Genomic DNA, 56,796 nt, shown 5'->3' with positions numbered 1-56,796 from the left:
TCTTATCCTGTATGCCGGGCGACGCGAGCCACCGCTGAAGCGCCGCATCGTCCGGCACTTCAGACGCGCTATACGCGGTCTTGTACTCCGTCCGACTCGTCAGATTGCCACCAGCATCGTAGCGGTTGCTGGTCACAAAGCCGGCCGCGTCGATGCTGGCCGTTAGCCGGTTGCCAGCGTCGTAGACTATTCGCGTCGTGCGGTCAGCGGTATGGGGAAGCAACACGAGGGCAGTCGCGACCATGGACACCGACGGATTGCTGCTGATATTGATGGGAGCAGCGTAGGACGTGGCTGAAACCACATTCCCATTGCTGTCATAGGTCTGTTCGGTAACCAGGTTCAATGCGTCGATGACGTATCGGACGCGCCCATCCGCATCGTAGACATAGCGCGTGGTCTGGTCACGCAGCGGTTGCACTGGCAACCGGCTGACGATGGCTGCTTCCGAGGCCGTGCCTAGATTCGGCAGCGTCTCGCTGAACGCCGTCCGCGCAACCAGTCTGCCGGCAGCGTCATAAACGTACTTGACCACCGCGCCCGTGGGCCCCACCGACCAGGTCTGACGCCCCTCTGCGTCGTACAAGTAGCGCGTCACGCCGTTTGCCGCATCTGTCACCGAAATCACATTGCCACTGGCGTCATAGGCATAACGCGTGGTCAGCCTCAACCCGTCTGGATCGACGGTCGTGCTCGTCAGACGTCCCGCCTTGTCATATACATTCTGCGTGACGCGCGGGTTAGTGCTGCCCGAGCCCTCGGTCAAGCTCACCACATTTCCCACGCCGTCGTAACTGAATGTCGTACGCAGATTCAGCCCGGCGGGATCGGTAGTTACCGAAATCTGATGTCCGCTAAGGTCGTATTGAATTTCCGTGAGGACACCGGAAGGATCGACGGTTTTCACAAGATGACCGCGGCCGTCGTAGGCGTAGATTGTGGTCAGGTTCAGGCCATCTGGATCGACCGTACGTGTCAGGACGCGGCCGGCAGCGTCATAGGAGTAGGCGGTATGCGTGCCGCGCGCGTCGACCGTATCGATCAACTGATCCCCGTGATCGTAAGTTTGCCTGATCACGGCACCGGTGGCGTCGGTCGTACTGATCAGGTTGCCGTCCCGGTCATACGCGTAACGCGTCGTGTTGCCCCTTCCGTCTTTCAGGGTAAGCATTTGTCCAGACTCGTTATATGACGAACTGGTTGTGATGCCCTCGGCGGTGGTGACCATGACCTCGCGGTTGAATGGAGAATAAGCGTAGCTCGTCTTATTGCCGTTTGCATCGGTGTGCGTGAGCACGTTGGCGAATGCGTCGTACGTCATCACGGAGCGTGCGCCTGTGCCGTCCGTGAGCACCACGACATTGCCATTGCGATCGTAGTCCTGGCGTCGCAGCACGCCATTTGCATCGACCGATTCGGTGAGACGTCCAAAGGCGTCGTATACCGCTCGCGTAATCAGATTCAGACCGCCCGCGTCGATCGTCCGGCGAATCGCATGGCCGAGTTTGTCGTACTCGGTTGTGTTGCGGACCTGGGTGGTCCCGGAAATATCCTGCGTGGTCGATACCTCTTCGCCGAATGCGTTGTACACAAACTGGGTTTTCATCCCCGAAGCATCGGTTGTTTGCGTGAGCGCACCTGTCGCACTGTAACTGAACGAGGTACGCGATGCCCGACCATCGTTGCCAAGTGCAGCAAACTGCGCCTTCAGGCTGTCGGTGAGCAGGCCGCCGCTCAGGGTAGCCAACAACGCCGGAGCAACCCGCGTGGCATAAACGACTGTCTGCGCCACGTCGCCAAAGGCGTCGTACTGCGATTCGACCATCTCACCTAGTGGATTGATCACCTGCGTGAGCCGCCCAGCATTGTCGTAGTAATAAAGCGTGCGGTTGCCATTGGCGTCGGTCATCGACGCGCGATGGCCGGCAGCATCGTACGTGTACTGCACGCTCCACGCTTTCCAGACTGCGTCGATCTGCGTCTGGATCGGACTCTTGCCGAGCGCCGCCAAGGCCTGGCTGCCCTCCCCCGATAGCTGGCCCGTCAGGCGCCCCTGTGCGTCATAACGATAAGAGGTCGTGCCATTGCCGATAGTCTTCGTTGTGACACGCCCCTGATCGTCATAGGAAAATTGGGTAGTCGCATTGCCGCTGGTAGACCAGGTCGTACGTTCAAGCAGGCGCCCCATGGCGTCGTAGACGTAGCTGGTCCGCTCCAGCTGCCCCGGCGAGTTTGCCCAGCTGAGTGCTGTCTGCGCGGAATCAAGCGTGAAGCTCAGCCCCGTCAGCGTGGGGCTACCACTCACTTGAGCGGTTCGGCCGGCTTCATCCGCAGTGGCGATCGGACGCGCGCCGAAGGTGGCGTCCTTGATCGACACCTGCGCGCTCAGGGAACTACGGAATTCGATGGTGTGGTTTGTCACTGGCACCACGTTTGACGCGATCAGACTATACGTGGCGTAGGCCGTCGAGCCAATCAGGATCGAGCCTGCCTTGACGCCGTCAATCCACACTTCAAGCATCGTCCCGACACCGCCGGCCGACCCCGCCTTCGCCTGAAACGTAATGGGCACCTGCTGTGGCGCGCGCAACAGCGCTGCATCGATCTTCCGCCCACGCTCGCGCAACGACACATTGCCGTACGCGTCGTATTGGTAGGTAGTCAGATACCCTTCTCCGTCGATTTCCGCGCGCAGCATTCCCCGAGCGTCGTAGAGATAGCTCTGACGAACGTCCTGCGAACTCGACACCGGCGTTGCCTGTGCGATTGTGCCCCAATCGGGCAGCGCCCCACTGGTGGGCGTGGCGTAGCGAATCGTCTCCACTCGCTGTCCGGCCGCGTCATAGCGGTATTCGGTCAGATAACCCTGCGGGTCAAGCTCTCCGCGCAGCAGTCCATCGTGATCGTAGAAGTAGCGCGTTGTGCGATCGTTGACGTCATCCTTCACGAGACTATTGGTCCCGGAAGCGGCATTGATATCGATGCGATTTGCGTAAACAGTCTTCGATACAACCCGACCCGTGCCGTCATATGTGTAGCGGGTGACCGTTCCGTCTGCGCCGACGGTCTCACTGATCAGGTTATTGTTCAAGTATCCGACGGAAGACTTGCGATCGCCCGCTGTGGCGCGCGGCCGTAAACCAGCGTTGTCGAGTGTAAGCGCTGCGTTACCTATCTTTTCAACGGGACGTCCGTTGGCATCGAGCAGTTGGGCAAGCTGCTCCGCGCCCAGCCTCGTTGCATAAGTTATCGTATATTTCTGGAGATTGTACGGAGCGGTATAGACGTACTCCGAGAGTGTTCCATCCGGGCCGATCTCAGCCACGCATTTGCCGATGCCGTTGTACAGGTAGTGTGTCTTCTGCCCGTTGGCATCCGTCACCATCCGCAATCGGCCACTAGAATCGTAATAGCTCTGGGTACGGGACAGGATCTGGCCCGCTGCAACATCCGCTACGGCGATCAGTTCCCCTGCGCCGTTGTACGTAGACGTCCGGGTAAGCCCGTTATTGAAAGTAACGGAAACCGTATGGCGGGTGTCGTCGTACTGGTAAAGTGTCTGCGTGCTGTCGAACCGGATTGCGCTCAATAGGCGCCCGAGACCGTCGTAAGTGAATTGCTCGACGCTCTCCTTTCCGGGCTCCCCGACATATCGCTGCAGCAGTCGACCGAACGCGTCATACACATAACGTATCTGGGTGAGATCCCCAGTGCCAGCCAGCGCATTCCCAGTGCCATCGGCGAGGAGCTTGCCGTAGCGGGTCACGGAAGCAACGTTGCCACGGAAGTCATACGCCGTATCGATCCGTACAGCCTGACTCGGGTCGGCCAGTCCGGCTCGCCAAGTGTTCATCGTCGCTTCGCTCAGGCTGGCATCGTCCTCGAGCCGGCTAACGTCATACATGACTCCGCTGTACTCGATCTCCGATATCTGCTGTCCCGCCGCGTTATAACGAAATTCCGTTACACGCCCCTCGCCGCTGACAACAAAGCGCAGGTGCCCCGCCGCATCGTAGGCTCGCCTTGTCGTAATTGTTTCCCAGACCCCTGACCACCCCGACTCGATGGTCTCCGTCAACAATTCATTATTGGAGCCGTAGGTACATACGACGTTGCTGCTCTTCTCTTGCCGAAAGACCAGGTTGCCGGCCGCATCGTAGGAAAAGTACACAGTGTGACCGTCGCCAGTCTGAATTACGGAAATGTTGCCGTTCGCATCGTAACCGAACGATTGCGACTCGTACGGGTTACTCGACTTGATAGATTGCAACTGGCCCGTCTGCGAATAGGTCAGTACCTGTTGATATCCCAACGGATCGGTCACTGTCGTCTGACCGCTGCTGTAGGTGAGTTTCGTCACTCGTAGCGCGCCCGCATCACCGGTCTGGGAGATAGTCGACACACGATAGTCCGCCCCAACAAGCTGATACGTGAAGGCCACCTTCGACCCGTCCGACTGCGAAACCGACGCTATCCGGGTGCTGGTACCATCGTAGGTGTACGTTGTCGTGAATACGCGGCCGTCCGAGATACTGTTGTCCTCCGGACTCAGGTCGACAATGACCTGTGATAGGCGTCCTTGGGCGTCATACGCGTAGAGCACCGTGGTGGCGCTCACTATCTGGTTGCCTGTGTCGCGATAAACCGTGCGCAATGCGCTCAGCTGATCCGTACCGTTGTAGTCCAGATAAGTGACATCGCCGCTTGCGGTCAGGACGTTGGAAAGCAGTCCTTTTGCGTTATACCTGTAGCTGACCGTGTTGCCATCGCGGTCACGGCTCGCCGTCAGTCGCCCACCGTGGCCAGCGTCATACACCTCTGTCAACTGATTGCCGCCGTCGTGCCAGCTCCACGTACTCGCTGAAGAGTCAAACGATAAGGTGGCACGCGCCCCGGTTGTGCTCACTTGAGAGAATCCAAGCCCCGTAGATGCACTGGCTCCGACGCCCGCCATTGCCACGTATAGCTTGCGTTGCGCATCGTACAAATACGTGATCGCCGACCCATCCCAGTCCGTACGTGTCACCGTACTGCCGGCCGCATTCAACGTCCCTGTCAACCCATCCACCGTGCGCATTCCACCTGGGCGCCAGTTGTCGCCCACTATCTTTCCCTGGCTGTTATACGCGCGATAAATCTCGCTGTTGACGCCCTGCCCGAGCAGCAACTCGTCGCGATCCTGGATCATCAGGTTACCGGTCGCCGCGTTGACATAGATCTGCTCGCCCGTCTGTCCGAACGCGGCGTTACCAATCCGCCCGCGTTCACCCAGCCCAAGCGCCGACGACGACTGCAGGCCCAAACCGTTTCCAGTGACGATCGCTACCATCTTGATTCCTCGTGGTTCTGTCCGTTATGTGCGTTGCGCGCCCAGCATTTCACGCGCGTCCCGAACAAGTTATCCACGTCTGTTTCGGATTCGTTTAGCGATGTTGACCATTCTTTACACTTATCCGACAACTCCTACATTTCTATCGGATTCCTACACATATAGAGTCGTCAATGTGAATAACCGATGTTCTTGTCGAATGGCCAGGTGTACTGTTATGCTAAAAAAAGCACAGCATCTGTGCACCTCCTCGGCCGCATCATTCCCGCACTCCCGATCGAGATCGACTCAGAGAACCTGCCGCTTCATGAATTCCCATCACGAACGCACCGAAGCGACTTCCTCCGCTCACCTTGACCGGCTGATGGACTTTCTGCGCGCGGACCCGCACAACGTATCGCTGCTGGGCGCCGCCGCGACTGCTGCCTACGACGCACAGTGTTTCGACGTTTGCGACGAACTGCTGAAGCGCCACAATGCGGCGACGGGATCGTTGCCACCCGCGTTGCTCAATCTCGAAGGCCTGTCGGCTATGTCGCAAAGCAACTTCGAGGTGGCACTAGCCGCGTTCGAGCAATTGCTTTCGCGTGAGAACGACCCCGCCGTGCGATACAACGCGGCGTACGCTGCGGCAATGCTAGGTCGGTTCGAGCACGCGATCGGCCTGCTCGACAGCCGCGTCATTGCGGCTATACCGCAAGCAACCGCATTAAAGATCCGCGCGCTGCATCACCTCGGTCATCTGCAGGAAGTCATCGCGCTCGCCGAGGCACATCTGAACAATCCGGAAACCGGTGCTGAAATCACCGGCCTGCTCGCGACCGCCCTGCTCGATGCAGGCGACATCGAAGGCGCTCGCCGCTACGCCGCCATGGCCCGCGAGAATGCCGACAGCTTGACCGTTCGCGGCATGCTGACGCTCGACGAAGCGAACAACGCAGACGCCATGGCGCTGTTCAGCGAGGCGCTCCAAACACGTCCCGACAACGTGCGCGCGCTCCTTGGCCTCGGTCTTGCGCTGCTCGCGCAGGAACGGTTCGCGGAGGCTGCCGCGCAGATGGACGCCGCCGCCGCCGCTTTCAAGACGCACGCTGGCTCGTGGATCGCCGCAGGCTGGGCACATTTTCTGAACGGCGACCGGATCCGTGCGCGTACCCGCTTCGAAGAAGCGGGCCGTGTCGATCGAGGCTTCGCGGAAGCGCCGGGCAGTCTCGCCGTAGTCGATTTCGCCGAGGGCAAGCTGGCTGACGCCAGGCGACATTCCGTCGCTGCGCTGCGACTGGACCGCGCGTGTCTATCGGCTGCGTTAGCCCAAAGCCTGCTCAGCAACGCGGATGGCGAAACAGACGTTGCTGCCGCCATTCGGGACGCGGCTCTAAACCGCCCACTCGATGCAAGTGGCAAAACCATCGCGCAGGCCCTCGCTCGCCGCGCCGCGAAGATGTCCTGAACCTACGGCGTCAACCTGCCGCGGGCCGCTGCAGCGAACCATTCGCTACACCCCGATTGCATGATCCAGATCTAACATCAAACAATCATGACAATTTACTTAATCCGCATACCTTACAATTAACAATCCTATCGTTTTTCAAAAAAAGCGAGAGACCGTCATAAATCATAGGCCGATATTGGGCGAAAAATGTCAGCAGACCAAGCTCTACAGATGATGTCTCAACTGTTCTGGAACAGTCTGCTGATAGCCGGTCCCATTCTGGCCGCTACGCTGGTCGTCGGGTTGCTCGTCAGTGTTTTTCAGGTGGTCACCCAGCTGCAGGAAATGAGTCTGAGCTACGTGCCCAAACTGGCGGTCGCCGTCATCGTCACCGTCGTGCTCGCCCCGTGGATGCTGGCTCGTCTTACCGGCTTCGCCACGTCTCTGTTCAACAATATTCCGAACCTCGGCTGATCAGATGCAAGTCGAAGTCGGGGTTGGCTGGGCGATGTCCGTCATGCTGCTGTCGCTACGTATTGGCCCAGTGTTTGTGCTGGCGCCGCCGTTTTCTCAAACCCAAACCCCGTTGCGGGTTCGGGTCTGTCTTGTCATGGCACTTTCGGCGTGCCTCGCACAACCCATCCCCGCGAGTGTCTATCAGGACGATGGCGCCCTGATGCTTTCCACTGCCTCCGAACTCCTGCTCGGGCTGATGGTTGCGTTCGCTTTTCAGGCCGCGTTCGCCGCGTTGTCATTTGCCGGCCGTGTGCTCGACGTGCAGGCGGGTTACGGCCTGGCGATGGTGATCGATCCCGGCTCGCGTAGCCAGGCACCCATGTTCGGCACGATCCTGGTTCTGGTCGCCGGCTTGATCTTCTTTGCCGCCAACGGTCAAGACGATCTGCTGCGCTTCCTCGCTACGTTAGTCCACGTAGTGCCCGTCGGGCAAGCGCATCTGCTCGACCGCCCGCAGGCATTTATCGGCTACTTCGGCATGGTCATGGGAATGGGCCTGACTGCCGTCGCAGCAACGATCATCACACTCTTCCTGCTCGATCTGGCAATCGCTTTCATGTCTCGCGCCCTACCGCAAATGAATGCCCTGATGCTCGGGCTGCAGGTCAAGACGATTGTAACCCTCGGGGTCATGGCACTCTCCGTAGGCCTCATCGCACCGGCCACGCTGCGGCTCATGAGCGCAGCGCTGGAATTCATCCCATCCCAACTCTAGCCCATGGCCGATACGGAACAGAACAAATCGGAACAGGCGAGCGGCTACAAACTCGCCCAGGCCCGCAAGAAAGGCATGGTGCCGCGCAGCCAGGAATTGGGGATGGCCGTGAGCCTGCTCGGTTGTGCCGGCTATCTAGCGATCTGGGGCGACGAACTGGCGTCGCGCTTTGCTTCGCTCAATGCGCAGGCCCTCGGCGAGGCGGGAATGCTTGCGGTTGGCGGCCACGCACTGCTGATGCGCATGGGTGCGTTGATGTCCCAGGTTGCCCGTCTGGTTGCGCCGTTGATCGGCATCATCACCGCAAGCGCGCTGGCGTCGGCAGTGCTGCAAACGGGCTTCCTGTTCGCTCCGGATGCCTTAAAGGCCGATTTCACCAAGCTCAACCCGGTCCAAGGGTTCAAACGCGTGTTTTCCATGCAGACGCTGGTCGAATCCGCCAAGGCATGCTTCAAGATGCTGGTGTACAGCGTGATCGTTTATTTCACGATCGCCAAGGTCGCGGTCACCGCTGCGCACGCTCCGCTTCTGCCCGACGCCCTCGCCCGTGAATTGTCGGCAAGCGGATTGCATCTGGTTTTCCTGCTTCTGGCAGCGGCCGTGCTGTTTGCTGTTATCGACCAGGCCATCGTGCGGCGTGCGTTCGCCAAGAAAATGCGCATGAGCCGTCATGAGCAAAAGCAGGAGGTCAAGCAGCGCGAAGGCGATCCACGCATCAAGCAGCGCCGCAGGCAGTTGCAGCGGGAATTGCTGCAGCGCTCGCGCAGCATGCGGGCCGTACGCGGCGCCGACGTGGTGGTCACCAACCCCACGCACTACGCAGTGGGTCTGAAATACGACCCGGCGCACATGTCCGCGCCAACGGTAATCGCCAAAGGCGCAGGCGACTTCGCGTTGCGTCTGCGGAAACTGGCATTTATCTACGGTGTGCCAGTCATCGAAGTGCCACCGTTTGCGCGCGAACTGTATTTCAAGGCGCCGCTCGAGCGGGAAGTGCCGGGCAACCTGTATAGCCGAACGGCTGCTGTCTATTTGCAGATTCGTCGCGCGCCGTCGCAAGCGAGGCCTGCATGACGCTTCAGTCACGCCTGCGCAATCACTCGGATCTGGCGCTGGTCTTCACGGTGGTCGTCATCCTGTTGCTCCTGTTCACGCCGATTCCGGCCGCGGCACTGGATCTTTTTATCATCATCAACTTTGCGTTTGCGTTCACGATCCTGCTGTTGACGTTCTATGTGTCGCGTCCGGTCGAGTTCTCAACGTTCCCGTCCCTGCTGCTGATCGCGACGCTGTTCCGGCTGTCGCTAAATATCGCCGCCACCCGCCTGATTCTGTCCGGCGCGGACGCCGGTCAGGTCATTGGCGCAATCGGTGAATTCGTCGTTCAGGGGAATTTCGTCATCGGGCTAATCGTCTTCTTCATTCTGATCGTGGTGCAATACGTGGTCGTGACCACGGGGGCTCAACGGGTCTCGGAAGTGGCGGCCCGCTTCGTGCTCGATGCAATGCCGGGTCAGCAGATGAGTATCGATGCCGACCTCAACATGGGTCTCATCGACCAGGAGGAAGCGAAGCGCAGGCGCAAGGCGCTTGAGAAAGAGGCCGGCTTTTATGGTTCGATGGACGGCGCAAGCAAGTTCGTCAAGGGCGATGCGATTGCCGGCATCATCATCATGCTGATCGACATTCTCGGCGGCTGGGCGGTCGGGGTTGCGCAAATGGGCATGCCGCTCGGGCAAGCATTGCAGACGTTCACCCTGCTGACCATCGGTGACGGTATCGTGACCCAGGTACCGGCACTGATCATTTCCGTTGCGACCGGGATCATCGTCACGCGCTCGTCGGCAGACGGCGAGCTGAGTCATGAGGTGCTTCGGCAACTGATCCAGTTCCCGAAGATCCAGCTGCTGGTGATGGTTGCGCTCGCCGCCCTGCTCGCGCTACCCGGCATGCCCAAATGGCCCGCGCTGATCCTGGCGGCGCTGGCTCTTGGTTCATGGCTGCTGGCACGGCGCAAGCTGGCGGCAGCAACCGGCACCGACGCAGGCGAAGCGCCCTACGTGGCGGCACAAGGTGCGGTTGAACTTCAGCAAGCATTGCCGGCGGTTGAGGTCTCCTTCGGGCCGGCGCTTACCCGGGCATGGATACCGCTGCAAAGCGTTCTGGCCGAACGCATCGCAACGTTTCGCAAGCAATACGCCGCGGAAATGGGCCTTAACGTTCCGCCGGTCGTCTTCCGCGACGGGTCGCTGCTTGGGGCGAACGACTACCGCATTCTGCTGTTCGGCGACCGTTTTGGGCACGCAACGCTCTATCCCGAGAAGACCCTCGCCATTCACTCATCGGATCACGGCGGCAAGCTTGCCGGTATCGCCACCAGAGATCCGGCGTTCGGACTGCCTGCGGTCTGGATCGATTCCGCGCAATTGACTCAGGCAAAGACGCTCGGCTACACCGCCGTCGATCCGTTGACCGTTCTCATCACGCATGTGACAGAGGTCATCAAGGCCAACGCGCCGGCATTGCTGTCGCGCACAGAGGTCGTGGCGATGTTGGAGGGCGTGCGAAGCCGTGCACCAGGACTCGTCGAGGAACTGGTGCCCAACGTGCTCGCCCTGAGCGACGTTCAACACGTGTTGCAGAACCTGCTCAACGAGCAGGTCTCGATCCGCAATCTCGATCTCATCGTCGAGGTGCTCGCCGATACCGGACGCCACGAGAAAGACCCCGCCAGTTTGAGCGACCGGGTGCGTCAACGTCTCGGCCACGGCATTTGCCAGCAACTCCAGGGGGATCACGAGGCGCTCGCCGTGCTGACCCTCGATCCCTCGCTCGAAGCGGCCATCGTGCAGAACCTGCAAGGCGCGGATGGCGCCGGCACGTTCGTGCTCGATCCACGGCTCGCGGAGCGTTTCCTCGCGCGACTTGGCGGACAAGTCGACGCAATGATGCGACAGAACGTGATGCCCGTGCTGCTGTGCCGCCCGGAAATCCGACGTCATCTCAAGACATTTACGCGCCGGGTCGCGCCGCGCCTCGCCGTGTTGTCGATGAACGAGGTGCCGCACTCCGTCAACCTCAGATCGTTCGCCATGGTAAGCGTCGAAGCGGCGCCCAGCCAGACGACGTCACACGGCATTGCCGCGCAGGCCGCCTAAACAAGGAAAGCAGACTAAACATGGACAACCTGATGACCCTCGCGACCGATCTGATCTCGCTCGAGACAAGGCGCGTCGAGACAGCCGGACAAAATATCGCGAACGTTGCCACGCCTGGCTACAAACGGCAAATCGCGTTCGACGATGTGCTTGCAGCAGGATCTGCAACAGGCGGCTCCGCTGTCGCGAATGCGCTGCCCCCCACTGGCATCGCTACCGATTTCGCTGCCGGTAAGCTGATCCATACCGGCAACCCGCTCGACCTCTCTATCAATGGTCAGGGATTCTTCGAGGTCGCTACCTCGAGCGGTCTCGCTTACACCCGCCTCGGCTCATTCCAGCGCGACGCCGACGGCCGCCTTGTGACCGGCAAGGGCGCGGCGTTACAGGCGATGGGGGGCGGCGACGTGGTGGTGCGTTCGAACAACTGGCATGTCGAACGCGACGGCACACTCGTCGATGACGGCAACCCATCCGTGGTGATTCGCGTCGCGACTTTCCCGGATCCGTCCCGGCTCACACGTGGAGACGATGGCTTGTTCCACGCGAACGGAGCACAAGCCGTTGACGTCGACCCGCCGCAACTGGTGCAAGGCTTTGTCGAATCGTCGAACGTCTCGGTCGGCAACGACATGATGCAGATGATGGAAGCGATGCGGCGCATCGAATCGGGGCAGAAGCTCGTGCATGCGTATGACGACATGATCGGAACGGTTCTACAGAGGTTGGGAGATATCCAGGCATGAACAACGTTTTCTATATCGGCGCGACGGGTCTAAACGCGCAGCAGAGCGCGGTTGACATCACCGCCAACAACATTGCAAACATGAATACGCCCGCATTCAAGCGCGGAGTCGTGTCGTTTTCGGAATTGCTGACCTCGGCGGCGGCGCCGCTGAATCGCGCTACCGCGAGTGGCGTCGTCAATTCGCCTGCTGGTGTCGCAGCCGACTCGTCACTGCACGTGTTCACTGCCGGCGAGTTGCGCACGACCGGGAACCCGCTGGACCTGGCGATTCACGGCGACGGCTTTATCGAGCTGGCGTCCGATTCCGGGCAAACCACCCTTTGGCGCGGCGGCGTCCTTCATGTCGGCGCCGACGGCTACCTTGCTGCACCGAACGGCGCACCGTTGAAGGCAATGATTTCGGTGCCCCACGACGCAGCCGGCATCACGATCTCGCCAACCGGACAGGTGCAGGCGACGATCCCGAATCAGGCCGAACCGCTCAATATCGGCGAGCTGGAACTGGTGATGCCCGCAGACACGCGGGCGCTGCAATCAGCCGGGGATGGGGTCTACAAGATTCAGGACGAAAGTCTTGTCGTCTCGCGCGCCAAGCCTGGCGAAGACAACGCCGGTACCTTAGCGCAAGGCTTTAGCGAAGCATCCAATGTGTCCCTGTCCGACGAACTCATCAGTCTGATGTTGTACCAGCGCGCTTATGCGTCGAATGCACGGTTGGTTCAGGTCGGAGATGAGTTGATGGCACTGGCGAACGGATTGAAGCGTTAGAGATCTGCTGAACACATGCAACCTGAACTCCAGCCGGGCACACGGCGCCTGACCGGTCTCGTACGCTCAACGCAACGCTGCGCCGCATCTTCCGTCGTTGCCCTCGGTGCACTCTGCTGCGCCGTTACGCACGCCCATGCAGTCGATCTCTTCAAGAGCGACACCTATCAGTCGCTCACGGCGGACCGACGTGCCTCGAAACCCGGCGATATCGTCACAGTCCTGGTGTACGAGAACTCGACGGCGAGCAACACTGCCGACACCTCGACCAAAACCAACGTCGGTCTGCAAGGCAACGTCTCCACCATGTTTGCCGGCAACAACGCCGCGCAAGTCGGTCTCGGCGATAACTATGGTGGCCGCGGGCAAATCCAGCGCACCGGCCGCCTGCTCGCCCAGATCAGTGCGCGCGTGACCGAAAGCGAGCCGAACGGCGATCTGATCGTCGCCGGTAGCCAGGCAATCGACGTCAACGGGGAGAAAACGCAAATCCATCTGCAAGGCCGGGTGCGCCCCGTCGATATCACCGCCAACAACACCGTTCAATCGAACCGACTTGCGGACGCGAAGATCGACTATGTCGGCGAGGGCTTTATCACCGACCGTTCCAAACCCGGACTGATTCCCCGTCTCTTCGCATGGCTAGGATTATGGTAAAGCGGCTCATCACCCGGTCCCTTTGTTGCACGTTGCTGTTTGGCTGGCTCGGTATCGGCCAGGCGGCCACCGGCGAAGTGCGCCTGAAAGACCTCGGAACGTTTCTCGGCTGGCGCGACAACATGCTGGTCGGCTACGGCATCGTCTCCGGCCTCGCAGGCTCGGGCGACACGCCGCGCAACCAGGCTACCCGCCAGGCGATAACGAACATGATGTCCCAGTTCGACCTCAACCTGACACAGGATCAGCTGCAGAGCCGCAATGTCGCGATGGTGATGATTACCGCCTCGTTGCCGCCCTCGGCAAACGTCGGCCAGAAGATCGATGTGAACGTCACCTCCATGGGCGACGCGCGTAGTCTTGGCGGCGGCACGCTGATCATGACGCCACTGCGTGGCCCCGACCGCAAGGTCTACGCGCTGGCGCAGGGACCCGTAACCGTTGGCGGCTATCGCTATGACGCGAACGGCAACCTGCGCCAGAAAAATCATCCGACAGTGGGCATCGTGCCGGATGGCGGCGTGGTTGAAGTCGCTGTGCGCGCCGATCTCGTCACCGAGGATGGCTACCTGAATTTCGTCCTCAAACACGCGGACGCGACAACGGCAGAACGCATCGCTCAGCGGATCAACCAGACGATGGGAGGCGGGAGCGCACGTTCCGTCGATGCCGATACCGTCCAGATACGTGCTCCGGGGGAGTCGCGCAGCCTCAATCAATACGTCGCAAGTATCGAAACGCTGAGCGTCGTGCCCGACCAGGATTCACGCGTCGTCATCAACGAGCGTACCGGCACCGTGGTCGCCGGTGGCGACACCCGCATTTCGCCGATCACGATCTCGCACGGTGACATTCGTGTCACCGTTGCGACCCAGTATTCGGTGTCACAGCCGGACCTGATCGGTGTTACGGGTCCCGGTGTACGCAGTCTCGTGGTCGGCAATAGCGAAATGTCGGTCGATGAAACGGGTCAGACGGTCGCCGCGTCCTATCCCCACGGCTCGGTCGGCGAACTGGTTCAGGCACTATCGAAAAGCCGGGTCAGTACACGCGACGTCATTGCGATCCTTGAAGCCATCAAGGCGGCCGGGGCACTACACGCCGACATCATCGTTCAATAAATCATCAGGAAAACAAGCTCATGACCGCAAACCTTGTGGCTGCCATCGCCGGCAAGGCACTCGACGGGCTGTTCGTTCGTCAAGCCGTTACCGCCAACAATGTAGCCAACGCCGCTTCGGAGAATTTCACGCCGCTTCGGGTGTCGTTTGAAGATGCGCTGAGAGAAGCCGCAGCACAACGGAGCGGCGACACGCCAGACGCGGTGCTGGCTCGCGTGGCCGATGTCCGGCCGGGTGTCGATGCACCACTGCCCATCGGTTCCAATACGGTCAAGCTGGATCAGGAGATTGCAACCGCCTCCGAAACCTCGGCACGCTATGCCATGCTCATCGGCATGCTCGACCGCTCGCTGCAGTTCGAGCAACTCGCAGTCAAGGGAGGCTAAACGCATGAGCAGCAGCATCTTCGCCATCGCCCGTTCAGGTCTCGATGTCGAGCGCCAACGCATGGAAGTGATCGCGCAGAATCTCGCCAATGCCAGTACCACGCGTACCGCATCCGGAACGCCCTACCAACCTGTGCGACTTATTTCCGGCCCGCAAATGGCGCCGACTTTCGCCGCGCAGCTGCAAGCGACGGACCACCCCGGTAGCGCCGCCTCGACCGCTCCATTCGCGCTAAACGGAGTTCAGGCCTACGGTATCGAACAAGTCGATTCACCTGCGCGCCTGGTGTACGACCCCGCTCATCCCCATGCCGACACCAAAGGCTTCGTTGCCTATCCGGGCGTCGATCACGCGGGAGAAATGGCCTTGATGGTCCAGACGCTGAGGGTCTACGAGTCCGACGTAGTGATGTTCAATTCAGCCCGCTCGATGTACATGCGGGCGCTCGACCTGGGAAGCCACTCATGACCGTTGCCGAAATCACCGCGACGCAATCGGCGTTCCTTGCGCCGACCTGGCAATCAAGCGTTGCCCAGCAATCGCATGAAAGCTTCGGCGACATGCTCATATCCGGCGCGCAGCAGGTTGACCGCTCGGTTACTGCGGCCGATAACGCTGTCGTGGACTTTTCGCTCGGCAAGGATATGCCGCCGCATCAGGTCATGATGGCATTGGAGGAAGCTCGAATGTCGCTGCAGTTTGCATTACAGGTTCGCTCACGGCTGGTAGAGGGCTATCAGGAACTCATGCGGATGCAACTCTAGAATGGAATCCGGAATGTCGAGCTTGACTTCGTACTTCACTGAAGGCCCCCGTCGCCGGCAGTTCACGCTCGCCGGGGTGCTGGCGCTGCTGCTGGTCGCCATTTTGCTGGCCGCGTACCTCGTACTGCGGCCGCACTATCAGGTACTGTTCAGTGACCTCCGGCCGCAGGATGCGTCGACCCTCATCGCGGCGCTTGAAAAGCAGAAGGTCCCCTACCGGATCGACGAGAAGTCGTCCGCGATTCTGGTTCCTGAAGGCGACACACGTGCAATGCGCCTCAAACTCATGAGCGGTGACCTACGGTTGCAAGGTGCAGTCGGGTTCGAACTGTTCAACAACTCGGATCTGGGCCTGACCGACTTCGCCCAGAAAGTGAACTATCAGCGCGCGTTACAGGGCGAGTTGGCGCGCACGATCATGACACTCGACGACATCGATCTCGCGCGCGTCCATTTGACCTTACCCGAATCGTCGATCTTCCATCGCGATGCGGCCCGCCCCAAGGCATCGGTCGCGCTCTTCATGCGCGAGGGTCACGTGCCTGCGCCCGATACCGTGCGCGGGATTCAACGACTCGTGGCGGCCACCGTGCCTGAGTTATCGCCGACCGACGTCATCGTGGTCGACCAGAAAGGCGACCTCGCGAATGCCAGAGGCAACGATCTCGACGATCCCAAATTCACCTTGAAAGCGGCGCTCGAACGCCATTACGAACAGAAGATCCTGGCCCAGCTCGCCCCGCTCATCGGCTCCAGCCACGCGTCGGTCAGCGTCGACGCAACACTCAACTTCGATCAGGCACGAACCACAAGGGAGTCGGACCTCACCCAACCCGTCCCGGACCCCGAAAACCGGCTGCCCGCTGTGGCGGCTTCGCTGCCAGGCTCCTCTGGCCGGCAGGCGATCCCTGCCGGGTTGCCGCCGTTGCCGTCGCCAACCGCTGCGGACGGAACCCGAACCGATCGCAAACTCGAACAGACCGTCTCGGAGCCAGGCTCGCTCCGGCGGCTGTCGGTGGGTATTGTGCTCGACCACCCCTTGCCGCGGGAAGACCTGACGCGCGTCCACGCGGTAGTCGCCGCCTCGATCGGCCTCGATCTAACGCGAGGCGATGTGCTGTCGATTTTTGTGGGAAGTCCAGTTGCAGCGCAAGGTGTCGCGGAAGCATCCCTTGGAGAAACCCCACAAGCCGGCGGCGCAAGCAGCGCAGAAGCCGTTACGTCATCGCAAGCGGGCGAGCCAGGTGCAGCCGGCGGCCGCCATCTGGACGCGCTGACTCCCGATGCGCTGGCGGGCGCACGCGCCAAAGCGAACATTGGGATGTGGCCGCCAGGCCAACCCGCCACGATGGTATTCGCCATTTTGCTGGTCGGCTTCGTGGCTGCTTTGCTTTTCCGGCTTTCGCGTCGAAAGTCCGCTGCTCGCGTGGGCGCGTTGAGCCAGCAACAGCGCGAGGAGTATGTCGTGCGTTTGCGCCAGTTGCTTGCGCAGCAAGGAGGTGAACAATGAGCGCCGTCGGGCAACAAGCCAACGTATGGCACCTACGCCGCGCGGTCGCCGACCTGAGCCGTTGCTCGATCGAGGACATCGAGGCGATCTGGGCCGCTCTTTCTGCCAGCGAGCGTGAGAAACTGCGACCGCTGCTCGCCAAAACACCGTATCTGAGCGAAACCCGTCTGGATTCGCTCCAGGTCGCTGGCAAAGTCAGCAACGAGGCCGTCGCAAGCGATTACGCGGTGTCAGAGGTGGCAGCGGGGTTGGCACGCGTGGGCGCTGCTCTGCCGAACGAACTCATGAGCCGGCTTCTGTGCTGCTTCGACGCCCAAACCCGCGAAGCGGTAGTCAAGGCAATGCCCGCCGACCGGCAGGCGTTTCTCACATCTGCTGCGACGCGCGCCTATGGTATGACCGAAGGCGCGCGAGCCGCGTTGCGGAAATCCGCATTTACAGCGATCGAGCAAACGGAGCCGTCCGAACCGCTGGCTGCCCCGATGTCCGCGCCGTTTGGCCACAAGATCCGGCGTTGGTTGGGGCGGCAGGCATGAGCCGACTATTGAGAGCTGGCGACATCACTGTCAGCGTCGTCCGCAAGGCCCTCGAAGAACGAACCCCGGCCGAAGTCGACCCCGACTGTATGGACTCGCACCTCGGCGGTCATCGCGAAACGTCTGCCAGCGGCTCGGAACGAGAAGGCCTCGAACGCCGGGTTGCCGAACTCGAACAAGCCGCAATCGAACAGATGCGCGAGTTCGAAGCTCTGGAGCAGGCCGCCTATCAACGTGGCATGGACGACGGTATCAGGTGCGGAGCGGCCAACGTCAAACGTGACCATGATGAGCAGCTCAATGTGCTGCGCGCCGGCGTCACGGAAGCATTGGACGTGTTCCGTCAGCGATTGACTGCCGTCGAAACACTGGCGCTCGATCTGACTCACGTCGCACTTGAAAAGATTTTCGGTAATACGAGCATGCACGCTGAACTCGTCATTCAGACAGCACGACATCACCTCGGACAGCTATCGGGCAACTCTGCGATTGGCGTGCGGGTATCCGCGGCCGATTTTGCCGACGCCGAACGCTTGCAGGTGACTTTCGGCCTCGTCCCAGAGGCGCAGCATCCTGCGCTTTCGGTTCGCGCCGATCCTCACCTGTCCTCGGGCACATGCCTGATCGACCTGACACTGGGGCGACTGGACGTCAGCTTGCCGCAACAGAAAGCAAAGGTGGTCGATGCATTAGAGAAACTGCGAGCGGACAGCTGACATGCGACAGGATCATCCCTACGTTACAACCATGCGCGGCGTCGATCCCACCCTGAGGCTCGGAACCGTCACACGCGTGATGCCGACGTTCGTTGAAGCGGATGGTCCCGGCATCCCGCTCGGCTCGCTATGCACCCTCGGTATTCCAGGTTCTCAGCAGGGATTCGCCGAGGTCGTCAAGGTCGAACGGGGGCGCGTAACGCTAGTGCCGTATACGCCAGTATCGTCTCTTTGCGTTGGCGACACAGTGACCGCGACGCAGGTCGGCGCCACGATGCCAATCGGACCAGCCTATCTTGGACGCGTCATCGATTCGCTCGGGCGGCCGCTCGATGAAGCGCCGCCGATTCTTGCCCATGAAGCATCCTGGCCACTCGCGGGGGTCAGCACACCGCCCCTTGGCCGTCTTTCACCTTCAGTCCCACTCAACACGGGGATTCGGGTCATCGACAGCCTGCTCACGTTGGGTGTCGGTCAGCGTGTTGGCATTTTTGCTGGCAGTGGAGTCGGCAAGACGACGCTGCTCAGCAGCCTCGCAAGCCATGTCGAAACGGATGTCTGCGTCCTGTGTCTGGTCGGCGAACGCGGTCGCGAAGCCGAGGACTTCTGGCATCGCTCGCTGTCTGCAGATGCGCGCGCCCGCTCGATCATGGTCGTGGCCACGTCCGACCAGCCCGCCGTGATGCGCGCCCGCAGCGTACTGGTCGCGCTGTCGCTTGCAGAGTATTTCCGCTCCCGCGGCTCGCATGTGCTTCTCCTCATCGACTCGGTGACCCGCTACGCGCTCGCTCTGCGTGAAATAGGACTCGCGGCGGGCGAGCCGCCGACTGTACGCGCCTACACGCCCAGCGTGTTCGCCGCGCTACCCAAAATCGTTGAACGATGCGGTGCGCTTAAAGGCGGCGGTGCTATTACCGCGTTGATGACGGTGCTCACCGAGACGGATGAGGTTGACGATCCCATGGCGGAAACGATGCGCGCGCTGCTCGATGGACACATCGTACTTAGCCGCGAGCTGGCCGAACAAGGTCATTTTCCCGCCGTTCAGGTACAGCGTAGCGTCAGTCGGGTGCTGCGGGACGTCACGCTGCCCGAAGAGCGGCGGCTTGCCGCGGACGTAGTTGCGCAACTGGCGCTCTACGATAGCTCGCGCACGCTGATCGAAACCGGCCTTTATATCGCCGGCAGCAACCCCGCGCTCGACCGCGCGTTGCGACTGCGCCCCACATTGATCGACTTTCTGCGCCAGGACACGAAAGAAGCGTTCGCGCGTAAGCCGGCTCTCGAGAAACTGGCCAGATTGCTCAAGGAAACGCGATGAGCAAGCGGAGGCAGCTCAATACAGCAAAGATAGTCGTCGAAGTTCGCCGTCTCCAGCTCGAACAGGCGCGCGCGGAAGTTCAACGCCGCACGCAGGTGCTTGAGCACGCGCAGGCCCGCGAGCAGCAAGCATTCACCCATCTCAATGCCGCGCTAGACGGATGGCGCGAGACCCTGTGTACCGCAGACGGCCTTTCGCCAGTGCTGGCGTGGAACGGGGCGGGCGCCGTCGCGTCGGCACGTACCGTGCATCTGCGGACGCAGCAGGACACCGAGGATGCAACGGCGCACATCTTTGAGAAGCGCACCGCGATGCTGAGTTGCGAGCGCCGGGCTGGCGAGGCAAAAGATCGCCTCAAGCAGGCGCGGCGCCGCTTCGCGCGTGACCTTGAGGAGCGCCAAGCTAGCAGCATCGAAGATAGATATCTGTCGGATGGAGATCGCTCGTGAATATCAGCACCTCTCGCACATGCGTGGAAACGCCTGCAAAAGCAAACTCGTCGTCCCCGGCGAAGAACCACGACTGCAACCCGTTCCAGCAGGTGCTACGCGTGATGGAGAAGACCATGTGGACCGGTGCGGAAGCGGGAAGTAGCACGGGACACACGTCGCTGCGCGCCGCGTCACCTCTTCGTAACCTTGTCGGAGGTCACGCACACACCCCGACCTCGTCCGCGGACAGCGCGCCTGCATGTGGCGACACGACGCCCCCATGCACGACGCTCGCTGTTCACGAGCGTCAACCTTTCCTTGATAAGGTATCCAAGGTTTCCGAACGGTCGGACCTCGCAGGCAGACCGGCGCAGCAAGAGCCGGCCCCGGCGGGATCTGAATGGCTCGCACTGTACGCGCGAGTTGCATGCGCACAGGCAACCCCATCCGACGTGACGCGTCAGACCAAGACAGTAGACGCTGCTCCCGCGCCGGAGTGCACTCGTATCGGCCCTTCGCCACCCACCTCTGTTACCGATAGCGCGGCCCCCTACCGGCTAAACGTGAGCGTCGAAGCGGGCTGCATTGCGATTGCCGCTCGCATCGATCATGCGAGCGCCGTTGATGTCGATACCCTGAAGCAAAAGGCCTTCGCGGAAGCACGTCGGCACGGCGCACGCGAGGTTCGGCTTGTGATCAATGGCATCGAACAAACCCCGATTTATTTCCCAGGAACGCCCTATGGCCATTAGCCCAGTCAGTTCGACCAGCGATGTCAACAACCGCATCGACTCGATGGGTCTCGATATGCAGTCGCTGTTGCAGATCATTCTGACCCAGCTTACCTATCAGGATCCGCTAAAGCCGGTTGACAACTTCGAATTCGTCTCGCAACTCGCCCAGTTCACCTCGCTCGAGCAAACGCGTCAGATGACCGACAAGATCGACAATCTGCTATCGGTCCAGTCGGCAACCCAAACTTTGGGGCTGCTCGGCCGCAATGTCGACGTGCAGACCGACACCGCGCTGCTGAGCGGAGTCGTCAAAAGCGTGTCGTTCAAGGATTTGCAACCGCAACTGACCGTCGAGACCGACAGCGGTCAGTTCCTCACAAACGCAACCATTTCGCAGATCGTTTCGGTCCGCTGAAGGAGAGTGCATATGCTGGAAAGCATTTATATCGGCATGAGTGGGTTGACCGCCTACTCGAAAGGGCTGCAAACCATCAGCAACAACGTCGCCAACCTGAACACGGCGGGGTTCAAGACCTCGACGCCGCGTTTCGCCGACCTGTACTACGGACAGCAGTTCCAGCAAGGAGCATCCGGATCCGGCAACGCGGGCCAGTTCGGCAGCGGCGTCGAGTACGCCTATTCGTCTCTGAACTTTGCGCAAGGCGATCTGCGCGCGAGCAACGGTCAACTTGACCTTGCCATTCAAGGCAACGGCTTTCTATCGTTGCTGGATGGATCAACGACCCGATATGCCCGCACCGGACAGTTCGCGATCGGCAACGATGGCTTTATCGAAGACAAATCGACCGGACTCAAACTGGCGGCCTTGACCTCCTCGGGCAGCCTCGGCCCCATTTCGATGACGGGCAAGCAGATCAGCCCCCCGCAGGCGACCCAGACCGTTGAGTTCAGCGACAACCTCTCGCCTGCTTCTACGAATTTCTCTATACCGAACGTGAACGTCTATGACGCAAACGGCGGCAAACACACGCTGACAGTCGCGTTCACACCGGATTCGGACATCATGCCCGGCCGCTGGAAGGTCACGGTCACCGACGAAAACAATTTGCCGGTTCAGGAAAGCACGCTGCAGTTCAACGGCGGAATTCCAGAACCTGGACGGGACAAGATCGATGTCACGCTGAAGCCAGTCGATGCCCCAGCGCTAACTTTCACGCTCGATTTTTCTTCGGGTGTGACAGCTTTTTCGGCGGGCAGTTCGTCAACGATGCGTGTCTCGAAGAGCGATGGCTACGCGACCGGTACCCTCTCGTCGATGAACATCGATGCAGACGGTCAACTCGTCCTGGCGTATTCGAACGGTCAGAGTGACACCGTCGGCACAGTTGCGCTCGCAAGTTTCAAGAATCCTCAACAACTCGTCCAGATAGGCAACGGCTTTTTTGACGCATCGCACACCGCGCCGCCGGACTACGGCGCGAGCAGCAGTGGAGCAATCGGACAATTGATGGCAGGCGCGACTGAAGCCTCCAACGTCGATCTGTCGAGCGAGTTTGGTCAACTCATCCTGATACAGCGTGGATTTCAGGCATCGTCGCAAGTGGTCACCGCCGCCAACGAAATGATCATGCAGCTATTCCAGATGCGAGGCCAAGGGTGAGCGTGGTACCGATTCGCTGGCGTCCGCTCGGCCCGCGCGATCTCGACGCGGGCCGAGCCCGCCTCATGGAGGCAATTGGGCCATGGCAGGAACAATGGTTTGCACATCCGTTCGTGCGCGTCGAATCTGTCTCGCTGATCAAGCCGGCGGACGGATTTGTTGTGCCTGCCACAGCATCGACCTGGAAATGTGGCACCGACGTGTGGTTGTGCGCGTCCGCCCGTTCAGCCTCAGACATCGTCAACGGCGCGCTTGATCTGCCGAAGTCGTTTACCCCCGTGGGAGAGCCCGCAATTGGCGTGTTGGCCGATTTCCAGGCGAAGCTCATCGATTCGCTGTTCGCAGTCATTCGCGACGCACTAATGCTTCCTGTGACGGAGGATTTCGCGCCCGTTTCTGTGCGGGACGCGGTCATACCGCTTTGCGTTCCCCGCGGTGCCGCGCACTTTCGCGTCGTGACGAATGACGGTGAAGACCTGCTGTCGATCATTTGTGGCGCTGAAACCCTGTGGCGCTGGCTGCCGGTCGCGGTCAATGCCAGGCCGGCGACGCCGCAACAATTGGAGAGTCGCGCCGTAGCGATAGAAAGCAGCCGGCTTCGCATCGCTGCCACGCTCGGACAGTGCGAGCTGACCGCCGCGCAGCTCGCCACGCTTGCTGTCGGCGACGTGATCGCTCTGGATCACCCGATTGGCGACGCTGTGCCTCTCATCCTCACCAGCCGCGATTGCACACGATCGACTTTGATTGCGATGGGCAAGCCGGGGCAACGCGCCGGCAAATTTTCGATTCAACTTACCTCGATCCCGGAGGCCGACAATTTATGAAATCAAATGCTTCACCCATTAAACCGCTAGTAATGCGGGTCGACCTGCCAGAACAACGACCAGCCCACGAGGACAAGGACGCCGCGCGCCCGATGCTTGAGCTGCTTGACGACGTCAAGGTAAAAGTCGACATCCATCTCGGATGCGCTGAGCTGACCGTCAAGGACTTGATGGGACTGCGTGTAGGCTCGGTGATCGAGCTCGATCGACATCTGGGCGATACGATCGATGTCCTGCTCAACGCACGCATGATCGCTCAGGCCGAAATCGTCGCCGTCGGCGAGCAATTCGGCATTCGCATCACAAATATCCCCGGCAAGCAATGAGCACACCTGTCCACGCTTCCTGGCTTCAGGACGCCTCTTTGGGCGCAAGCGCAGCGTCCAGCGGACTGACGGCATCGTTGGGCTCAGGTTCCGCATGGGCCGGTATCGACCTCGTTCGCACCGTTTTCGCTCTGGCTCTGTGTCTCACGTTAGGTGTCGGCGCGATTCTCCTGATTCGACGCGGTCAAGGCGCCGCGCGGAAACCGCTGCCTGGGGCAGGTGCCCGCTGCATACATGTCGTCGATTCCGCGCGTCTGAATCCACGCGTCACACTCCATCTGGTCGAGTATGGAAACCGCACTGTGCTTCTCGCCGTGGACGCAAACGACATTAAGCTGCTTGACTCACATGAGAATGCCGTCCCGGAGCCACGCGCATGACCGCTGGCAAAGTGACCGCGTTTCTGCGCGCCTTTATCGTCGCATGGGCACTGGGTTGGGTTACGTTTCACGTCGTACCCGCAACGGCGGGCACATTCTCGGGTAACGATGCCGTGACGCTGTCATTGGCGTCACCCGCGCACGATCTGGCGAAGGATAGCAAAGGCGTATCCGAAACCGTCCGGATCGCGACGCTTCTGACCGTATTGAGCGTGGCTCCCGCGTTGATCGTCTCGATGACGGCGTTCATCAGAATCGCAATCGTTCTCTCCATCATCCGGCACGCCTTCGGCATGCCGGAGACGCCTCCCACCCCTGTGCTCATTAGCCTCGCGCTATTTCTCACCGTGTTCGCTATGCTGCCGACATTGCAGACAATCAATCAGGACGCACTTCAGCCTTTCATGCACGGTCAGATTGAACTCGCGCCGGCACTCGAGCGCTGCACGGCGCCGATCCGCGACTTCATGCTGCGCCAGGTACGCGAGGACGAATTGAAGCTGATGTATGAGCTCTCGCGCCAGCCGTTGCCGCAAACGCCTGCCGAAGTGAGTTTGCTTCAACTCACGCCGGCGTTCATTCTGAACGAGTTGCGCGTTGCATTCCAGATTGGGTTCGTCGTGCTGTTGCCATTTCTGCTCATCGATCTGGTCGTTTCCAGCGTATTGCTTTCGCTTGGCATGCTGATGGTTCCGCCGGCAACGATCTCGCTTCCGTTAAAAGTGCTGATGTTTGTTCTGGTGGATGGTTGGGGGCTGGTGTTGCGAGGCGTACTGGGAAGCTTCAAATGAGCGTGCCGGCGCATACCGGTGCACCCATGAGCGAAGATAGCAATCGAACCGGCCTACAGGCAGTTGAACATGTCTTGTGGACCCGGTTCGGAGTCGAGTCCACGGCGTCGGCGCGCGAGGCCGTGTTTGTGCACTACCTGCCTTACGGCCGGGCGATCGCCGCCCAGCTCTACGCCGGCCGGCACCGTGACGACGTCGAATTCAAGGACTTCCTGCAGTTGGCCTGCATTGGCTTGCTGGAGTCGATTGACCGGTTTGAACCCGAACGCGGTATCCCGTTTCAGACGTTCTGCACGCCGCGGCTCAAAGGCGCTGTGCTGAGCGGAATTACCAGATTGACCGATGGTCAGGAGCAGGTGTCGTTGCAACGACGCGTGCGTCGTGAGCGGCTTACCTCGCTTGACGACGATCAGTCATGTGATACGTTTCAAACCCTTGCGACGATCGCGGTCGGGCTGGCAATCGGCTTTCTTCTCGATGACACCGGGCTGTTCGAGGAAACTACCGCAAAGCCGACTCCATATGGCAACGCCTATCAGACGATTGCATTGCGACAGACCAAGGAACGGCTCCATGGGGCGGTCGAGCAGCTTCCTGAGCGGAACCAGAGGATCATTCGCTACCACTACTTCCATGGGCTGGGATTCGAGCAGATCGGCAATATCCTTGGAATAACCAAAGGGCGAGTTTCGCAATTACATCGCGCGGCACTGCTCGAACTCCGGACCCGGATCGGGGACACCCAACATCTCTTTACCGTGAGTTAGGATCATGACCGTCAAATACGACTCTCCCGGCCAAAGCCGCGATGCCGCCATTATGTCCATCACGTCTATCCCACGCTGCTGATACGCCCCGCCATGGACCCCATCTCCACGCTCAATCAGGTCATGCTGCTTCTGCGTCAGCAGCTTGCCGAAAAATCCAGGCGCTCGCAGACGGCGTCATCGAGCCAGCAGACAAGCCCATCCTCGGCGGCCCGGAGCGCGCCACAGCGAACAGAAACCGACAGCGGGCGAGATGCGATCCGCGCACAGGTTGATCCACTGCGCGCAGCAGGGATTGCGGACGACAGACAGCTATTTCGCTCGGCGGTGGAAGGACTGCTGCTACGTGAATTTGGCACAGAAGTCGGCAACGATGCCACGTTCCATCAAATGGGCGACTGGGTAAGCAAGTGCCTGGAGGAGGAGCCACATACGCGGAAGATGCTGCTAAAGCTTATCGAAGGGTAAACCCGTTGTCCTGCGCCCGACCCTTTACCAGTTCCCGCGGCGTCACCCCCAGCAACCGGTTCATCCAGTGCGCCAGATGACTCTGGTGCGCAAACCCGGTCTCAAGCGCCACCTGGCTCGCACTTAACCTGCCCTGCAGCAACAACGTCTGCGCCCGCTCGACGCGCCGCTGCACGACATACTGATGCACGGGCATACCAAGCGTCTCGCGAAACAGCACCTTGAAATGCGGCACACTGAGGTCGGCTAGCGCAGCCAGTTCCGCGAGTGTGAGACGCTGATCGAGATTGCCCTCGATAAACTCCACCACCCGCGCCGCCGTCCGCGCGGCGAGACGTTTACTGCGCTTGCCCTCAAGCGGCGGCGCCTCCTCGAGCAGGCGCACGATCATCGCCGTAGCGAGGCTCTCTGCGTAAAGCGGATCGGAAGCATCATCCGCCTCGAGCTCGGCGCGCAAGGCCCAGGCCAGATGCTGAAAACGCGGATCGCGCATCTGGAACTGCGGACGAATCTCCGCCCGATTCCCACGTAGCTCCATTTGCTCCAACGTACGCCGCGCGAACGCGTCGGCAAACCAGACGCTGAAGATCGTGCAACTGGATTCGTCGGCCCATTGACCGTCGAGTCCCGCCGGAATCACGTCCGTGTCGCCCGGCGATTGCAAACGCACATGACGTCGTTCGTTGCACAGACAGCGCGCCTTGACCGGCGTGCCGACATGTATGCCGACACGGTGATGTTGCAAAGCCGGAATCCGGTGCACGCCCGCAGCCACGCTGACCAGTTCTGCGCCGAATCCGTTCCAGCCAAGTCCAGCGCTCGATCGCAGACTGGTGCGGGAGCCGGAGTGCGGTACGGGGACAGGAATCGCGGCGTTCATTGCGGCCCTCCAGGATGTCGACAGACGTTGCCTGCATTGTGCGGCGTTTTCTTGCGGCCTGCTTGACGTGCGCGACGCGTGGTGCCGCCAGGCGAGGCGGCGGCAAATCGACGTCACCGTGCGCCACAAAAACCACCATCCAGATCTGCTCGCTTCAATCCATCTGTGTGCGTTTTGCCTGCTAGCCGCTCCTATGATGGCCACACCCTATCTGTCCACAAGGAGCGCAACGTGTATGTGATATTTGGAGCAGCAGGCAATGCGGGAGGCATCACAGCGGCACGGCTGCGTGATGCAGGCCGTGCGGTGCGGGCGGTTGTCCGCCATGAACACCAGGGCGAAGTGCTGGCAAAGCTCGGCTGCGAGATCGCGTTAGCTGACCTCACGGATCGCGCTTCGGTCGCCAAGGCGATCGAGGGTGCAGACGCGGTGCAGATTCTCTGCCCGCTGCCGCGTGACGATCCGCATCCCGCGGATTCGATGCGACACATGATCGACGTCGCAGCCAGCGCGTTGCGAGCTAACCCGCCGCCGCGGGTCCTCGCGTTGTCCGACTATGGAGCGGAACTGGATCGCGGCACCGGTATCACGCTGCTGTTTCACTACCTGGAGGCGCAGTTAAAGCCTGTGGAGAGCCACCTGACCTTCCTGCGCGCAGCAGAGCATATGCAAAACTGGGGACGTGTGATGCCCGCCGCGTTGAAGGCAGGCATGCTGCCGAGCTTGCATCAACCGCTCGACAAACGCTTTCCGACCGTCTCGGCACAAGACGTGGGGCGGCTCGCCGCGGATCTGTTGCTGGACCACGACCCGGCCGGGGAGATTACGCCACGTATCGTCAGTATCGAAGGCCCACAGCGCATCAGCGCGCTCGATGTCGCGCGCACACTCGGCGAGCTAGGCGGACGTGAAGTCGTTGCGCAGGCATTGCCACGCGAGGCATGGACACCCATGCTGCTGCGCGCCGGCCTCAACGCCGAACACGCACGCTTGGTCACGGATCTCTACGAGACGCACAACGCAGGTCGCATCGATGTTGAAGCAGGTGTTGGCGAACGGCGTTTCGGCACCACGGAGCTTCTGGAGGTGCTGGCGGCGATGTTGCCGAGGGTCGGAGTGACCGAGAGCTAGGCACACGATTGCGCGGATGTCCCTCAGCGACCCACTGCGTGACATCCGACGCGAATGTCAGTCACTCGTTCTCATCAAAGTAATGCCCAAACTTGACCTGCTTCGTCCGGATATACCGCTCGTTCTCCTCGCGCATCGGAATCGCCAGCGCGACCCGCTCGCACACAGGAATGCCGTGTTGCGACAAGGTATCGAACTTCTTCGGATTGTTGCTCATCAACCGCACCGAAGTGACCTTCAGCGTGCGCAGAATCCCTGCGGCTGAATCGTACTCACGCGAATCGTCGGGCAAGCCGAGATCCAGATTGGCCTCCACCGTGTCGCGGCCCTGCTCCTGCAATGCATACGCGCGGATCTTGTTGGACAGGCCAATGCCCCTCCCCTCATGTCCACGCAGATACAGCAGCACGCCGCGACCTTCGGCAGCGATATAGCGCAACGCGAGATCGAGCTGCTCGCCGCAATCGCAGCGATATGAGCCCAGTACGTCGCCCGTCAGACATTCTGAATGCAGGCGGGTCAGCACCGGTTCGTCATTGGCAACGTCGCCCATCACAAGCGCGAGATGTTCGGTGCCGCTGTCGCAAACGCGAAAAACGTAAGACGTGAATGTGCCGTAGCGGGTGGGAAGCGTGGCGACCGCGTCGAGAATGACGCATTCGCCGTTATGTTGGCCGTCTGCAATCGACGGATCTTGAGGCGTGGGCATGGCGTTAGGCAAAGGCACTGACATGAACCCGTGAACAACCGGGGATAAAGTACGGAACTGGAGTTTACCGCTAATCGGCCCCGTTCACCTGCACACGTGCCTGCCGGTGAAAGAGGCTCTGGCAAACCACCCTTCCCGTCGTCAGCCGTCCGTACAAAAGCACCACACCAGGGATTTGCCCATGAGTGCCTGATTACCTTGCGCGGCCTATACTGGAATCGCCTGTCCTTTCCGACCGCATGTCCATCGCGACGTGCTGCACTGCGATATGGAGCCGCTCTATGACTAGCGTTGCGCAACTTCTCAAATCCAAACCGAATCGGGACGTCTACACGGTTGCAGCAGATGATTCCGTCTATGACGCGATCAAACTCATGGCGGACAAGCAGATCGGTGCGCTGGTCGTGACCGAAGGCGAGAGCATCGCCGGAATCGTCACGGAGCGGGACTATGCGCGCAAGGTTGTGCTGATGGATCGCGCGTCGAAAGCCACGCCGGTGCGCGACATCATGAGCCGCGCGGTACGCTTCGTCCATCTCACCCAGACCACCGACGAATGCATGGCACTCATGACCGAGCGGCGCATGCGCCACCTGCCGGTGATCGATCAGGACAAACTGGTGGGAATGGTGTCGATCGGCGATCTGGTGAAGAACATCATCGCCGAGCAGCAGTTCACGATTCAGCAACTCGAGTTCTACATCACAGGCGAGCATCCCTGACGCTTCGCCGCGCAGCGACGACGGCCGCCGCCGCAAAAAAAGCCCAAGCCATCGAGGGTTGGGCAAAGCTACCTTGCGGCAGCGGAGGTTTCTGAGTTTTCGTATCGGCAAATATGCCGTGCGCATCGATTCACGTCGGTCGCAGCGGCATATCGCCTGGTTCTCTGGCGATGCACACCGTTTGATGTGCACGCCTTATGACGCTTTATCACACAACGAACCGGTCATCCTGCATACCGGCCCAGCCTGGCTGCAACCAGATTAGTGGCCTTCATAAATCCGTTGGCTCGGCACGGTCGGCGTCGCCGGCTGCATGGTGCCCGAAGCCGATGAACCGCTTGTCGACGGACCATAGCCGGTCGTATCCGCCACACCCTGCTGCGCTACCGGCGGATTTTGAGCCTGGATGCGCTGTTCCGCGGCCTGCACGTCGGCCGGATAGTTCGGGTCATTGGCCTCTGCCGGGTTGTAGCCGGCCTGCTCCAGCTGGATCAACTGATTCTTGACTTCAGCACGCGTCATCGGCTGCTGACTGGTATCTGCTGCCTGCGCGAACGCAGCGGCCGGAGCAGCGAGGATTGCGGCAATAGCGACAGCTTGAATAAGTGACTTCATGATGGCTTACCTCCAGACTTGGTTTTTTTGCATCGCTTGACACACCATGTGAAAAGCGAGTAGTTCCAGTCTAGCCACCACCATCCCAAGGGAAAACCCTTAATTTCGAGATATATAATTGCGAGATTCGCAAGATTAAATGGGGAACCCGAGCAAAACCTCATAGACCTGACAAGTATTGCGTAGCAATTGCCTGTTCCGTAAGCTTTGCAAGCCATTTGTTAAGCAAATGCTTTCTAAACCGGTCGTAGCTTCCGGAAAACAGGACCGTCAGGCCATTCAAAGCGACCCAATGGGCGCGCGGGAGAGCGGCATCAGCAACTTGCGCGGCCCGCTGACGAACGGGCTACCCGGCTCATAAAAGCGCAACGGGCGGTGCATCTCCCGCGACAGTCCAATGCGTGTGGTCGCGGCCACCGCCGTTTGCTCTGCCTCTATACACCCGATCCAGAGATCCTGGCCGGTACACAGATCGCGTCCGTCAAACGCTTGCCCGATGCCGAGCGCGATCGTGAGCCGGCCGGGTCCGCGGGCGAGATCGCGCAAACTGACGCCCGGACGGCGCGCCTGCATCAGGGCAAGGCCCTCGAGCGGTTCAATTGCCCGAATCAGGATACCCGCGCCCGTCCCTTCGGCCTCGCTGGACATGTTCAGCATGTACGAAACCCCGTACGTTAGCCGCACATAGGCGTGGCCGCGCGCCATAAACAGCGAGGCGTTATAGGCGCGCAGACCGATAAACGCATGCGAGGTCGAATCGCCGACCGGATAGGCTTCCGTCTCGACAATCCGCCCACTGATGCGTCCTTCGGGCAGGTCGTGAACCACATACTTGCCGACCATGTAGCGGGCCAGTTCGACCGTATCGAGCGGCAAGTCGTTGCGGTGCAGCGGCAGGATCGGAAGAGGTCTGTCGGTCATGGTCAGGTGGAGGATAAGTTGCCCGTGCAACGAGAGGCGGGGGCAATGCGGCGCAATGATCTGCTGTTTATTGCAATTGTCGGTCAGTCCGTTGTGCAAAAGCAGCATTTCCCTACACGCTTACGTTCAGGATTCTTTCAAGTAGGGTATCGTTACATTCCGGCCAGTAGCACAGCCCTCGCCGGCTTGCGCGTGCCTCGGCCCGCTTGATCAGCAGACAGGTTTGCATCACTAGCAACATCGTTCTACTCAGATTTGATCCCGAAGTACCGTTGGTGCAATCCTGCGGTTTCCGTCCGGAACCGTGACGAATCATGACAACAGGAGAACTTGAATGAAAGCATCCCAGGCAATGAAGGTCATCGGCGGCGCGCTCATCGTCGTAGCGTCCCTTAACGCTTACGCACAAAGCAGCGATGCAATGGCCGCATCGGGCGCGATGGCTGCCCCGAGCGCCAAGTCGACCAAGGCTGCCAACCGCGCTCTGCAACGCAGCGTGCGTAAGGCCTTGTCCAAAACCAAGGGCCTCAGCGTGAACAACATCACGGTTCGTGCTCGCAACGGTGCAGTGACATTGGAAGGCTCCGTGCCGGAACAAGGTCAAAGCGACATCGCTACGCAAGCAGCACAAGGCGTGGCAGGCGTGACGTCGGTAAAGAACGACCTGACGATCCGCGCGATCGGTCAGTAAGCGCATCAAACCGGGCACAACCCTGTAGGACCGGGGGTTGTGCCCGTTTAGTTTTCAGCCTCAATCAGCCTCAATTCCAGTTCCAGTCTGTTCGCGCCGGATAGCCAGCGTGCACCTCACCCATTGAAACTGCGCTGCAACTCACGCGCAATCACGATCTGCTGGATCTGCGTGGTGCCTTCGTAAATGCGAAACAGGCGCACGTCGCGGTAAAAGCGCTCGATTCCATATTCGCTCATATAGCCCGCTCCGCCGAAGATCTGCACGGCACGATCGGCAACGCGTCCGCACATTTCCGTCGCAAACATCTTGGCGCACGACGCTTCGCTCGTGACCCGCTCGCCCGCATCGCGACGGCGCGCGGCATCCACGATCATGCAGCGCGATGCGTAGATCTCCGCCTGGCTATCGGCCAGCATGGCCTGAATCAATTCGAATTCGACGATCGGCTTGCCGAACTGCTTGCGCTCCATGGCGTAGCGCAGTGCATCCGCGAGCATGCGTTCGGCCGCACCCGTTGCCACGGCGGCGATATGCAGGCGGCCCTTGTCGAGCACCTTCATGGCGGTCTTGAAACCGACGCCCTCTTTCTCGCCGATCAGGTTCGCCACGGGCACGCGGCAGTTATCGAAGATGACGTCGCAGGTATGCGCGCCCTTCTGGCCCATCTTGCGATCGATCTTGCCGAGCGACAGTCCCGGCGTACCTGCCTCGACAACGAACGCTGAGATGGCGCCAGCACCTTTCGCGGTGGGATCGGTACGCGCCATCACGGTGAAGAGCCCCGCCTCCGGCGCATTCGTGATGAAGCGCTTGGTGCCGTTCAGCACGTAGTGATCGCCGTCGCGCACAGCGGTGGTTCTGAGCGAGGCGGCGTCCGAACCCGCTTCCGGCTCGGTCAGACAAAACGAGCCGATCAGCTCGCCCGAGGCAAGTCGCGGCAGATACTTCTCCTTCTGCGCAGGCGTACCGTCGATCACGATACCCGTCGAGCCGATGCCGTTATTGCTGCCGATTGCCGAACGAAACGCCGGTGACGTCTTGCCGAGTTCGATAGCGGCGAGCACTTCTTCTTCCATGGTCAAGCCGAGGCCGCCATACTCTTCGGGCAGACATAATCCGAACAGACCAAGATCCTTCATTTCCTGCAGCAACGCGGCGGGAATCTGATCGGTTTCCGCGACGATTTCCTCGTTCGGCACCAGACGTTCACGGACAAAACGGATAATGCTGTCGAGCAACAGATTCAGCGTTTCCTGGCTTCGAATCACAATGTCTCCTTCAAAACTCGCATTCGCCATTGATACATATTCGTTATAGTTTAATGTACTAGCGCATATTCCTGATTCATTGCTTCAAGTTGCATCAACGCGCGCGCAAACCTCACTTCACTGCATAAACATTAGAAAAAGGAAACGACCGGATGTCGACAACATCGCCCGTGCTGCCCCGCTGGACCATTGGAGCGCCCATCGCCGCCTGGGTCGTACTCGGCGCGGCAGTCGCGCTGCCCGGATACGGCGTGATGCTGGCGCTGGTCGGTGTCGCGCTGGCCGCTTCGGTGTTCGCCGCCGTGCATCACGCGGAGGTGGTTGCACACCGGGTCGGTGAACCGTTCGGCACGCTGGTGCTGGCGGTAGCCGTCACGGTGATCGAGGTCGCGCTGATCGTCTCGGTGATGCTCACGTCCGGTCCCGAGAAGGCCGGCCTCGCACGCGACACCGTGTTTGCGGCAGTGATGATCGTGTGCAACGGGATCGTCGGCATCTGTCTGCTGGTGGGCGGCATCCGCCATCGCGAACAGGACTTCCAGGCACGCGGCGCCGCTGCCACGCTCGCCGTGCTCGCGTCGCTCTCGGTGCTGACGCTGGTGATGCCGAATTTCACCACCACGCGCGAGGGGCCGTTGCTGTCGTCGTCGCAACTGGCGTTTGCGGGGATTTCCTCGCTAGTGTTGTACGGCGTGTTTGTGTTCGTGCAAACGGTACGGCATCGCGACTATTTTCTTGCCGCCACGCCCGACGAAAGCGTTCACGCCGAACCGCCCAGCGTGACTCAGGCTGGGATCGCCGCTGCGTTGCTGCTGGTGTGCCTCGTGGCCGTGGTCTTGCTCGCCAAGCTGCTCTCGCCGACGGTCGAAACAGCCGTGCAAAATATCGGCGCACCGCCTGCAGTGGTGGGCATCGTGATCGCGGCGCTGGTGTTGTTGCCGGAGGGGCTCGCTGCGGTGCGCGCGGCGCGGGCCGACCGGTTGCAGAACAGCCTGAATCTGGCGCTCGGCTCCGCGCTCGCCAGTATCGGGCTGACGATTCCCGCTGTGGCCGGTGTGTTCCTCTGGACCGGTCAGCCGCTCGTGCTCGGCATCAACGGCAAGGAAATGATCATGCTGGCGCTGACGCTGCTGGTCGGCACCCTGACACTGAGCACGGGACGCACCACGATCCTGCAAGGGGCCGTGCACCTGTCGCTGTTTGCGGCGTATCTGTTCCTGTCGTTTGCGCCGTGAGATTGCGCGGTATGTTCGCGCCTTAAAGTCGCGTCTGCCCTCGCCTTCATTCGGTCCAATGTTCCGTGATCCATTCACGGAACAGGTTGACCTTCTGCTGATGCGCGACACAGTCCGGATACACGAAGTAGTAGCGCCATCCCGTCGTCAACACCGTATCGAACGGTCTCACCAGACGCTTGGCCGCCACGTCCTCGTCGATCAGCGCGAGGTCGCTGATCGCGACGCCAAACCCTTGTAACGCCGCGTTGGTCGCCAGATCGAGCGTGTCGAAGCTTGGGCCGTGGGCGGCGTCGATATCGCGCGCCTCCACATGATCGAGCCACATCTTCCAGTCACGGTGATCGCGGGTTGGGTGCAGCAGCGTGTGGCGCGCCAGATCGGCGACGCTATCGAGCGGCTTGTCGTTGAGGAGTTCGGGCGCGCAGACCGGCGTCAGGCGTTCTTCGAAGAGCGGCACGGCCTGCACGTCCGCACCCGGCGACGAGCCATAGATGATCGCCGCATCGAACGGCTCGACCTGAAAGTCGACGTCATGTTGCCAGGTGGTGGTGATCTGCACGTGCAGATCCGGGTACTCGGCCTGAAACTGCATGATTTTCGGCAGCATCCAGCGCATCACGCAGGTCGGCACCTTCAAGGCCAGATCGGTACGCTGGCGCGTGAGCCGCAGCGAGATTTCCTCGATACGCGCGAAGCTCTCCTTCACCGCGGGCAGCAGCAACTCGCCCTCAGCCGTGAGCGTGAGGCCTTTCGCCTGACGCTTGAACAGCGGAAACTTGTAGTAGTCCTCAAGCGCGAGAATCTGCCGGCTGACCGCACCCTGCGTCAGACAGAGATGGTCGGCCGCACGTGTGAAGCTGCGGTGCCGCGCCACGGTCTCGAAGATCTGCAGCGCGTTCAGCGGGGGAAGTCGTCGCATGGGCCCAGTCTGGGTATCAGGAAAATGCATCGCCAGGATGCGCAGCGAGGGGGCTGCTCGCGCCCGGCGAGCCTTCAGCATAAGCGATCAAAAAACTTCGTGGTTCATTCCACCCTGGAGCCGCATGCGCAGCGCTCATGCCAGGACGACGCCGTCCCCGGCCGATGCCCGCGGCCCGGTGCATGAGCTTCCGTCATGGCGTCCATGCAGAGATTTCGTTTGTTGGGTGATTTTGGCAAACCTAGAGTGCATCCACCCGCAACGCATTCGCGCGGCACGACTCGCGCGAAAGTTGCCCTGTTCAACCCGGGAGAAACGCTCATGCAGGACATCAAATACGGCAGAAGGCACGCTATCAAGGCGCTCGGCGCTGCGCTGGCAGTCTCGACCCTACCCATGCCGTTCGTGAATCTGAGGGCGCAGGAGCAGAACTTCTCCGGCAAGACCTTGCGGCTCCTGACCTGGTCTGACGATACGGGCGCCGCAGCACTGCGCAATATCGCCGCTACGTTCACTGCGAAGACCGGCGCCAAGGTGATCGCCGACCGCGCCGACGGCACCTCGGGCATGGTCGCCAAGGTCAAGGCCGCGGGTGACCGGCCGACCTACGACGTCATCACGCTCGCGGGCGTGGGCGCCTCGGGCCTCGGCGACGCGGGCCTGCTGATTAAACCCGACCTCGGCAAGCTGCCCAACCTGAAGGAAGTCGAGCCGCAATACCGCACCGGCGCGGACGGCTTCGGTATCGGCTACCTGCTGTGGTCCGATGGCCTGATCTACAACACCTCGACCGTCAAAACAGCTCCAGCGTCGTACGAGGCCCTATGGGATCCGAAGTACGCCGGCCGGCTGTTCCTGCCGCCGCCGGAGTGGGCCGAAGCGGTCGATCTCGCGATCATTGCCGCCAGGATGTCGGGCGGCTCGCAACAGAATATCGACCCAGGCTTCAAGAAGCTCGCGGAACTGAAAGAGCGCGTGATGACGCTCGGCGAGAACCCGAACCAGGTAGCCGACCTGTTCCGCACCGGTTCGCTCGATATCGGCGGCATCTATTCGCCGGCGTTCTTCCCCGATCAGATTCGCAAGCCCGAGTACAAGATGGGCGTGACCTACGGTATGAAGGAAGGCTTCGCCACGCAGTTGATGTTCACTGTGATTCCAAAGGCGCATCCCGGCGACAGCGATCTGATTCATGCCTTCATCAACCACTCGCTCGATGCCGGCGTGCAAGGCCGGATGGCTGCGGACGTCCTCAATGGTCCCGTCAATTCGAAGGCTGTGATCCCGGCCGAGAGCCGCGCGTTCGTACCCAGTCCGAAGCAGATTGCCGAGAAAGCGATCCTCCACGACGACAAGGCGCTAGCCTCGGTGCAGGCGGCGTGGATCAAACGCTATACCGAGATTTTCTCGGCATGACGGCGATGCCCGCGCGCTCCTCGCAGCGCGCTTCCGGGACCTCGGAGGTACCCGGCATAGCGGACGCGCCGGGAACCTCGGGTGCCGACGGCGCGCCGGACGAGCCGGCTTGCGCCGCCGCGCCCGGCGCCACATGGGCGAAGGCCCGGCCGTGGCTGCTGCTGGCGCCGATCCTGTTGTTTCTTGCCGTGCTGGCAGCGGCGGCGCTCGTCGTACTGCGGATGAGTTTTGGCACCCAGGGCAGCGAGTGGCGTGGCTTCACGCTACAGAATTATGAGGACCTGGCCGATAGCTACTTCATGAGGTCCCTCTGGATCACCTTGAAGCTGGCGTTTCAAAGCATGATCTGCGCGGTGCTGCTGGCGATCCCGGTTGCGCTCGCGATGGCGCGCACCGGGTCGCGGCTTGCGCGGCGACTGCTGCTGGCGGGTGTGCTGCTGCCGCTGCTCGTCAATCTGTTGTTGCAGGGCTATGGCTGGCTGGTGATTCTTGGGCCGGCCGGATTGCTCAATCACGCGCTGCTCGCAAGCGGGTTGATCGAGCGTCCGGTGTTATGGTTGTATCGCGAGCATGGCGTGCTGCTCGGGCTGATCCAGACGGCGTTTCCGCTCGCCGTGCTGCCGCTGTCGAGCGCCATGCGCGCCGTGTCGCGCTCTTATGAAGAGGCGGCCGCCACGCTGGGTGCAACCCGCTGGCAGACTCTGCGTCATGTGATGCTGCCGCTGGCGATGCCCGGTCTCGTCTCCGGTGCGTTGCTGGTGTTCGCCTATAACGCCAGCGCGTTCGCCGTGCCGTTGCTGCTCGGCGGGCGCCGCGTGCCGATGCTTGCCGTGCTGGTACATGACCAGGTCGCACCGCTGCTGAACTGGCCGGCCGCGTCGGCCTCCGGTGTGGTGCTGATGGTCGCCACGTTGACCGTGATGGCGATCTCGCAAAGTCTCGTACGACGCACCCAACGCCTCGCTCCCGAGGAGCCGTCTGCATGAACACGCCTGCCCTTCACAGCCGGCTGCGCCCGTGGGCCGCCATGCCCGGCCGGCTCGGCAAACCAGCGGCACTGCTCGCCGCTATCGTCCTGTTTCTTGCCGCGCTGCCGATCCTGACGATGATCACCATGTCGTTCAGTGCCTCGGACACGCTCGAATTCCCGCCGTCCGGCTACAGCCTGCAGTGGTATCGCGCGGCGTGGCACAGCTTTGTCGCGCCCGACGCCAGCGACGTGCTGTCGATGGGCCGCGCGCTCACCACCAGCCTGATCGTGGCGGTGTCTACCATGATCATCGCCACGCTGGTCTCCGTACCGGCCGCCTATGCGCTGAGCCGCTACCGGTTTCGCGGCAAACCGGCGGTGGAGCAGTTAGTGGCATTGCCGCTGGTCTATCCGCTCGTGATGCTCGGGCTCTCGCTGCTGCTGGTCTTCAATGCGCTGCCGGTCGAACTCGGCGTGTTCCGTCTGATCATTGCTCATGTGATTCTGGCGCTGCCGTTCACGGTGAAGAACTGCGCAGCGTCGGTCGCCGCGATCGGACCGGAGTTCGAGGAAGCCGCCTGCGTGATGGGTGCGAACCCAGGTCGCGCGCTCATCGACGTCGTCTTGCCGCTGATGCGCCCCGGCATTCTCGCCGGCATGCTGTTCGCCTTCATCATCTCGTTTAACGAATTCACGGTAACGTTTTTTCTCTACGGTATCGACACCATGACGCTGCCGGTGTGGCTGTACAGCCGGACTGTGTCGTCGCTCGATCCGACGGTGTTTTCGTTCGCGGTCTTCATCGTCGCGATCGATTTCGCGCTGATCTGGCTGCTCGAGACACTGATTGGCGATGAAGGCGTGGCGCTCTGATGCCGCGCTTCGACGCCCCGTGTGGTGCTGTTCTGATTCCTTTGCGATTCTGGCCCAGCAGGAGCCTCTCATGACTCATCTGACGTTGCAGGCCGTGACCAAGCGCTTTAATTCAGCGTACGCCGTCGACCATGTCGATCTGAGCGTGCCGGACGGCAAGCTGATCTGCTTCCTCGGGCCGTCCGGTTGCGGCAAGACCACCTTGTTGCGCATGATCGCCGGACTGGAGACGCCCAGCTCAGGGATTGTGAACTTCGCCGGCCGCGACATTACGCACGTTCCGGCGAATCAGCGCGACTTCGGCATGGTGTTTCAGTCGCTCGCGCTGTTTCCGCATATGACGGTGGCGCAGAACATCGCCTATCCGCTGCGCCTGCGCAAGACCGCCAAGGTTACGCAAAGCCAGCGCGTCACGGCACTGCTCGAACTGATCCAGTTGCCGCATATGGCGAACCGTCCGGTGACGCAACTCTCCGGTGGGCAACGGCAACGCGTGGCGATTGCCCGCGCGATCGCTTCGTCGCCAAAACTGCTGTTGCTCGACGAACCGCTCTCAGCGCTCGACGCCAAACTGCGCGAAGCCATGCAGGTGGAAATCCGCCTGTTGCAACAGCGCCTCGGTATCACGACGATCATGGTCACGCACGACCAGCGTGAAGCAATGACCATGGCCGACGAAATCGTCGTCATGGAGAAAGGCCGGATTGCGCAGGTCGGCAAGCCGCTCGACATCTATCGCGATCCGGTCAGCGAGTTCGTGGCCGACTTTATCGGTCTCGGCAACATCCTGCCGGTGACTTACGACGGCGTTGGCGGCGTAAGCCTGCCAGGCGGCCAGCAGATCGTCGTGACGCCGCCGGCGCGCGCGCCGGCATCGGCTTCGGAGATTCGCCTGCTGATCCGCCCTGAGGATGTCTGCGTCAGGATTGGCTCAGGCGCCGCCGACCAAAACCAGAACCGCCTGAGTGGCACGGTCAGCTTTATTCGTGACGTGGGCGCCTCGCTCGAAGCCACGATTGAGTGCGCCGGGTTCACTCTCACCGCCGCGACAACCCCGCGTGAAACGCCCGGTCTCATGCTCGGCATGCCGGTGCTGGCGGAGCTGCCGCCTCACGCCTGCAAGCTGATCGCGGCCCGCGCCGCGCATTGAAACGATTTTGAACTGACCCGATAGATACCCACGCTTTGACAGAGGAACGACCATGACGACTCTCGACTCACTTGCTCCACGCGTCTCGCGTGGCCGGCCTGCTCCGCGTGTCCGGTATGGACAGCTTTCCCGGCATCTGCGGAATCTGGGGCATCCGGGGAATCTGCGCCGTAGACTGGCGACGGCCGCCACTACGCTCGCATTTACCGGCCTCGCGGCGCTGTCCGCGTTCGTTGCACCCGCGGCCCACGCCGACGCGCTCGACTCGATCGCCAAATCCGGCGTGGTGCGGATCGGCGTGTTCGAAGACTACCCGCCGTTCGGCTCGATCGGCCCAGACATGAAGCCTGAGGGTTACGACATCGATGTCGCCAACCTGATCGGCAAGGCGCTCAACGCGAAGGTCGAACTGGTCCAGGTGACGGGCGACAACCGCATGGCCTACCTCGCCGACCACAAGGCCGACATGCTACTGTCGGTCGGCCAGACGCCGGAACGCGAGAAGGTGATCGACTTCTCGCAGCCTTACGCTCCCTACTACCTCGCCGTGTTCGGCCCCAAAGCGTTGCCGGTCAAAAACGCCGGCGATCTCGCCGGCAAGACCATCTCGGTGGCGCGCGGCACGCTGGAAGACCTGAGCGTCACGAAGATCGCGCCGCCCAGCGCGACAATCAAACGTTTCGACGATCCTAACGGTGCAATTTCAGCATTTCTTTCTGGTCAGGTACAGTTGATGGTGGTTGGCAACGACGTCGGGGCGACGATCCTGGCGCGCCATCCGCCCAACGATCCCGAGCAGAAGTTCGCCCTGTTCAGTTCGCCCGATCACGTCGGCCTGAACAAGAACGAGCCGCGCCTGAAGCAGAAAATCGACGACACGATTGCCCGCGCCCGCAAGGACGGCACGATGAACGAGATTTCGCAGAAGTGGCTGCGGGCGCCGCTGCCGGCCGATCTATAACCATTTTGTCCGGACCAAAGGCATTGACCGGGGGAGTCCGATTTACGATGAGCGGCATGTCATGAGTTATGCGTTCGATTTCAGCGGCTTCGGCGTCTATGTGGGCATGCTTGCCCGCGGCGCTGCCGTCACTTTGGGGCTCACTGCCTTGTCCACGGTGCTGGGTGGGCTCGTGGGAATCGGCGGCGCGAGCGTGAGCGTCGCCGGACCGCGCTGGGCGCGCAGGCTGGTCGCGGTGTATGTCGAACTGATCCGCAACACGCCGTTCATCGTGCAGTTGTTCTTCGTATTCTTCGGCCTGCCAAGTCTCGGCATCCATATCGACGAGATCCAGGCCGCCATTCTCGCCATGACGGTCAATCTCGGCGCCTATGCCATCGAGATCGTGCGCTCCGGTATCGAATCGGTGTCGCGCGGCCAGGTGCAGGCGGCCCAGGCGCTCGGCCTGCACGGACGCCAGGTGTTCCGCTTCGTCGTGTTGCCGCAGGCGCTGGCCAACGTGTTCCCATCGCTGTTGAGCCAGGTGCTGATCGTCATGCTCGGCTCCGCGGTCGTGTCGCAGATCTCGGTGCCGGATCTGACCTACGCGGCCAACTTCATCCAGTCGCGCAATTTCCGTTCGTTCGAAAGCTACGTGATCATCACCGTGACGTATCTGGTGCTCTCCATCGTATTGCGGCAGGTGCTCAACTGGCTCGGCCGCGGCCTCTTTGCCGGCCGCATGCCGCATCGGCCCGACGAGCCGCGCGGCTGGCGTCTGCTGCTTGCGTGGCGTGGTCCGCGCGCTGTCCCGACGGAGCGCTGATCATGGTCGAATTTACGTTATGGGATATCGCCCGCAATCTGCTGCTCGCCGCGCGCTGGACGGTGCTGTTGTCGCTGATTGCGTTTGTCTGCGGAGGTCTGGTGGGATTCGCGCTGCTCGCGCTGCGCGTGTCGCCGCTGCCATGGTTGCGGCGGGCGGTGTCTGTGTACGTCGAGTTGTTCCAGGGTACGCCGTTGCTGATGCAGCTGTTCCTTGCCTTCTTCGGGTTGCCGCTGCTAGGTGTGGATGTGTCTCCGTGGACAGCTGCCATCGTTACGCTGACGCTTTATACCAGCGCCTATCTGGTCGACATCTGGCGCGGCTGTGTCGAAGCGGTGCCGCGTGGCCAGTGGGCTGCGGGCGCGAGTCTCGGCATGACGTTCGGCCAGCAGTTGCGCTACATCGTATGGCCGCAGGCCAAAAAGATCGCGGTGGCGCCGACGGTCGGCTTTCTGGTGCAGGTGGTGAAAAGCACTGCGCTGACCTCGATCATCGGCTTTACCGAGTTGACGAAGACCGGCACGATGATTACCAACGCAGCGTTCCGGCCGTTTCCGATCTACGGCATGGTGGCGTTGATCTACTTCGCGATGTGTTTCCCGCTCACCTGGTATGCACGCGCGCTGGAGAAGCGGCAGAAGATCGGCCAGCACCGGTAAGCAGCTGAAACAGCAAGCGGCAACCGGACAAGACTCCGGTTGCCGCTCGCTAGACTATTGCGACTCTACTGCGCCGCCTGTGTCGACTTCCTCAGCTTCGCCACCTCTTCCGCGCTCACGGCCGGCGCACCGTTATTCCAGCCAGCCCGAACGAACGTCAATACGTCGGCGATCTGCTTGTCGTTCAGCACGGGCGCGTATTTCGGCATCGGATACGGCGCAGGGATGCCCTGAATCACCAGATCGCCGGTGCCGTTCAACGTGACGTTGATCAGCGACGACGCGTCGTGCTCCAGCACATTCGGATTGCCCGCCAGCGGCGCCAGCATCGGTGCGAAGCCGCGGCCATCCACGCCGTGACAATGCATGCAGTATTCGGTGTAGACACGCGCGCCGGCATCGTTTGCCGGACGCGAGAGCGACACCCTGGTCGCCTGCGGATCATAGGAATACTGCGGCGCGCCCGTGCCGCCTGCCGCCGGCAGCGACTTCAGATAGGTCGTCATCGCGGCGATATCCGTGTCGTTGGTGGCCTGCGTGCTGTTGTTGATCACGCTGGTCATCGAGCCAAACGCCGATGCGTGCGCATTCGCCCCAGTCTTCAGAAACGCCGCGATGTCTTCCTCCGACCAGCGCCCGAGTCCAACGTTGTGCTCCTGAGTGAGGTTGGCGGCGAACCAGCCGTCGAGTGTGCCGCCGGTCAGATACGCGCTGCCGGTTTCATCGAGCGCCTTCTCCTGGAACGCGATACCGCGCGGCGTGTGGCACGAGCCGCAGTGACCGAGGCCCTGGATGATATAGGCGCCACGGTTCCACGCGACGTCCTTGCCCGGCTTGTCCTGATAGACGGTCTTGTCCAGAAACACCATGTTCCAGAACTTCAACGGCCAGCGCATGTTGAGCGGCCATGGAATGTCGGACTCGCGATTGGCCTGCTGAACCGGTGCCACGCCTTTCATGAAGAACGCATACAGCGCCTTCGCGTCATCGTCGTTGATCTTCGCGTACGACGGATACGGCATCGCCGGATAGAGATTGTGGCCATCCTTCGCCACGCCCTCGCGCAACGCGCGGGCAAAGTCTTCCTCCGTGTAACGGCCAATCCCGGTGTCGGGATCGGGCGTGATGTTGGTGGTGTAGATCTTGCCCATCGGCGTCGTCATCGGCAGTCCGCCAGCGAACGGCTTGCCTTTGGGCGCCGAATGACACGCGACACAATCGCCGAGCTTGGCAAGATAAGCGCCGCGCTGCACCAGCGCATCATCAGCGGCACGTGCGGTTGACTGCAGGGCAAACGGCGACGCCAGACAAAGTGCGAAACCCAGCGCCGCGCCGGAAACCTTCATTGTTTTGATCATGGTCGGTCTCCGGTTAGACGTTTTGCAGCTGGCTGCCAACCGGCAACTGCCGCAGCCGTTTGCCGGTAGCGGCATAGATCGCGTTTGCCAGCGCCGGGGCCAGCGCCGCCGTGCCCGGCTCGCCGATCCCGCCAGGCGCTTCGGTGCTCTTCACGATATGCACCTCGATGCTCGGCGTCTGGTCGATCCGCAGCATCCGGTAGTCGGTGAAGTTGTTCTGCTCGACGCGTCCGTCCTTGATCGTGATCTCGCTGTACAGCGCCGCCGTGATGCCGAAGATGATGCCGCCCTGCACCTGCGCTTCGATGGTGTTCGGATTGACCACCATCCCGCAATCCACCGCGCAGACGACGCGATTCACGGTCACCTCGCCCTGGTCCACTGTCACATCCACGACCATCGAGAAGAAGCTGCCGAACGCGTGCATCACCGAGACGCCGCGCCCTTGCCCCTTCGGCAAGCTCGTGCTGCCCCAGCTAGCCGCCTGGGTTGCCGTGTCGAGCACGTTCAACGCACGCGGCGTTTTGCCGAGCAGATCGCGCCGGTATTTAACCGGATCCACTTTGGCCTGCGCGGCCAGCTCGTCAATGAAACTCTCCACGACAAAGGTGCCGCGCGTCGGACCGACGCCGCGCCAGAATGCAGTCGGCACCGTGCGCGGTTCCTGACGCACGTAGTCGATCAACTGGTTCGGCAGGTCGTACGGCAGATCGGTGGCCACTTCCACCGCGTCGGGATCGATCCCATGCTGGAACGCCGGCGGCGCAAAGCGCGCCAGGATCGACGAGCCGACAATCCGATGCTGCCACGCGATCGGCTTGCCGTTCGCGTCGAGCCCCGCCGAGATCTTGTCGTAGTAGTACGGACGGTACATGTCGTGCTGGATGTCTTCTTCGCGCGTCCATACGACCTTGACCGGTGTGCCCAGCTGCTTGCCGATCTTCAGCGCCTGGGTGGCCATATCGAATTCCAGCCTGCGTCCGAAACCACCGCCGAGCAGATGGTTATGCACGGTGATCTTCTCTGCCGGCAGGCCGGTGATTTTCACCGCTGTATCGACGATGCGCGTCGGCACCTGCGTACCCAGCCAGATATCGCAGCCGTCCGGCCGCACGTACACAGTGCAGTTGACCGGTTCCATCGTGGCGTGCGCAAGGAACGGTTGCTGATAGACCGCATCGACGCGGGTCTTGGCGTCCGAGAAGCCCTTCTGTACGTCACCATCCTTGCGCGCCACGGCGCCGTTGCCGTGATCTGCCGCGGCGCTGAGATCGTCGACGATCTGCTTCATCGAAAGATTCGCGCCCGCGCCTTCGTTCCAGGTGATCTGCAGCGCTGCAAGGCCGCGCTTGGCGGCCCACGTGTGATCGCCGATAACGGCTACCGCGTTGTCGGCCTTGACGACCTGGCGCACGCCGGGAATCTTTTTGGCATTGGTGTCATCGACGCTGCCCAGCGTGCCGCCGAATACCGGACACGTTGCGATGGCCGCATAAACCATGTCCGGCACGCGCACGTCGAGGCCAAACATCGCGGTGCCGTCCACCTTCTCCGGCGAGTCCAGACGCTTGACCGCCGTGCCGATGATCTTGAAGTCTTTCGGGTCCTTGAGCGGCACGTTCTGCGGCGCGGGCAGCTTTGCGGCGGCATCGACCAGTTGGCCGTAGCCAAGGCTGCGGTTGCTGGCCGCATGAATCACCTGGCCCGCCTGTGCATGACAGGTAGCCGGATCGACCTGCCACTGCTGCGCCGCCGCACTGATCAGCAGCACGCGAGCGGTGGCGCCTGCCTTGCGCATCGGATCCCATGCGTAACGGATAGAAGTCGAACCGCCGGTCAACTGACCGCCGAGCAGCGGATCCATGAAGAGCTTCTCGTTGGGCGGCGCGTGGTCGATCGTGACGCTGTCGAGCGGGACTTCGAGCTCTTCCGCGATCAGCATCGGAATCGACGTATAGACGCCCTGGCCCATTTCGACCTTCGGAATCACCAGCGTCACCTTGCCGGTGTTGTCGATCTGGATAAAGGCGTTCGGCGCGAACACTCCAGCCGGTGCAGGCTCGCTCGCATCGCCGCCGATCACCGATTTGCCCGTTGGATCCTGGCCTTGCGCCTGGCTCGGGGTCGGCAAACTGAAGCCGAGCAGCAGGCCACCGCCCGCGGCAACGCCTACCGTGACGCTGAATTTCAGAAAAGTACGTCGTGAGAGATGCGGGCCGTCGTCGCCTTGCGTGGCGCCCTTGCCGCCCTGCGTGGTTCTTCCATCCTTGCCGGCGTTTTGCGAATCAAGCAGACCTTGCGACATGTCAGGCCTCCTTTGCCGCTTGCTTGATCGCCGCGCGAATGCGGTTGTAGGTGCCACAGCGGCAAATGTTGCCGGCCATGGCCGCATCGATATCCGCATCGGTCGGATTGGGGTTCTGCGCAAGCAGCGAGGCGGCCGACATCACCTGCCCCGACTGACAGTAACCGCACTGCACCACGTCGATCTGGCGCCAGGCCTGCTGCACCTTCTTCCCCGCGGGCGTCTCGCCAACCGCTTCGATAGTGGTGATCTTCTTGTCGCCGACGGCCGCCACCGGCAATACGCACGAGCGCACCGCAGCGCCGTCCAGGTGCACGGTGCAGGCGCCGCACTGGGCAATCCCGCAACCAAACTTCGTGCCCGTCAGGCCTACCAGGTCTCGCAAGACCCACAGCAAGGGCATGTCGGGCGGTGCGTCGACGGTATGCGTCTGACCGTTGATATTGAGCGTTGTCATGGGGACTCCGATTGCGAATTATTGTTTGGGCTCGTGAAACCGGCAGCATGATGTGGAACGACGGAATTGTAGTCGCCCTTTAAAAAATATGTATGGAGCGTGTCGCGCAGGGAAGTTTGCTAGCATGCCCCTTTACTCCCGGGAGTTGTGCCATGACTGAACAGCAAGCCATTCAATTCCTGGCCGAGGTGCGCCGGCCGTTGCTATCGCTGCACAAGGCGATCCTCGATCACGAGCGCGCGGCCTACGAAAAGGAGTTCGGTCCGGTGACGCCGGCGGCGTTTCTGCAAGTGCTGATCAACGGCTCGGGGTTTCGCTGGCTCTCGCCGCTTTCGACGGTGATTGCCAATGTCGACGAGACGCTCGACGACAAGGAGGCCACCGCTACCGATCGCCTGGCCGCGGTCGAAGCCGTGACGGGTCTGTTCTCAGCGGATCGGCCCGACAATACGTTTTTGCCGCGCTATCTGCCGTTGTTGCAGACGAGCCCGGCGATTCTGCATGAGCATGGAAAAGTCACGCAGGTATTGCGGGCGGTGGAGGGACAACAGTAGAGGTAATGCATAGTCGGCGGCGGGCGCCGCCGACGTCTTCGTGCTTCGCGTACCTTTAGTTCAGATCAGCCCGCGAGGTCCGACGGCAGCTTGCCGCCGTTTGCCGCCAGCGCGTGCATGACCTGCGTGTGCAGCCAGACGTTCATGGTGGCCGAGTCGTTCGTGTCGCCGCTGTACTTGAGTTCCTGTGCGAGCTGCTTGCGATGCTCGAGGCTGCTGTCGACGCCGAGCGCCTTGAGTGTATCGACGATCGAGGTGCGCCAGTTCAGCGTTTGGCCGCTTTCGCTCACGAACTGATCCATCACCGCTGCGACATCCACATCCGCCAACGGCGGAGGTGCGGCTGCCGCCGCAGGCGCAGCTGCTTGCGCCGCAGCCGGATCCGGTGTCGCTTCCACTGCGGGCGCGGGCTGATCCGGCTTGGCCTTGCCGAACAGTTTGTTCACAATATCGCCAAAAATACTCATCTTTAATTCTCCTGAACAAATAGTGACGGGTGGGAACCCTGTCCATGCCCAACATGGATCACTACACATGTTAGGCGTTCGCTCCGCGGAACTTGTAATAGTTTGTGGTGAAGGTCATATGCCGCGAGACGACGCTTAACGCCCGCTGTACATCACCGTCTCATCCCGCCGCATTCAGTTTGCGCCACAGCGTGGTCTTGCTGATGCCTAGCGCATCGCACACCTGATCGCGGTCGCCGTTGAACGCGTCGAGCGCGGCACGAACCTCATCCGCTTCCACACGACGGCTGCGTTGACGCAGAGTCAGCGCGGTCTCATTCGTGCCCTCATCTTGCCGCTCGAACAACTCCGGCGCGATCGATTGCAAAACCTCATCTGTCAATTCCGTGTCATCCGAGTCCGCTAGTTCGACGGTGATCCGCTCGATCACATTCTGCAGTTCCCTCACATTACCCGGCCATGCGTGACGACTTAGTGACTCGGCGATCGGTGCAAGCACGCTCGATGCATCTCGCGTCGTGCGAACACGGGTGCTCAGACGCGGTTCGCGCCGCGCCGCCTGACAGAGCAACTCGGCCGCAAGCGGCATGATGTCCGGAAGACGTTCGCGCAACGGCGGTAACGCGATATTGAGAATGTTTAGCCGGTAGTAGAGATCCGTGCGAAATTCGCCCGCCGCCACTGCCGCGGTCAATGCGCGATGGGTCGCTGCGACGATTCGCACGTCGATGCGTGTTGGTTCGGTCGAGCCGAGCCGCACCACTTCGCGCTCCTGCAACACGCGCAGCAAACGGCTTTGCAGCGGCAACGGCATTTCGCCGATTTCATCGAGGAATAGCGTGCCACGGTGTGCCGCTTCGATCAGACCGGCCTTGCCGCCGCGCCGTGCGCCCGTAAAAGCCCCCTCTTCGTACCCGAACAGTTCGCTCTCGAGCAAGGCCTCCGGAAACGCCCCGCAATTGAGCGCGACAAACGGAAAATCACGCCGCGCGCTGAGATGATGCAGGCTCTGCGCCACCATCTCCTTGCCCGTACCGCTCTCGCCGCGAATCAGGACGGTCGCATCCGACTTCGCATAGCGCTGCACGAGTTGCCGGACCCGTTCGATCGTGGGACACGCGCCGATCAGATCGTCGAGCTGGTAGCGCGCCACAAACTGTTGCGCGCGCTGCCGCGAGCGCAGCGTGCGATCGAGCCGTTCCACCGAGCGCGACTCCTGAAACGTCAGCACGCTGCCGGTCGTCACGCCGTTGTCGACCAGCGGTCCACGATGCACGACGTAACTGATACCGCGTACCGTTTCTAGCGACTCGCCCTCGTCATCCGGGACAGCGTCGACCAGGTCCGGTGCGAGTTCGAGCAACGCTCGGCCCACAGCCGCAGCCGGCTCGATGCCAAGCACCAAAGCCAGACGCTGGTTGATCGCTTCGACACGGCCGTGCGCATCGAGGGCGACGACACCGTCGCGCAAGTGTTGCAACACGTTGTCCAGACGATGCCGCCGCACCGCTTCGCCCAAGGTGGCCTGGGCGACTTCGAGCGCGGTGTCGAAGGCCGAACGCACGGCGGCGCGAGAGTAAAGAAATATGGACTCCATACCTGCCCGCGCGGCGAGATCCGTCACGAGTCCCGGTCCCACGATTGTCCCTACGCCGCGATCGCGCAGATCGAGCACGCAGGCTTCCGCATCCTGCGCCGACTGGTACGACGCAAACACCACGTCGATACCATAGGCCGCCACGAAACGGCGCACCTCGGCGGGCGTCTCGCCGTGGGTCACGAGCGCCACCGATGACGAATCGCGGCGCGCGCGTGCCAGTGCATGCATCACGTCGAAACCGGTCGGCGTGATCAACACGACGGGCACATCTATCCGCGCCTTCAGATACGTGCCGTTCGACCCTGCCGCGACCACGACGTCCGGGCGATCCTTGCCCGCGGAAGCAATCTCGTTGACCGCTTCCTCATAGCCGCGGGTTACCAGCCGCAGATCGGCACGGGTGTCGTATTCATCGGCGATATCGCGGAACAGGCCGCGCAGCTTGCTGATGCCGATGGCCCACACGCGGGCCCGGGAGCCGGGTTCAGAAGGTCGGTTCATGGCGGGTTGCCTGCCGTGGCGGTCGAAACTAAAGAAGCACTATTATGACCTTCCGATTTCACTTGTGAAATTCAGGATTGCACTTATGCAATCGAACGACGCCCCGCCAATCCCCCAAAGCCACAGGTAATCAACAACTTAGCCTCACGCACCAACGCTGGCCCGCTCCTTGCAAAAACGCTCTGACTATTACCTGGAGATACGCGTGAGTTCAGCAAAACAACCTGTCAGTGCCGGCGCGAAATTCCGTGCAGCGGTCGCAGAAGGTCAACCGCTGCAGGTCGTCGGCGCCATCACCGCCTACGCGGCGAAAATGGCCGAGGCGGTCGGCTTCAAGGCGGTGTATCTGTCGGGCGGCGGCGTCGCGGCCAACTCGCTCGGCATTCCCGATCTCGGCATCAGCACCATGGACGATGTGTTGATCGACGCGCGCCGCATCACCGATGCCACCGGCCTGCCGCTGCTCGTCGATATCGACACCGGTTGGGGCGGCGCCTTCAACATTGCGCGCACGGTGCGTTCGTTCATCAAGGCCGGCGTGGCCGCGGTGCACCTCGAAGATCAGGTCGGACAGAAACGCTGCGGGCACCGTCCGGGCAAGGAAGTCGTCGCGAAAGAGGAAATGGTCGACCGCGTGAAGGCCGCTGTCGACGCCCGCACCGACGACCAGTTCGTCATCATGGCGCGCACTGATGCGGCCGCGGCAGAAGGCATCGATGCAGCGATCGAGCGCGCCGTTGCCTACGTCGAAGCCGGCGCCGACATGATTTTCCCGGAGGCGATGCAGACGCTCGACGACTATCGCCGCTTCAAGGCCGCAGTCAAGGTGCCGATTCTCGCGAACCTGACCGAATTCGGCTCGACGCCGTTCTTTACCACCGACGAACTGCGCGAAGCGAACGTCGATATCGCGCTGTACTGCTGTGGCGCGTATCGCGCGATGAACGCCGCCGCGCTCAATTTCTACGAGACGGTGAAGCGCGACGGCACGCAAAAGGCCGCTGTCGGAACGATGCAGACGCGTGCCGACCTGTACAAGTATCTCGGCTATCACGCGTACGAGGAGAAACTCGACGCGCTGTTCGCCGCACACAAGTAAACCGAATCCAGGAGTAAGAGGACGACACCATGAGCGAAGCAGATAACAGCACACCGGCAACAGGCGCATTCAAACCGAAGAAGTCCGTAGCCCTTTCGGGCGTGACGGCGGGTAACACTGCCCTGTGTACGGTCGGCAAGACCGGCAATGACCTGCATTACCGCGGCTATGACATTCTCGACATCGCCAGCACCTGCGAATTCGAGGAAATCGCCTACCTGCTGGTGCACGAAAAGCTGCCCACGCAGGCTGAACTGACGGCCTACAAGGCCAAGCTGAAGGCGCTGCGCGGCCTGCCCGCCAACGTTAAGGCCGCGCTGGAATGGATTCCGGCAGCCGCCCATCCGATGGACGTGATGCGCACCGGCGTCTCGGTGCTCGGCACCGTGCTGCCCGAGAAGGACGACCACAATCTCCCCGGCGCACGCGATATCGCTGACAAGCTGATGGCCTCGCTCGGCTCGATGCTGCTCTACTGGTACCACTACTCGCATAACGGCAAGCGCATCGAGGTGGAGACGGACGACGATTCGATCGGCGGCCACTTCCTGCATCTGCTACACGGCGTCGAGCCGTCGAAATCGTGGGTCGAGGCGATGCACATCTCGCTGAACCTGTACGCGGAGCACGAATTCAATGCATCGACCTTCACCGGCCGCGTGATCGCCGGCACCGGCTCCGACATGTACTCGGCACTGACCGGCGCGATCGGTGCGCTGCGCGGCCCGAAGCACGGTGGCGCCAACGAAGTCGCGTTTGAAATCCAGTCGCGCTACCAGAGTCCCGACGAGGCTGAAGCGGATATCCGCCGCCGCGTCGAAGCCAAGGAAGTCGTGATCGGCTTCGGCCACCCGGTCTACACGATCTCCGATCCGCGCAACAAGGTCATCAAGGAAGTCGCGAAGAAGCTCTCGAAGGAAGCCGGCAGCACGAAGCTGTTCGACATCGCCGAGCGCCTCGAAACCGTGATGTGGGACACCAAGAAGATGTTCCCGAACCTGGACTGGTTCAGCGCGGTGTCGTATCACATGATGGGCGTGCCGACGGCGATGTTCACGCCGGTGTTCGTGATCGCCCGTACGGCAGGTTGGAGTGCGCACATCATCGAGCAACGCATCGACAACAAGATCATCCGGCCGAGCGCGAACTACACTGGTCCGGACAACCTGAAGTTCGTGCCGATCGCGAAACGTTGATCGAAAGCGCCGATCATCAAACGTTGATCGGGAAAGGGGGATAATTGCCGCTGACGTCCTGTGATGTCCAGCGACGTCCGGCAATTATCGCCCTGCCGACATGCAACACGATTGCCGAACACTACATTCTTACTCCCCCACGGTATGAACACTGCAAACCGTAAGCCCCTGCCTGGCACCAAGCTGGACTTCTTCGACACGCGAGCCGCGGTCGAGGCGATCCAGCCGGGTGCCTACGACACGTTGCCGTACACCTCGCGCGTGCTGGCCGAAAATCTCGTGCGCCGATGCGATCCGGTATCCCTCAATGCGTCACTCGAGCAGATCATCGAACGCAAGCGCGACCTCGATTTCCCGTGGTTCCCGGCGCGCGTAGTCTGCCATGACATCCTCGGTCAAACCGCGCTGGTCGATCTCGCCGGCCTGCGCGACGCGATCGCGGCCCAGGGCGGCGACCCGGCGCTGGTCAATCCGGTGGTGCCGACGCAACTGGTGGTGGATCACTCGCTCGCCGTCGAGTGTGGCGGCTTCGATCCGGATGCGTTCGACAAGAACCGCGCCATTGAAGACCGGCGCAACGAAGACCGCTTCGATTTCATCAACTGGACCAAGAAAGCGTTCAAGAACGTCGACGTGATTCCGCCGGGCAACGGCATCCTGCATCAGATCAACCTTGAGCGCATGAGTCCGGTGGTGCAGGTGAAAGATGGCGTGGCGTTTCCGGATACGCTGGTGGGCACCGATTCGCATACGCCGATGGTGGATGCACTCGGCGTGATCGCCATCGGCGTAGGCGGCCTCGAAGCGGAAAGCGTGATGCTGGGACGCGCGTCGTATATGCGCCTGCCGGATATCGTCGGCGTGGAACTGACCGGCAAGCCAGGCGAAGGCATTACGGCGACGGACGTCGTGTTGTCGCTGACCGAATTCCTGCGCAAGGAAAAGGTGGTGGGTGCGTATCTGGAGTTCTACGGCGAAGGCACAGCCAAACTCACGTTGGGCGACCGCGCCACCATCGCCAACATGGCGCCCGAGTTCGGTGCGACGGCTGCGATGTTCTATATCGACGAGCAGACCATCAAATACCTGAAGCTGACCGGCCGCGACGACGAACTCGTCAAGCTGGTGGAGACCTACGCGAAGGAAACCGGCCTGTGGGCCGACAGCCTGAAGAACGCGCGATACGAGCGCGTGCTGACATTCGACCTCTCGACCGTGGTGCGCACGCTGGCGGGGCCGTCGAACCCGCACCGTCGACTGCCGGTGTCGGACCTCGCGGCGCGCGGCATCAGCGGCAAGGTCGAGAACGAGCCGGGGCGGATGCCCGATGGCGCCGTGATCATCGCCGCTGTCACGAGCTGCACCAACACCAATAACCCGCGCAACATGATTGCCGCTGGCTTGCTCGCGCGCAATGCGAACCAGCGCGGCCTGACCCGCAAGCCGTGGGTGAAAAGCTCGCTCGCGCCGGGATCGAAGGCCGTCACCTTGTATCTGGAAGAAGCCAGGCTGCTGCCGGAACTGGAACAGCTTGGCTTTGGGGTCGTCGCCTATGCGTGCACGTCGTGCAACGGTATGTCCGGCGCGCTGGATCCGGCGATCCAGAAGGAAGTCGTCGAGCGCGATCTGTACGCGACCGCCGTACTGTCCGGCAACCGTAATTTCGACGGCCGCATTCACCCGTATGCCAAGCAGGCGTTCCTCGCCTCGCCACCGCTGGTGGTGGCCTATGCGATTGCCGGCACGATCCGCTTCGACATCGAGAAAGACGTGCTGGGGACCGACGCCGCGGGCAATCCGGTCATGCTCAAGGACATCTGGCCGTCCGACGCGGAGATCGACGCGATCGTCGCATCGAGCGTGAAGCCGGAGCAATTCCGCAAGGTGTACGAACCGATGTTTGCAGTCACGGCCGACAACGGTGAACGCGCCAACCCGCTGTACGACTGGCGCCCGGCGAGCACGTATATCCGCCGCCCGCCCTACTGGGAAGGCGCGCTGGCCGGCGAGCGCACGCTCAAGGCCATGCGTCCGCTCGCGGTGCTCGGCGACAACATCACCACCGATCACCTGTCGCCATCCAACGCGATTCTGCCCGACAGTGCCTCGGGCGAGTATCTGGCGAAAATGGGCTTGCCGGAGGAGGATTTCAATTCGTATGCGACCCACCGCGGCGATCACCTGACCGCGCAGCGCGCTACTTTTGCCAACCCCACGTTGAAGAACGAGATGGTGCTCGAAGACGGCAAGGTGAAGGCCGGGTCTTTGGCCCGCATCGAGCCTGAAGGCAAAGTCACGCGCATGTGGGAAGCCATTGAAACGTACATGGAACGCAAGCAACCGCTGATCGTGATTGCCGGCGCCGACTACGGTCAAGGTTCGTCACGCGACTGGGCTGCCAAGGGCGTGCGTCTCGCGGGAGCGGAAGCGATTGTCGCGGAAGGGTTCGAGCGCATCCACCGGACCAACCTGGTGGGCATGGGTGTGCTGCCGCTGGAGTTCAAGCCGGGCGTGAACCGGCTGACGCTGGGTATCGACGGCACGGAAACCTTCGACGTAACCGGCGAGCGCAAACCGCGCGCCGATCTCACGCTGGTGATTCATCGCAAGAACGGCGAGCGTGTAGAAGTGCCGGTGACCTGCCGCCTGGACACTGCGGAAGAAGTGTCGATCTACGAAGCCGGTGGTGTCCTGCAGCGCTTTGCGCAGGACTTCCTGGAATCATCGCAAGCAGCGGCCTGAGGGAGGAGACAAAAACGTGGCCCACGTACCCCAGATCAAGATTCCCGCCACCTATATGCGTGGCGGCACCAGTAAAGGCGTGTTCTTCCGCTTGCAGGATTTGCCCGAAGCCGCCCAGGTGCCGGGCGCGGCGCGCGATGCCTTGCTGCTGCGCGTGATTGGCAGTCCGGACCCGTACGGCAAGCAGACTGACGGCATGGGCGGCGCGACGTCGAGCACCAGCAAGACGGTGATCATCGCGAAGAGCAGCAGGCCCGATCATGACGTCGACTATCTGTTCGGCCAGGTGTCGATCGACAAGGCGTTTGTGGACTGGAGCGGCAATTGCGGCAATCTCTCCGCCGCAGTGGGACCGTTCTCGATCAGCGCCGGGCTGGTCGACCCGAGCCGCGTTCCGCATAACGGCGTGGCCACCGTGCGGATCTGGCAGGCCAATATCGGCAAGACCATCATCGGACACGTGCCTGTCACCAACGGTGCAGTTCAGGAAACCGGCGACTTCGAACTGGACGGCGTGACCTTCCCCGCCGCCGAGGTGCAGCTCGAGTTCATGGATCCGGCCGCCGAAGAAGAAGGTGCAGGCGGCTCGATGTTCCCTACTGGCAACCTGGTGGACGACCTCGAGGTGCCGGGTGTGGGCACGTTGAAGGCCACCATGATCAACGCGGGCATTCCGACGATTTTCGTCGACGCCGAAGCGATCGGCTACAAGGGCACCGAACTCCAGGACGCGATCAATAGCGACGACAAGGCGCTCGCGAAGTTCGAGACGATTCGCGCGCACGGTGCAGTGCGCATGGGCCTGATCAAGCATATCGATGAGATCGCGACGCGGCAGCACACCCCGAAAGTCGCGTTTGTCGCGAGGCCGGTGGGGTATGTGGCGTCCAGCGGCAAGCAGATTACGGCGGGCGATGTCGACGTGCTGGTGCGCGCGATGTCGATGGGCAAGCTGCATCACGCGATGATGGGCACCGCCGCGGTGGCCATCGGTACGGCAGCCGCCATTCCGGGCACGCTGGTGAATCTCGCCGCGGGTGGTGGTGAACGCGAAGCGGTGCGCTTCGGCCATCCTTCCGGCACGTTGCGTGTGGGTGCGCAGGCCAGTCAGGTGGACGGCGAATGGGTCGTGAAAAAAGCGATCATGAGCCGCAGTGCGCGCGTGCTGATGGAAGGCTGGGTTCGCGTTCCGGGCGATTCGTTCTGATTCGGCCCAAGGTGAGGCGGCGCCTACGCTGCCTCACCTGCCCAGCAAACTCAACTTTGCCTGGCCGGCAGATACGGCATCGGATCGACCGGCTTGCCGTCGCGGCGCACCTCGAACAGCACGGAGACGCGCGTGTTGTTCTCGTCCCCCATCTCCGCGATTTCCTGCCCTTGCCGCACGATGTCGCCGGTTTTCACCAGCAGCCTGCGGTTGTGCGAATACGCCGTCAGAAAGTCCTTGTTGTGCTGGATGATGATCAGGCTGCCGTATTCATTGAGCCCCGTCCCTGCATACATGACCTTGCCGTCCGCGGCTGCGCGCACTGGATCGCCAGGCTTGCCGCCGATCTCGATGCCGCGCGTCGCGCCCGCCTGGAAGCCCTCGACCACCGTGCCTTGTGCCGGCCACACCAGCGAGACGCGGTTGGCGTGACGCGAGACCTCTGCGTCGACCTGGCGTGCTTGCGCGGGATTCGGTGCGGGTGCGCCACTCTGGGCGATGGAGGCGGCGTTGCTGGATGAACCGGCTGATGCAGTCGATGCATTCGCTCCGCTTGCCGCTGCCGCCGCATTCGCCGCCGGATTGGCAGAGGCTGCTGCCGCCGCCAGCTTTGCCGAGACCGCAGCCTTGGCCGCGGCCTGATCAGCCGCAGCCTGCGCCGCAGTGGCCGCGACGGCGGCGTCCTGTGCTTCCTTTGCCGCCTCGGGCGACGCTACGTGCAGCACCTGCCCTTTCTTCAGTCGCGTGGACGGTTTCAGACGATTCCACGCCAGCAGATCACTTATCTTGCAGTGATTGCGTTGAGCAATCTGGTTCAGCTTGTCGCCACGCTTGACGCGGTAGACGAGTGGCTGCGCTGCCTTCAGTTTGGCCGTGCTGGCCGCAGCGGTTGCCGCCGCCTGTAACGATGCTGCCGCGGCCGCATCCGATGCAGCGGTCGCTGCAGCGGCCGAAACCGCTGGCGCCCCAGTAGCCGCCGAGGACGCCTGCGTATCCTGCTGTGCCACATTCACACAACCGCTCATTGCCAATGCGATCCAGATGCCGGCGGCGCCGGCCATCATGGTTTTGTCGAAACGATTTTTCAACAAGTTCGACTCCTGCCTCGTACATAGGCGAGCCCGAGTGTCCCCGCGTCGCACCCCGATGCGCGCATTCGTCAGAAGCGCTGCACGCTCGACACGGGAAACCGCCTCGTTGCGGCTACCACCCTGGCCCACCCTTCTGTCTGGCACTCCTGCGGCAAATGCCTTGAAATCGAGGCGTTTTGACGCAAAAAGGGCCAGACAGACGGTTAAAATTCAAGCGGAATTGTAAAATGCCGCGGACAAAAAGCGGGCCATCCACACAGACTGA

At 61.6% G+C, this 56,796-nt stretch carries 55 protein-coding genes (1 of these 55 cut by a window edge); 42 read left to right on the top strand and 13 right to left on the bottom strand.

Going from position 1 to position 56,796, the window contains the following annotated elements:
• Positions 1-5,329 carry the 5' portion of a LysM peptidoglycan-binding domain-containing protein gene (locus P3T17_RS27110; RefSeq protein ID WP_429409534.1) on the bottom strand. It extends 8,909 nt beyond the left edge of the window, so only the first 5,329 of its 14,238 coding nucleotides appear in the window; it begins with the start codon at positions 5,327-5,329; the stop codon falls past the left edge of the window.
• A gap of 307 nt (positions 5,330-5,636) precedes the next feature.
• Between P3T17_RS27110 and P3T17_RS27105 the strand changes: the two genes are divergently transcribed.
• From P3T17_RS27105 to P3T17_RS26980, 26 genes are all read left to right on the top strand, one after another.
• The gene (locus P3T17_RS27105; RefSeq protein ID WP_429409533.1) at positions 5,637-6,779 is read left to right on the top strand and encodes a tetratricopeptide repeat protein; all 1,143 of its coding nucleotides are present in this window, start codon (positions 5,637-5,639) and stop codon (positions 6,777-6,779) included.
• A gap of 189 nt (positions 6,780-6,968) precedes the next feature.
• Complete coding sequence (gene fliQ, locus P3T17_RS27100) at positions 6,969-7,235, top strand: flagellar biosynthesis protein FliQ (RefSeq protein ID WP_122156053.1); 267 nt, start codon at positions 6,969-6,971, stop codon at positions 7,233-7,235.
• A 4-nt stretch (positions 7,236-7,239) separates the two neighbouring features.
• A complete protein-coding gene (locus P3T17_RS27095) occupies positions 7,240-7,992 on the top strand; it encodes a flagellar biosynthetic protein FliR (RefSeq protein WP_429409532.1) in 753 nt (250 codons plus the stop codon).
• 3 nt (positions 7,993-7,995) lie between these two features.
• Entirely contained in the window at positions 7,996-9,066 is a 1,071-nt protein-coding gene (locus P3T17_RS27090; protein ID WP_429409531.1) for an EscU/YscU/HrcU family type III secretion system export apparatus switch protein, read from the top strand.
• Positions 9,063-11,150, top strand: coding sequence for a flagellar biosynthesis protein FlhA (locus tag P3T17_RS27085; protein WP_429409530.1), 2,088 nt, complete (start codon positions 9,063-9,065; stop codon positions 11,148-11,150). Before P3T17_RS27090 ends, P3T17_RS27085 begins: the two co-directional genes overlap by 4 nt.
• A gap of 20 nt (positions 11,151-11,170) precedes the next feature.
• On the top strand, positions 11,171-11,896 hold the full coding sequence (locus P3T17_RS27080; protein ID WP_429409529.1) for a flagellar hook-basal body protein: 726 nt from the start codon (positions 11,171-11,173) through the stop codon (positions 11,894-11,896).
• Positions 11,893-12,666 carry a flagellar hook-basal body protein gene (locus tag P3T17_RS27075; RefSeq protein ID WP_429409528.1) on the top strand — a complete coding sequence of 258 codons (774 nt, stop codon included), beginning with the start codon at positions 11,893-11,895 and terminating at the stop codon, positions 12,664-12,666. Before P3T17_RS27080 ends, P3T17_RS27075 begins: the two co-directional genes overlap by 4 nt.
• Positions 12,667-12,681: 15 nt before the next feature.
• Positions 12,682-13,323, top strand: a complete 642-nt coding sequence (locus P3T17_RS27070; protein WP_122156059.1) for a flagellar basal body L-ring protein FlgH — start codon at positions 12,682-12,684, stop codon at positions 13,321-13,323.
• Complete coding sequence (locus P3T17_RS27065) at positions 13,317-14,444, top strand: flagellar basal body P-ring protein FlgI (RefSeq protein ID WP_429409527.1); 1,128 nt, start codon at positions 13,317-13,319, stop codon at positions 14,442-14,444. The genes P3T17_RS27070 and P3T17_RS27065 overlap by 7 nt, the downstream gene beginning before the upstream one ends.
• A 20-nt stretch (positions 14,445-14,464) precedes the next feature.
• Positions 14,465-14,830 carry a flagellar basal body rod protein FlgB gene (locus P3T17_RS27060; protein ID WP_429409525.1) on the top strand — a complete coding sequence of 122 codons (366 nt, stop codon included), beginning with the start codon at positions 14,465-14,467 and terminating at the stop codon, positions 14,828-14,830.
• Between the two features lie 4 nt (positions 14,831-14,834).
• The gene (gene flgC, locus P3T17_RS27055; protein ID WP_429409524.1) at positions 14,835-15,299 is read left to right on the top strand and encodes a flagellar basal body rod protein FlgC; all 465 of its coding nucleotides are present in this window, start codon (positions 14,835-14,837) and stop codon (positions 15,297-15,299) included.
• Positions 15,296-15,595, top strand: a complete 300-nt coding sequence (fliE, locus tag P3T17_RS27050) for a flagellar hook-basal body complex protein FliE (RefSeq protein ID WP_429409523.1) — start codon at positions 15,296-15,298, stop codon at positions 15,593-15,595. The genes flgC and fliE overlap by 4 nt, the downstream gene beginning before the upstream one ends.
• Before the next feature lie 13 nt (positions 15,596-15,608).
• On the top strand, positions 15,609-17,105 hold the full coding sequence (gene fliF / locus P3T17_RS27045) for a flagellar basal-body MS-ring/collar protein FliF (RefSeq protein ID WP_429409522.1): 1,497 nt from the start codon (positions 15,609-15,611) through the stop codon (positions 17,103-17,105).
• The gene (locus tag P3T17_RS27040) at positions 17,102-17,641 is read left to right on the top strand and encodes a hypothetical protein (RefSeq protein WP_429409521.1); all 540 of its coding nucleotides are present in this window, start codon (positions 17,102-17,104) and stop codon (positions 17,639-17,641) included. The genes fliF and P3T17_RS27040 overlap by 4 nt, the downstream gene beginning before the upstream one ends.
• Positions 17,638-18,357 (top strand): hypothetical protein, encoded by a 720-nt coding sequence (locus tag P3T17_RS27035; RefSeq protein ID WP_429409519.1) that lies wholly within the window; start codon positions 17,638-17,640, stop codon positions 18,355-18,357. The genes P3T17_RS27040 and P3T17_RS27035 overlap by 4 nt, the downstream gene beginning before the upstream one ends.
• 1 nt (position 18,358) lies before the next feature.
• Positions 18,359-19,678, top strand: a complete 1,320-nt coding sequence (locus P3T17_RS27030) for a FliI/YscN family ATPase (protein WP_429409518.1) — start codon at positions 18,359-18,361, stop codon at positions 19,676-19,678.
• Complete coding sequence (locus P3T17_RS27025; protein WP_429409516.1) at positions 19,675-20,127, top strand: hypothetical protein; 453 nt, start codon at positions 19,675-19,677, stop codon at positions 20,125-20,127. The genes P3T17_RS27030 and P3T17_RS27025 overlap by 4 nt, the downstream gene beginning before the upstream one ends.
• A gap of 545 nt (positions 20,128-20,672) precedes the next feature.
• A complete protein-coding gene (locus tag P3T17_RS27020) occupies positions 20,673-20,861 on the top strand; it encodes a hypothetical protein (RefSeq protein WP_429409515.1) in 189 nt (62 codons plus the stop codon).
• Entirely contained in the window at positions 20,851-21,258 is a 408-nt protein-coding gene (locus P3T17_RS27015; RefSeq protein ID WP_429409514.1) for a flagellar hook assembly protein FlgD, read from the top strand. Before P3T17_RS27020 ends, P3T17_RS27015 begins: the two co-directional genes overlap by 11 nt.
• Before the next feature lie 12 nt (positions 21,259-21,270).
• Positions 21,271-22,464, top strand: a complete 1,194-nt coding sequence (locus P3T17_RS27010) for a flagellar hook protein FlgE (protein ID WP_429409513.1) — start codon at positions 21,271-21,273, stop codon at positions 22,462-22,464.
• On the top strand, positions 22,461-23,291 hold the full coding sequence (locus P3T17_RS27005; RefSeq protein ID WP_429409512.1) for a FliM/FliN family flagellar motor C-terminal domain-containing protein: 831 nt from the start codon (positions 22,461-22,463) through the stop codon (positions 23,289-23,291). The genes P3T17_RS27010 and P3T17_RS27005 overlap by 4 nt, the downstream gene beginning before the upstream one ends.
• A complete protein-coding gene (gene fliN / locus P3T17_RS27000) occupies positions 23,288-23,617 on the top strand; it encodes a flagellar motor switch protein FliN (RefSeq protein ID WP_429409511.1) in 330 nt (109 codons plus the stop codon). The genes P3T17_RS27005 and fliN overlap by 4 nt, the downstream gene beginning before the upstream one ends.
• Positions 23,614-23,997, top strand: a complete 384-nt coding sequence (locus P3T17_RS26995) for a flagellar biosynthetic protein FliO (protein WP_429409510.1) — start codon at positions 23,614-23,616, stop codon at positions 23,995-23,997. The genes fliN and P3T17_RS26995 overlap by 4 nt, the downstream gene beginning before the upstream one ends.
• A complete protein-coding gene (gene fliP / locus P3T17_RS26990; RefSeq protein ID WP_429409509.1) occupies positions 23,994-24,788 on the top strand; it encodes a flagellar type III secretion system pore protein FliP in 795 nt (264 codons plus the stop codon). Before P3T17_RS26995 ends, fliP begins: the two co-directional genes overlap by 4 nt.
• A gap of 26 nt (positions 24,789-24,814) precedes the next feature.
• Positions 24,815-25,555, top strand: coding sequence for a sigma-70 family RNA polymerase sigma factor (locus P3T17_RS26985; RefSeq protein ID WP_429409508.1), 741 nt, complete (start codon positions 24,815-24,817; stop codon positions 25,553-25,555).
• Between the two features lie 93 nt (positions 25,556-25,648).
• A complete protein-coding gene (locus P3T17_RS26980; RefSeq protein WP_429409507.1) occupies positions 25,649-26,023 on the top strand; it encodes a hypothetical protein in 375 nt (124 codons plus the stop codon).
• Here P3T17_RS26980 and P3T17_RS26975 read toward each other — a convergent pair.
• A complete protein-coding gene (locus tag P3T17_RS26975; RefSeq protein WP_429409506.1) occupies positions 26,010-26,903 on the bottom strand; it encodes a helix-turn-helix transcriptional regulator in 894 nt (297 codons plus the stop codon). The genes P3T17_RS26980 and P3T17_RS26975 overlap by 14 nt on opposite strands.
• Positions 26,904-27,134: 231 nt before the next feature.
• Here P3T17_RS26975 and P3T17_RS26970 point away from each other — a divergent pair, with 231 nt between their 5' ends.
• Positions 27,135-28,034, top strand: a complete 900-nt coding sequence (locus P3T17_RS26970; protein WP_429409505.1) for an NAD(P)H-binding protein — start codon at positions 27,135-27,137, stop codon at positions 28,032-28,034.
• A 61-nt stretch (positions 28,035-28,095) separates the two neighbouring features.
• Here the strand turns inward: P3T17_RS26970 and ribA are convergent, their stop codons facing one another.
• Entirely contained in the window at positions 28,096-28,743 is a 648-nt protein-coding gene (ribA, locus tag P3T17_RS26965) for a GTP cyclohydrolase II (protein ID WP_074268363.1), read from the bottom strand.
• Between the two features lie 281 nt (positions 28,744-29,024).
• On the opposite strand from ribA, the gene P3T17_RS26960 reads away from it, so the two are divergent.
• On the top strand, positions 29,025-29,465 hold the full coding sequence (locus P3T17_RS26960) for a CBS domain-containing protein (RefSeq protein ID WP_074268362.1): 441 nt from the start codon (positions 29,025-29,027) through the stop codon (positions 29,463-29,465).
• Between the two features lie 261 nt (positions 29,466-29,726).
• Here the strand turns inward: P3T17_RS26960 and P3T17_RS26955 are convergent, their stop codons facing one another.
• Both P3T17_RS26955 and P3T17_RS26950 read right to left on the bottom strand, forming a co-directional pair.
• Positions 29,727-30,080, bottom strand: coding sequence for a DUF4148 domain-containing protein (locus P3T17_RS26955; protein ID WP_074268361.1), 354 nt, complete (start codon positions 30,078-30,080; stop codon positions 29,727-29,729).
• A 279-nt stretch (positions 30,081-30,359) separates the two neighbouring features.
• On the bottom strand, positions 30,360-31,001 hold the full coding sequence (locus tag P3T17_RS26950; RefSeq protein ID WP_429409504.1) for a DNA-3-methyladenine glycosylase: 642 nt from the start codon (positions 30,999-31,001) through the stop codon (positions 30,360-30,362).
• 334 nt (positions 31,002-31,335) lie between these two features.
• Here P3T17_RS26950 and P3T17_RS26945 point away from each other — a divergent pair, with 334 nt between their 5' ends.
• Positions 31,336-31,692, top strand: a complete 357-nt coding sequence (locus tag P3T17_RS26945) for a BON domain-containing protein (RefSeq protein ID WP_074268360.1) — start codon at positions 31,336-31,338, stop codon at positions 31,690-31,692.
• Between the two features lie 116 nt (positions 31,693-31,808).
• On the opposite strand, the gene P3T17_RS26940 is transcribed toward P3T17_RS26945, so the two are convergent.
• On the bottom strand, positions 31,809-32,963 hold the full coding sequence (locus P3T17_RS26940; RefSeq protein ID WP_429288785.1) for an acyl-CoA dehydrogenase family protein: 1,155 nt from the start codon (positions 32,961-32,963) through the stop codon (positions 31,809-31,811).
• A gap of 152 nt (positions 32,964-33,115) precedes the next feature.
• Here P3T17_RS26940 and P3T17_RS26935 point away from each other — a divergent pair, with 152 nt between their 5' ends.
• Complete coding sequence (locus P3T17_RS26935; protein WP_074268359.1) at positions 33,116-34,198, top strand: calcium:proton antiporter; 1,083 nt, start codon at positions 33,116-33,118, stop codon at positions 34,196-34,198.
• 46 nt (positions 34,199-34,244) lie between these two features.
• Here the strand turns inward: P3T17_RS26935 and P3T17_RS26930 are convergent, their stop codons facing one another.
• Positions 34,245-35,120, bottom strand: coding sequence for a LysR substrate-binding domain-containing protein (locus P3T17_RS26930; RefSeq protein WP_429409503.1), 876 nt, complete (start codon positions 35,118-35,120; stop codon positions 34,245-34,247).
• 321 nt (positions 35,121-35,441) lie between these two features.
• Between P3T17_RS26930 and P3T17_RS26925 the strand changes: the two genes are divergently transcribed.
• The 7 genes from P3T17_RS26925 (at position 35,442) to P3T17_RS26895 (ending at position 41,954) form a co-directional block, all read left to right on the top strand.
• Positions 35,442-36,536: an ABC transporter substrate-binding protein gene (locus tag P3T17_RS26925; RefSeq protein ID WP_429409502.1), complete on the top strand. Its 1,095-nt coding sequence runs from the start codon at positions 35,442-35,444 to the stop codon at positions 36,534-36,536.
• Entirely contained in the window at positions 36,533-37,522 is a 990-nt protein-coding gene (locus tag P3T17_RS26920; protein WP_429409501.1) for an ABC transporter permease, read from the top strand. Before P3T17_RS26925 ends, P3T17_RS26920 begins: the two co-directional genes overlap by 4 nt.
• A complete protein-coding gene (locus P3T17_RS26915; protein ID WP_429409500.1) occupies positions 37,519-38,379 on the top strand; it encodes an ABC transporter permease in 861 nt (286 codons plus the stop codon). Before P3T17_RS26920 ends, P3T17_RS26915 begins: the two co-directional genes overlap by 4 nt.
• 70 nt (positions 38,380-38,449) lie before the next feature.
• Positions 38,450-39,529: an ABC transporter ATP-binding protein gene (locus tag P3T17_RS26910; RefSeq protein ID WP_429409499.1), complete on the top strand. Its 1,080-nt coding sequence runs from the start codon at positions 38,450-38,452 to the stop codon at positions 39,527-39,529.
• A 52-nt stretch (positions 39,530-39,581) separates the two neighbouring features.
• Positions 39,582-40,490 (top strand): transporter substrate-binding domain-containing protein, encoded by a 909-nt coding sequence (locus P3T17_RS26905; RefSeq protein WP_254369019.1) that lies wholly within the window; start codon positions 39,582-39,584, stop codon positions 40,488-40,490.
• A gap of 61 nt (positions 40,491-40,551) precedes the next feature.
• Entirely contained in the window at positions 40,552-41,295 is a 744-nt protein-coding gene (locus P3T17_RS26900) for an amino acid ABC transporter permease (protein ID WP_429409498.1), read from the top strand.
• 2 nt (positions 41,296-41,297) lie between these two features.
• On the top strand, positions 41,298-41,954 hold the full coding sequence (locus P3T17_RS26895; protein ID WP_429409497.1) for an amino acid ABC transporter permease: 657 nt from the start codon (positions 41,298-41,300) through the stop codon (positions 41,952-41,954).
• Positions 41,955-42,019: 65 nt separating this feature from the next.
• Here the strand turns inward: P3T17_RS26895 and P3T17_RS26890 are convergent, their stop codons facing one another.
• Genes P3T17_RS26890 through P3T17_RS26880 form a run of 3 tightly spaced genes read right to left on the bottom strand, consistent with a single transcriptional unit; the run spans position 42,020 to position 46,074 of the window.
• Positions 42,020-43,300: a cytochrome c gene (locus tag P3T17_RS26890; RefSeq protein ID WP_429409669.1), complete on the bottom strand. Its 1,281-nt coding sequence runs from the start codon at positions 43,298-43,300 to the stop codon at positions 42,020-42,022.
• Between the two features lie 25 nt (positions 43,301-43,325).
• A complete protein-coding gene (locus P3T17_RS26885) occupies positions 43,326-45,617 on the bottom strand; it encodes a molybdopterin cofactor-binding domain-containing protein (protein WP_429409496.1) in 2,292 nt (763 codons plus the stop codon).
• A gap of 1 nt (position 45,618) precedes the next feature.
• Complete coding sequence (locus P3T17_RS26880) at positions 45,619-46,074, bottom strand: (2Fe-2S)-binding protein (protein ID WP_074268351.1); 456 nt, start codon at positions 46,072-46,074, stop codon at positions 45,619-45,621.
• Positions 46,075-46,226: 152 nt separating this feature from the next.
• On the opposite strand from P3T17_RS26880, the gene P3T17_RS26875 reads away from it, so the two are divergent.
• Entirely contained in the window at positions 46,227-46,628 is a 402-nt protein-coding gene (locus P3T17_RS26875) for a hypothetical protein (RefSeq protein WP_074268350.1), read from the top strand.
• A 65-nt stretch (positions 46,629-46,693) separates the two neighbouring features.
• Here P3T17_RS26875 and P3T17_RS26870 read toward each other — a convergent pair whose 3' ends face one another.
• Positions 46,694-47,095: a DUF3597 domain-containing protein gene (locus P3T17_RS26870; RefSeq protein WP_074268349.1), complete on the bottom strand. Its 402-nt coding sequence runs from the start codon at positions 47,093-47,095 to the stop codon at positions 46,694-46,696.
• Positions 47,096-47,255: 160 nt separating this feature from the next.
• Positions 47,256-49,196 (bottom strand): propionate catabolism operon regulatory protein PrpR, encoded by a 1,941-nt coding sequence (gene prpR / locus P3T17_RS26865; RefSeq protein ID WP_429409495.1) that lies wholly within the window; start codon positions 49,194-49,196, stop codon positions 47,256-47,258.
• A gap of 205 nt (positions 49,197-49,401) precedes the next feature.
• Between prpR and prpB the strand changes: the two genes are divergently transcribed.
• The 4 genes from prpB to prpF all read left to right on the top strand — a co-directional run bounded on the left by prpB (position 49,402) and on the right by prpF (position 55,440).
• Positions 49,402-50,295: a methylisocitrate lyase gene (prpB, locus tag P3T17_RS26860; protein ID WP_429409493.1), complete on the top strand. Its 894-nt coding sequence runs from the start codon at positions 49,402-49,404 to the stop codon at positions 50,293-50,295.
• A 29-nt stretch (positions 50,296-50,324) separates the two neighbouring features.
• On the top strand, positions 50,325-51,491 hold the full coding sequence (gene prpC, locus P3T17_RS26855) for a bifunctional 2-methylcitrate synthase/citrate synthase (protein WP_429409492.1): 1,167 nt from the start codon (positions 50,325-50,327) through the stop codon (positions 51,489-51,491).
• 144 nt (positions 51,492-51,635) lie between these two features.
• Positions 51,636-54,233 carry a Fe/S-dependent 2-methylisocitrate dehydratase AcnD gene (acnD, locus tag P3T17_RS26850; RefSeq protein ID WP_429409490.1) on the top strand — a complete coding sequence of 866 codons (2,598 nt, stop codon included), beginning with the start codon at positions 51,636-51,638 and terminating at the stop codon, positions 54,231-54,233.
• Positions 54,234-54,249: 16 nt separating this feature from the next.
• On the top strand, positions 54,250-55,440 hold the full coding sequence (prpF, locus tag P3T17_RS26845) for a 2-methylaconitate cis-trans isomerase PrpF (RefSeq protein WP_429409489.1): 1,191 nt from the start codon (positions 54,250-54,252) through the stop codon (positions 55,438-55,440).
• A 50-nt stretch (positions 55,441-55,490) separates the two neighbouring features.
• Here prpF and P3T17_RS26840 read toward each other — a convergent pair whose 3' ends face one another.
• Complete coding sequence (locus P3T17_RS26840) at positions 55,491-56,531, bottom strand: peptidoglycan DD-metalloendopeptidase family protein (protein WP_429409488.1); 1,041 nt, start codon at positions 56,529-56,531, stop codon at positions 55,491-55,493.
• Between the last annotated feature and the right edge of the window lie 265 nt (positions 56,532-56,796).

Origin of the sequence: Paraburkholderia sp. GAS82 (genome assembly GCF_050436285.1) — a bacterium.
Classification (GTDB): Bacteria; Pseudomonadota; Gammaproteobacteria; order Burkholderiales; family Burkholderiaceae; genus Paraburkholderia; species Paraburkholderia phenazinium_B.
The sequence above is the reverse complement of the archived record's forward strand: the minus strand, read 5'-3'. Positions and strand labels throughout refer to the sequence as shown.

Excerpts from the sequence above, each read along its gene's own strand:
- fliE (WP_429409523.1), top strand. The coding sequence starts at position 15,296 with ATGACCGTTGCCGAAATCACCGCGACGCAATCGGCGTTCCTTGCGCCG.
- P3T17_RS26975 (WP_429409506.1), bottom strand. The coding sequence starts at position 26,903 with ATGAACGCCGCGATTCCTGTCCCCGTACCGCACTCCGGCTCCCGCACC.
- P3T17_RS27010 (WP_429409513.1), top strand. The coding sequence starts at position 21,271 with ATGCTGGAAAGCATTTATATCGGCATGAGTGGGTTGACCGCCTACTCG.
- P3T17_RS27025 (WP_429409516.1), top strand. The coding sequence starts at position 19,675 with ATGAGCAAGCGGAGGCAGCTCAATACAGCAAAGATAGTCGTCGAAGTT.
- P3T17_RS26870 (WP_074268349.1), bottom strand. The coding sequence starts at position 47,095 with ATGAGTATTTTTGGCGATATTGTGAACAAACTGTTCGGCAAGGCCAAG.
- P3T17_RS26950 (WP_429409504.1), bottom strand. The coding sequence starts at position 31,001 with ATGACCGACAGACCTCTTCCGATCCTGCCGCTGCACCGCAACGACTTG.
- P3T17_RS27040 (WP_429409521.1), top strand. The coding sequence starts at position 17,102 with ATGAGCGCCGTCGGGCAACAAGCCAACGTATGGCACCTACGCCGCGCG.
- P3T17_RS27095 (WP_429409532.1), top strand. The coding sequence starts at position 7,240 with ATGCAAGTCGAAGTCGGGGTTGGCTGGGCGATGTCCGTCATGCTGCTG.
- P3T17_RS26925 (WP_429409502.1), top strand. The coding sequence starts at position 35,442 with ATGCAGGACATCAAATACGGCAGAAGGCACGCTATCAAGGCGCTCGGC.
- acnD (WP_429409490.1), top strand. The coding sequence starts at position 51,636 with ATGAACACTGCAAACCGTAAGCCCCTGCCTGGCACCAAGCTGGACTTC.
- P3T17_RS26880 (WP_074268351.1), bottom strand. The coding sequence starts at position 46,074 with ATGACAACGCTCAATATCAACGGTCAGACGCATACCGTCGACGCACCG.
- P3T17_RS26945 (WP_074268360.1), top strand. The coding sequence starts at position 31,336 with ATGAAAGCATCCCAGGCAATGAAGGTCATCGGCGGCGCGCTCATCGTC.
- P3T17_RS27070 (WP_122156059.1), top strand. The coding sequence starts at position 12,682 with ATGCAACCTGAACTCCAGCCGGGCACACGGCGCCTGACCGGTCTCGTA.
- P3T17_RS26905 (WP_254369019.1), top strand. The coding sequence starts at position 39,582 with ATGACGACTCTCGACTCACTTGCTCCACGCGTCTCGCGTGGCCGGCCT.
- P3T17_RS26915 (WP_429409500.1), top strand. The coding sequence starts at position 37,519 with ATGAACACGCCTGCCCTTCACAGCCGGCTGCGCCCGTGGGCCGCCATG.
- P3T17_RS26955 (WP_074268361.1), bottom strand. The coding sequence starts at position 30,080 with ATGAAGTCACTTATTCAAGCTGTCGCTATTGCCGCAATCCTCGCTGCT.
- fliN (WP_429409511.1), top strand. The coding sequence starts at position 23,288 with ATGAAATCAAATGCTTCACCCATTAAACCGCTAGTAATGCGGGTCGAC.
- flgC (WP_429409524.1), top strand. The coding sequence starts at position 14,835 with ATGAGCAGCAGCATCTTCGCCATCGCCCGTTCAGGTCTCGATGTCGAG.
- ribA (WP_074268363.1), bottom strand. The coding sequence starts at position 28,743 with ATGCCCACGCCTCAAGATCCGTCGATTGCAGACGGCCAACATAACGGC.
- P3T17_RS27035 (WP_429409519.1), top strand. The coding sequence starts at position 17,638 with ATGAGCCGACTATTGAGAGCTGGCGACATCACTGTCAGCGTCGTCCGC.
- fliQ (WP_122156053.1), top strand. The coding sequence starts at position 6,969 with ATGTCAGCAGACCAAGCTCTACAGATGATGTCTCAACTGTTCTGGAAC.
- P3T17_RS26920 (WP_429409501.1), top strand. The coding sequence starts at position 36,533 with ATGACGGCGATGCCCGCGCGCTCCTCGCAGCGCGCTTCCGGGACCTCG.
- P3T17_RS26895 (WP_429409497.1), top strand. The coding sequence starts at position 41,298 with ATGGTCGAATTTACGTTATGGGATATCGCCCGCAATCTGCTGCTCGCC.
- P3T17_RS27075 (WP_429409528.1), top strand. The coding sequence starts at position 11,893 with ATGAACAACGTTTTCTATATCGGCGCGACGGGTCTAAACGCGCAGCAG.
- P3T17_RS27030 (WP_429409518.1), top strand. The coding sequence starts at position 18,359 with ATGCGACAGGATCATCCCTACGTTACAACCATGCGCGGCGTCGATCCC.
- prpC (WP_429409492.1), top strand. The coding sequence starts at position 50,325 with ATGAGCGAAGCAGATAACAGCACACCGGCAACAGGCGCATTCAAACCG.
- P3T17_RS27090 (WP_429409531.1), top strand. The coding sequence starts at position 7,996 with ATGGCCGATACGGAACAGAACAAATCGGAACAGGCGAGCGGCTACAAA.
- P3T17_RS26995 (WP_429409510.1), top strand. The coding sequence starts at position 23,614 with ATGAGCACACCTGTCCACGCTTCCTGGCTTCAGGACGCCTCTTTGGGC.
- fliF (WP_429409522.1), top strand. The coding sequence starts at position 15,609 with ATGTCGAGCTTGACTTCGTACTTCACTGAAGGCCCCCGTCGCCGGCAG.
- P3T17_RS26875 (WP_074268350.1), top strand. The coding sequence starts at position 46,227 with ATGACTGAACAGCAAGCCATTCAATTCCTGGCCGAGGTGCGCCGGCCG.
- P3T17_RS27015 (WP_429409514.1), top strand. The coding sequence starts at position 20,851 with ATGGCCATTAGCCCAGTCAGTTCGACCAGCGATGTCAACAACCGCATC.
- P3T17_RS26890 (WP_429409669.1), bottom strand. The coding sequence starts at position 43,300 with ATGAAGGTTTCCGGCGCGGCGCTGGGTTTCGCACTTTGTCTGGCGTCG.
- P3T17_RS26900 (WP_429409498.1), top strand. The coding sequence starts at position 40,552 with ATGAGTTATGCGTTCGATTTCAGCGGCTTCGGCGTCTATGTGGGCATG.
- fliP (WP_429409509.1), top strand. The coding sequence starts at position 23,994 with ATGACCGCTGGCAAAGTGACCGCGTTTCTGCGCGCCTTTATCGTCGCA.
- P3T17_RS26885 (WP_429409496.1), bottom strand. The coding sequence starts at position 45,617 with ATGTCGCAAGGTCTGCTTGATTCGCAAAACGCCGGCAAGGATGGAAGA.
- P3T17_RS26935 (WP_074268359.1), top strand. The coding sequence starts at position 33,116 with ATGTCGACAACATCGCCCGTGCTGCCCCGCTGGACCATTGGAGCGCCC.
- P3T17_RS26980 (WP_429409507.1), top strand. The coding sequence starts at position 25,649 with ATGGACCCCATCTCCACGCTCAATCAGGTCATGCTGCTTCTGCGTCAG.
- P3T17_RS27080 (WP_429409529.1), top strand. The coding sequence starts at position 11,171 with ATGGACAACCTGATGACCCTCGCGACCGATCTGATCTCGCTCGAGACA.
- P3T17_RS26985 (WP_429409508.1), top strand. The coding sequence starts at position 24,815 with ATGAGCGAAGATAGCAATCGAACCGGCCTACAGGCAGTTGAACATGTC.
- prpR (WP_429409495.1), bottom strand. The coding sequence starts at position 49,196 with ATGAACCGACCTTCTGAACCCGGCTCCCGGGCCCGCGTGTGGGCCATC.
- P3T17_RS26910 (WP_429409499.1), top strand. The coding sequence starts at position 38,450 with ATGACTCATCTGACGTTGCAGGCCGTGACCAAGCGCTTTAATTCAGCG.
- P3T17_RS27085 (WP_429409530.1), top strand. The coding sequence starts at position 9,063 with ATGACGCTTCAGTCACGCCTGCGCAATCACTCGGATCTGGCGCTGGTC.
- P3T17_RS26960 (WP_074268362.1), top strand. The coding sequence starts at position 29,025 with ATGACTAGCGTTGCGCAACTTCTCAAATCCAAACCGAATCGGGACGTC.
- P3T17_RS27060 (WP_429409525.1), top strand. The coding sequence starts at position 14,465 with ATGACCGCAAACCTTGTGGCTGCCATCGCCGGCAAGGCACTCGACGGG.
- P3T17_RS27065 (WP_429409527.1), top strand. The coding sequence starts at position 13,317 with ATGGTAAAGCGGCTCATCACCCGGTCCCTTTGTTGCACGTTGCTGTTT.
- P3T17_RS27105 (WP_429409533.1), top strand. The coding sequence starts at position 5,637 with ATGAATTCCCATCACGAACGCACCGAAGCGACTTCCTCCGCTCACCTT.
- P3T17_RS26930 (WP_429409503.1), bottom strand. The coding sequence starts at position 35,120 with ATGCGACGACTTCCCCCGCTGAACGCGCTGCAGATCTTCGAGACCGTG.